This is a genomic window from Kitasatospora brasiliensis (genome assembly GCF_032654805.1).
Lineage (GTDB): Bacteria > Actinomycetota > Actinomycetes > Streptomycetales > Streptomycetaceae > Kitasatospora > Kitasatospora brasiliensis.
In genome coordinates, this window is the sequence record NZ_JAUOOW010000009.1 from 57,672 (window position 1) to 114,380 (window position 56,709).

Consider the following 56,709-nt stretch of genomic DNA (forward strand, 5'->3'; position numbering starts at 1 on the left):
CCACCAGCGCGTCCAGCGCGATCGTCCGCTTCAACTACTCGACCTTCGCCGGGGTCGCCACCGCCTGGGAGGCCCAGCACCTCTGGACGTCCTGGCCCGAGCGCCTGGGGCTCACCGGCGGCCGCCCGCTCGCCGCCTTCCACCGCACCGGCACCGTGGTGCTCGACTCGCCCTCCGTCCCGCCGGCCAACTCCGCCGCCCTGTTCGACCGCGTCGGTGTCCCGTACGAACGCTGGGACGCCGACGCGCTGCGCCGCCACCTGCCCGGGATCGACCCCGGCCGGTACTGGCCGCCGAAGCCGGTCGACGAGGACGCCTTCTTCGACGGCCCGTCCGGTGAGCTCGGCGCTCTGTACACCCCGGACGCCGGGTTCGTCGACGACCCGCAGCTCGCCGCCCAGAACCTCGCCGACGCGGCGGCCGAGCTGGGCGCGCGCTTCCTGTTCCACCACACCGTGGCGGCCGTCGACCGGCACCCGCACCGCCCCGACCGGGTGACGGGCCTCCGGCTGGCCGACGGCACCCGGATCGCCGCACCGGTCGTGGTCAACGCCGCCGGCCCCTGGTCGGGAGGCCTCAACCGGCTGGCCGGCGTCGGCGACGACTTCACCATCGGCGTCCGCCCGCTGCGCGAGGAGGTCCACCAGATCGCCGACCCCGGCATCGGCCCGGTGGTCGCCGACCTCGACCTCGGCACCTACCTCCGGCCGGCCACCGACGGCCACGTCCTCATCGGCGGCACCGAACCGGCCTGCGACCCGCCGGAGTGGATCGACGACCCGGACCAGGCCGACCCCCGCCCCACCGCCCACTGCTTCCGCACCCAGGTCACCCGGGTGGCGCGCCGCTTCCCGCAGATCGGCATCCCCAACCGGCCGCTCGGGATCGCGGGCGTCTACGACGTCGCCGACGACTGGACCCCGATCTACGACCGCACCGCGCTCGCCGGCTACTACGTCGCCATGGGCACCAGCGGCAACCAGTTCAAGAACGCCCCACTGGTCGGCCGCCTCCTCACCACCCTGATCGACCGGGTCGAAACCGGCCACGACCACGACGGCGACCCGGTCCGCTACCGCTGCGAACACACCGGCAACGTCGTGGACCTGGGCGCCTTCTCCCGCCGCCGCCCCGTCCGGCCCGACTCCGCCCGGACGGTCATGGGCTGACCGCCCGCAGCTCCCGCACCAGGTCTTCGACCACGTCGACCACGAACTCGGGTGCCTCGTGCGGGAAGTCGTGGCCTGTCCCCTCCGGCGTGTACACCAGCCGGGACGCCGTCGACGCCGCCAGGTACCGCGTCCTGCTCCGGAGGTAGAAGCGCCTGATCCGCTCGGCCTCGACCGCGTCCCGGGCCCCGGCCAGCACCGCCTCACCGCCGATGAGGTCCCGGGGTATCACCAGCACCAGCGGCAGGTCTCCTAGGTCCCCGTCGTACACCACGGTTTCCCAGCCCACCCTGGCCAGGCCGGACGGCGACAGCTCGGCGAAGATCGACGCGGCCGCGCAGCCGTGCCCGGTCGGGCTCCCGGCGCTGCGGTGGGCACCGAACAGCTGCCGCACCGCCGTCCGCAGGAAGCCCCGACGCATCCGCGCGAGCTGCGGGTTGAGCGGCGCGAAGGCGATGACCTCCAGCGGCGTCGGATCCAGCAGCACGAGGCCCGCCACCAGCTCCGGTCGACGCCTGGCCACGTTCGCGACCAACAGCCCCCCGAAGGAATGGCCGACGAGCACGAAGGGGGCATGCTCCCCCGCACCCTGCAGCGCGGCCGGAAGCTCCTCCGCCTCGGCCGCCGTCGTCCGGGGGAAGGGCCCGACATCGCTCCAGCCCGTCCCGAGGCGGTCGACCAGGACGGACCGGGTCCTTGCCGACAGCATGGTGTGCAGCTCCCGAAAGTCCTCCCCGGGGGCGTGTCCGCCGGGGATCCAGACCACCGTCGGTCCGCCCCCGGGATCCCCCTCGGCGAGGACGTGCATCCGGTGGCCGCCCACGTCCACCAGCCGCCCCGGTGGCGGATTCGCCCGCGCCTCCCGGGCCACCAGCAGCAGGTGACGAACGGCTCCCGCCGCCAGCAGCACACCGACGGCCATCAGCAGGCCACCAAGCGCCACCGCCCATGCCGCCACCGCCCATGCCGCCCCCGCCCCGACCAGCCCGCCGCCCAGCGCCAGCACCAGCAGCGCGACCGGCACCCCCAGCCAATCCCGGCTCAGCAATGCGAGCAGGGAGCCTGCGACCCGTCCGTCCCGGCGCATCGGTCCTCCGCGAAGGCACTCGACAACCGATCCTTGCCAGTATCCTCCCCCGGGCCGTCCACCCCAATGCCGAGCCGTCCGAGACGGCGGGGCCGACGATCACCCCACCTCGACGCCGGGTGCGGACACGAGCGCACGATCGGTGACGGCGGGTTCCAGCGGCTTCACCATATAGACCGCCTCGGCGCCGTAGCTCGCGGGCAGGTCGATCTCGGGCCGGGCGCGGTAGCCCAGCCGGGCCCACACCAGCTGCGAGCCGTGCACGGCGACCAGCGAGAGGGTCCGGCGGTCGGCCGCCCGGCCGGTCTCCTCCAGGTGCCGCATCAACCGGCGGGCCAGCCCTCGGCCGCGCGCCCGCTCGGCGATCACCAGGTCGTGGGCGTGCAGGTTGCTCTCCCGGTCGCCCTCCGGCACCGCGCCGTCCTCGGACAGGCTCAGGTCCGGGCAGCGGAACAGCGGGTACGGCAGGGCGAGCAGGTAGCCGCCGAGGCCGCCCGCGCGCTCCAGCACGAAACAGGTGTCCGGCGAGGCCCGGTGCCGGGAGCGCAGCGCCTCGCGGCCCTCGGACAGGCCGCTGGCGGCGTAGGCGCGCTCCTCCAGCGCCACCACCTCGTCCCAGTCCTTCTCCTGAAACAGTCGGATGCGGGTGTCGCTCATGCGTCTCCTCCGTCCGGAGTCTGGCCGCCGACACAGGTGTACGGCAGCGGTACGAAGCCGTTGAAGCCCTGGGTGGCGTAGGCGGTGGCGTACGCGCCGCAGGAGTGGACCCACACCGGGTCCCCGGAGGCGATCGCACGCGGGACGCGGACCAGGCCGTTCTCCCGGGAATACGCGTCGTCGCTGTCACAGGTCGGGCCGGCCACCACGGCGTTGACGAACTGCCCTCCCGGCTGGGTCGGGAACTCCAGCCGGTACTGCAACTGGTCCATCTCGTACAGGCCGTTGAACTTGCCGCAGCTCAGGTACAGCCAGTCCTCGCGGCTGCCGTCGAGCCGACGGCGGGAGGTGAGCCGGGCGACATGGGCGCGGATCGCACCGTGGTCGGCGACCAGGTGGCGCCCGGGCTCCAGCAGGAACTCCAGCGGCCCCGCGTTGACGGCGCGCAGCCGTTCCATGCCCTCGCGGATCACCGCGAACATCTTGTCCAACGGTGGGTCCAGCGGCCGCCCGTACCGGTCCAGGACGCCGAGCGCGGGCAGTCCGCCACCGAGGTTGATCCGATTCGGGGTGATGCCACGCCAGTTGAGCGCTTCCAGGACGTCCGCCAGCGAGTCGATCGCCGCGGTCCACGCCTCGGCGGTCATCTGCTGCGAGCCGACGTGCACCGACAGCCCGGACGGGACCAGCCCGGCGGTCCGGGCTTCGCCGAGCACTCGCGGGACATCCTCGGGCGAGCAGCCGAACTTGTGGCTCAGGCCCCACAGCGCGCCCTCGCCGGAGGTCGCGATCCGGCAGAACACCCGTGCGCCGGGCGCGTGTCGGGCGATCGCCGCGACATCCTCCACACAGTCGGTGGCGAAGTCCCGGACGCCCAGTCGGTAGGCCTCGGCGATGTTCCGGTCGGACTTGACGGTGTTGCCGTAGTGGATCAGCTCGGGGGCCACTCCGGTGCGCAGCGCCTGGGCGATCTCCTGCGGGCTCGCCGCGTCGAAGCCGGAGCCGAGGGCGGCGAGGTGGTCCAGCACCTCGCCCACCGGACAGGCCTTCATCGCGAACCGGACAGCCACGCCCGGGAGTTCGACACACAGGGCGTTGTACTGTCGGCCGATGCCGTCCAGGTCGTAGATGATCCGGTCGTCGGTGGCAGCGGCGAGGGCGGCGCGCAGCGCGGCGCGGTCGTGCTGATTGGGGACGCTGTCCGGCGCAACTGGAGCACGGTGACCGGCTCTTCCATCGCCGCCTGTCCGGCATGGCTCGGCGATCTCGCGCAGGTCGGTGGTATAGGGCCTCACGGGCGAACTCCTGGTCCGACTGGATGATGGGTATATCAAGGGCTTTCTGGCACCCATGAGAGGAAAGGAGGAGTCCAAAGGTCGGCTGCGACACCCGACTTGGACTCCCTCCTCCGCACTCTACGGACCTCCGGAGCCTGCGCTCCTACCTGCCGTCGGGCAGTTGCAGGAGCGTTAAGCCACCACCCGGCATGCAGGTTCACTCGAACGGAGTCGGCATGAGCCCCCACAGCCTTGACGACCGAGTCCCACCCAAGGCCGTCGAGGAATCTCCGCGTCCCACGTCCGGTGTCAGTTCGCGGGCACGGCCGTTCACGGATGAGTGAATTCCGGGCCGACCTGCCATCGCCCGACTGTCGCGAACGCCAGCATGGCCGCATGACCACCACGTACCCCCCAGCCGAGCGGGCCGCCCAGGCCCGGGAGGCCGAAGCCCACCTCGCCACCAGCGGAATCGACGGGGTGGTGTTCGGCTGGGTCGACAACGCCGGCATCACCCGGGTGAAGTCCGTCCCGCTCGCCCAGCTCGAACACGCCGCCGAGCACGGTGTCGGCGCCGTGCCCTGCTTCGAGGTCTCCCTGGTGGACGACTCCTTCACCTCCACGCCTTCGAGCACCGGCCCGGTGGGCGATCTGCGGCTCGTCCCCGACCTCGACCGGCTCGCCCCGCTCGCCGCCCAGCCCGGCTGGGCCTGGGCCCCTGCCGACCGCTACGCCCAGGACGGCACCCCGCACCCCGGCTGCCAGCGCGGCTTCGCCCGCCGGATCACCGAGGCCATCGAGCGACGCGGGTTCTCGGTCCGGGCCGGGATCGAGATCGAGTGGGTGGTGGCCGACGCCACCGGGGCTCCCGCGACGACCGCGCCGGGGTTCGGGATGACCCGCTTCATCGAGCACTCCGACTACCTGCGGGAGGTGCTGCGCGCCCTCACCGCCCAGGGTCTGGCCGTCCTCCAGCTCCACCCCGAGTACGCCGCCGGGCAGTTCGAGGTCTCGGTCGCCGCGGAAGGGCCCGTCGAGGCGGCCGATACCGCCATACTGGTGCGCCACACCATCCGGGCCGTCTCCGCCCGGCGCGGCCTGCGGGTCTCGTACGCTCCCCTGTTCACCGAAGGCGCGGTCGGCAACGGCGGCCACCTGCACCTCAGCCTCTGGCGGGACGGCCGGAACCTCGGGCACGGCGGCCCCGGCCGGCACGGGCTGCACCCCGAGGCCGAGCACTTCCTCGCGGGCGCGTTGGCCGAGCTACCCGCCCTGCTCGCCCTCGGCACGCCCAGCGTCGCCTCCTATCTGCGGCTGGTTCCCTCCCACTACGCCGGCGCCTACCGCTGCTGGGGCCTGGAGAACCGGGAGGCGGCACTGCGCCTGATCGCCGGCTCCGCCGCCGGTCAGGCCAACGCCGAGTTCAAGTGCTTCGACGCCGCCGCCAACCCGTACCTGGCGATCGGCGGCGTGCTGGCCGCCGGACTCGCCGGCCTGGCCGCCGGCCTGCCCCTCCCACCCGAGACCGTGGGCGACCCCGCCGCCCTCGACGGCGCCGAGCGCCTGCCGGCGAGCCTGCCGGAGGCGATCGACGCGTACGAGAAGTCCGCCGTCCTGCGGCAGGCACTCGGCCCCGAGCTGTACGAGACGGTGCTGGCCGTCCGGCGGGCGGAGGCGGAGCTGTTCGCGATGCGCACGGACGCCGAGGTCATCGACGCCACCCGCTGGCGCTACTGACGGGAGATCTGTTCCGCAGGTGCTCTCCGACCCGGGGGCCGCGGAGCACTTGCGGAAACAGGATCGACCTGCCTGAAGCATCCGCTCGGGTGTCCCCTCTGGTGACCTCCCCCCAGCCGGTCGAGGATGGCGGCATGGATGCCGACGACTCCGCTGCCGGGCTGCTGGTGACGAACGTGCGCGTCTTCGACGGAATCGGCGCCGAGGCGGTGCCGGGGCACGTCCGGATCGAGCGGGACCGGATCACCGAGGTGGTGCTCGGCACCCCGTCCCCGCGCGGCGCCCGAGGGGCGACGGTGCTCGACGGAGGCGGCCGCACGCTCATCCCCGGGCTCACCGACGCCCATGTCCACCTGTTCGCGATCGGCGGCACCATGGCGGACCTCCAACTGGGACCGACCGGCACCGTCTACTACCAGGCCCTGGCCTCGGCCCGCGACATGCTGATGCGCGGCTTCACCACCGTCCGGGACATGGCCGGCGACACCGAGCCGCTGCGGCGGGTCCTCGACGGAGGGCTGTTCCCGGGCCCGCGGATCTACCCCAGCCAGGCGGCCGTCTCCCAGACCTCCGGACACGGCGACTTCGGGGCCGTCCACGTCACCCCGACCGCGTTCGGCGGTCCGCAGGCCCGCACCGAACAGCTCGGGTTCACCCGGGTCGCCGACGGACCGGAGCGGGTGCTCGCGGCGGTGCGCGAGCAGCTGCGAAAGGGCGCCGCACAGATCAAGCTGATGGCCGGCGGCGGAGTCGTCTCCGACTTCGACCCCTTGGACGTCCTCCAGTTCACCAGCGCGGAGCTGGCGGCAGCGGTGGCCGCAGCCACCGACTGGGGCACCTACGTGACCGCGCACGTCTACACCTCCGAAGGCGTGCGCCGCGCGGTGGACGCCGGAGTGCGCTGCATCGAACACGGCCACCTCGCCGACGAGAACACCATCCGCCACCTCGCGCAGAAGAACGTGTGGCTGAGCACCCAGCCCTTCGAAGTCGACGACCACCACTACGCTTCCCCGGACAACGACCACAAGAACCGCGAGGTGTGCGAGGGCGTCGCCCGCACCTTCGGCTGGGCACTCGAACACGGCGTACGGCTCGCCTTCGGCACCGACCTGGTCTTCGACCCCGAGAAGGCCTCCCGGCAGAACGAGATGCTCGTCCGACTCGGCCAGTACCTCAGCCCAGTCGAGGCCCTGAAGCTGGCCACCTCCGGCAACGCCGGACTCTTCCGCATGTCCGGCCGCCGCGACCCCTACCGCGCGGCGCCCCTCGGCATCATCGCCCCCGGAGCCTGGGCCGACCTCCTGGTCGTCGACGGCGACCCCACCACCGACCTGTCCGTCCTCGCCGACCCCGGCCGCAATCTGCGCCTCGTCGTCAAGGACGGCGTCGTCCACAAGAACCGGCTCGACTGATCCACTTCCGATGCCTGTTCGGTGGGTCTACCGCGCGGCATCCGAGGTCGGCCCCTGCCCCCTACCGGTTCGGGCGTGGACGCGATGTGAAGCCTCAGTTGAGGATCACCGGCGTCCACGCCCGAACGGTTGGGCTCAGCCCTGGGCGGGGTGGGTGAGGGCTTCCCAGGCGCCGTAGCCGCCGAGGAGGTCGGAGACGTCGGTGTGACCGTGGCGGCGGAGCAGGCTGGCGGCGATGGAGGAGCGGTGGCCGCCGGCGCAGTGGACGACCAGGGGGCGGTCGGTGGGGATCTCGTCCAGGCGGGCGGGGAGTTCGGCCAGGGCGATGTGCAGGGAGCCTTCGACGGCGCCGCCTTCGCGTTCGCCGCAGGTGCGCACGTCCAGGACGGTGGGGGGCTGCTCGCCGGCGAGGGCGGTGCGGAGCTGGTCGGCGGTGAGGCGGCTGGCGGGGGTGAGGTCGTCGGCGAGGGCGGGCAGGGCGCCCGCGGGGTTGCGCAGGTAGCCGGCGATGTGGTCGAAGCCGATGCGGGCGAGGCGGGTGACGACCTCGTCCTCGCGGTCCTGCGGGGCGATGATCGCGATGGTGCTGTCCGGGGTGAGGACGGTGCCGGCCTGTTCGGCGAAGCGGCCGTCGAGGGGGACGTTGACGGCGCCGCGCACGTGTCCCGCGCCGAAGTCCTCGGGGCTGCGGGTGTCGAGGACGACGGCGCCCGCGGCGCGGGCCTCCTTGAAGCCTTCGGGGCACAGCGGCCGGGCCGCGTTCTCCCGGTCGAAGAGCCCGCGCTCGCGACGGTTGAGGTCGGCGTCGTGGCCGAAGTAGGCGGGGGCGGCGGACTGGCCGGCGGTGACGATGCGGACGAAGGTGTCCTGGTCCATCGGCTGGCAGGCGTAGTTGGTCCGGCGCTGCGCGCCGATCGTGGACTGCTTCTCGGTGGAGAGGTTCTTTCCGCAGGCGGAACCGGCGCCGTGGGCGGGGAAGACCAGGGTCTCGTCGGGCAGGCCCATCAGCTTGCGGTGCACGCTGTCGTAGAGCATCGCGCCGAGTTCCTCGGCGGTGACGCCGGCGGAGGCGAGCAGGTCGGGGCGGCCGACGTCGCCGATGAACAGCGCGTCGCCGGTGAGCACGCCGTACGGGACGGTGTCGTCGGAATGCTCGAAGACCAGGATGCTGATCGACTCGGGCGTGTGGCCGGGGGTCTCCATGATCTCCAGGGTCACGTCGCCCAGCTCGATCCGCTCACCGTCGGCGAGCTTGCGGATGGCGTACTCGGTCTCCGCCCGCTGCCCGTACCCGATCCAGGCGCCGGTGCGGTCGGCCAGTTCGAGGTGTCCCGCGAGGAAGTCGGCGTGGAAGTGGGTGTTGATGACACCGACGACGGTCAGGCCTCGCGCCGTGGCGTCAGCAAGGTACTCGTCGACGTCCCGGCGGGGGTCGACGATCACGGCCTGGCCGCTGGTCTCGTCGGCGATCAGGTAGGACGCCTGGGAGAGACAGTCGAGGTAGTACTGGCTGAAGATCACGGGGTTGTCTCCTTCGTTGGGGTCTGAGCAGCCGGCCACACGGTCCAGCATACCCAGGGGGGTATTTATTGCTACAAACGAACCTGTCGAAGCGCTCCTTTTGTCCTATGAACGCTTCCACGGCCTTGTGGTCGAAGGTGCCCATGCGGCGACTTCCGAAAGCCGGCAGGAGGTGGTTCTTCAGGATGGAGTCGATGTTCCGCAGCGAGGTCGGACTCTGGCGGCGCCGGCCCTTCAGCCACCTGGCGGTGCAGGCCGGGCGGAAACGTCAGACTCGCGATGGCTGGGCGGAGTACACGGGGAACCCTCCTGGGTCTCGGGCGCCGCAGCGCCATCTAGATACCCCCAGCGGTATATTTCCGAGCATACGGCTTCTCGGTCCGATACGGACTGGGGTATCCGGAACGATTTCGATAATACCCCCCGGGGTACTATGGTGGACATCGAGGGGGACGGCCACCGCCGCCGAGCCAGGTACGGACGGGGCCGAGGAAGCGCCGGTCACGCCGCCGCACCGGGCCGCCAGGCCGGTACGGACGCCCGCGAGACCCACGGCGCCCCCGACACTCCGGACCAGTGCGGTCCGGTCCGCACCACTGGAGAAACCGCATGCCTTCGATGCCGCACACCCCTGGACCGAACACCCCCGGGCAGGCGGGCCCCGGCCAGACCACTCCCGGCCAGGCCCACGAGCTCGCCCGCACCGGCGCCGCCGTGCTGCTCGACGTCCGTGAGGCCGCCGAGTTCACCGCCGGGCACGCCCCCGGCGCGCTGCACCTGCCGCTGATCGGGCTGGTCGCGGGCGTCCCGCTGCCTCCCGAGGCGGCCGGGCGCACCGTGCTCGCGATCTGCCGCTCCGGCAACCGCTCCCAGCGCGCGGCCGAGGTGCTCGCCGGACGCGGCGTCCAGGTGCTGAACGTGGCCGGCGGCATGAGCGCCTGGGCGCTGTCCGGCCTTCCGGTCACCACGCCCGGTGGCAGCGCCGGGCACGTCATATGATCACGCTGCTCCTGGCGCTCGCCGCCGGTGCGGTGGTCGGGCTCGCGCTCGGCGGCCTCGGCGGTGGCGGCAGCATGCTCGCCGTCCCCGCCCTGGTCTACCTGCTCGGCTTCACCCCGGCGCTGGCCACCACGGCCAGCCTGGTGATCGTCGCCGCGACCTCGCTGACCGGGCTGCTCGCCCACGCCAGGGCGGGCCGGGTCCGCTGGCGCACCGGCGCGCTGTTCGCCGCCGCCGGACTGCCCTTCGCGATGGCCGCCGGAGCCCTGTCCGCCCATCTGCCGGGCTCGCTGCTGACCGGCGCCTTCGCGGTGCTGGCCGCCCTCGCCGCCTGGCGGATGCTGATGCCGCCCAAGGCCCAGGCACAGGACCGTTCCGCCGCAGGGCCCGGCCGCTCCACGGCGGCGGGTGCCGGACTCGGCGCGGTCACCGGGCTGCTCGGCGTCGGCGGCGGCTTCCTCGCCGTACCGGCCCTGGTCTCGGTGCTCGCCTTCACCATGGCCGAGGCGGTCGGCACCAGCCTGCTGGTCATCACCGCCAACTCCTTCGCCGCCCTGCTTCCCCGCCTCGGCGCGACCGGGGCGATCGACTGGGCCGTGGCCGCCCCCTTCACCGGGGCCGCGATCCTCGGCGCCTGGGACGGCAAGCGGCTCGCCGACAAGCTCAGCGGACGCACCCTCCAGAAGGCCTTCGCCGTCGCCCTGCTCGGCGTCGCCGCGCTGATGCTGGTCACCACCCTGAGCTGACCACCGCGTCCGCCCCCCAGACCCACTCACCACCGACAGCTCCACCCATCCCGAGAGGACCCACCGCCCCATGACCACGCCGCTGACCGTCGAGCAGTTCCAGCCCCGCCTCGGACAGCTCACCCTCATCGACGTCCGCTCCCCCGGCGAGTACGCCGCGGGCCACATCCCCGGCGCCCTGAACATCCCGCTCGACCAGCTCGACCGCGCCCTGCCCGCGCTGCGCGAGGCCGCCGCGCAGAACGAGATCGCCGTCGTCTGCGCCGCCGGCCCGCGCGCCGAGAACGCCTGCCGCCAGCTGGCCGACGCCGGCATCCCCACCCTCACCCTGACCGGCGGCACCAACGCCTGGGCCGGCGCCGGCCGGCCGCTGAACCAGGTGACCGGCGCCCGCAAGGTCTGGGCGCTGGACCGACAGGTCCGCCTGGTGGCCGGCTCGCTGGTCATCGCCGGCGTGCTCGTCGACCTCGCCCTGCCGGGCGCCCGCTGGTTCTCCGCGGCCGTCGGCGGCGGGCTGGCCTTCTCCGCGCTGAGCAACACCTGCGCGATGGGCTCGATGCTCTCCAAGCTCCCCTTCAACCGGCCCCGCCCCGGCACCCCGGGCCTGGAGCAGACGCTCGCCAACCTGAAGAGCTGCCCGATCGAGTGCTGAACCCGGCTCCCCGTACGTGAAGGCCCCTGCCCCCGTCAGGCAGGGGCCTTCACCGCTCCCGCACGCCCGCCCCGAGCGCCCGGCCGGCGACCGCACCAGCGCCGCCACGCCCAGGCCGAAGATCAGTACGCCCGGCGGCACCTGGACCGACGGGAGGTGCGCGATGCCCGGCACCACCCGCGCCGAGGCGAATACCAGGAAGCCGGAGGCGTACAGGATCGGACGCGGCCATCCGGCACCCGGCTTCCAGGCCAGGACGGCGGCGAGCAGGTGAAGCATCGAGGCCGCGGACATCACCCGCGTCTGCGCCGTCCGCAACCCGGAGAAGATGCGCCCGTGGGCGGAGCGCGAGTGCTGAGCGCCCTTGTCGGTGCCGCGTGGCAGGCTGGGGGCATGTGCGGCCGCTTCGTCTCCACCACCACGCCCCAGGACCTCGTCTCGCTGCTCGGAGAACTCCGGTGGGACCCGGCCGAGACCTTCGCGCCGAGCTGGAACGTCGCCCCCACCGACCCGGTCCCGGCCGTGCTGGAACGCGTCGACCACGAGACCGGCGAGCTGCTGCGCCAACTGCGGCCGCTGCGCTGGGGATTGGTCCCGTCCTGGGCCAAGGACCCGTCCGGCGGCGCCCGGATGATCAACGCCCGCTCGGAGACGGTCGACACCAAGCCGGCCTTCCGCAAGGCCTTCACCGCCCGGCGCTGCGTGATCCCCGCCGACGGCTACTTCGAGTGGCGCGAGGTCCCCGCCACCGCCGACCGCAAGAAGTACAAGCAGCCGTACTTCCTCAGCACCGGCGGTGTGATGCTGATGGCCGGCCTCTACGAGTTCTGGCGCGACCGCACCCGCCCCGAGGACGACCCGCTCGCCTGGCTCGCCACCGCCACCGTGATCACCACCGACGCCACCGACTCCGCCGGCCGGGTCCACGACCGGATGCCCCTCACCGTCGCTGCCGACGACCTCGCCACCTGGCTCTCCCCCGCCCCCGCCGACCCCGCCGGACTCCACCACCTGCTGCGCCGCCCCGCCGACGGTGCCCTGCACGTGCGCGCCGTCCCCACCACCGTCAACAGCGTCCGCAACAACGGCCCCGAGCTGCTGGACCCCGCCCCGGACCCGCTGGGTCTGGCGGACTGACACCGAACCAGGGAGATCGTATGAACGGAGTTCGCATGAACGACCCGAACGGCACCCCCGCGAGCGTCGTCGAGGCGGCGTTCCGCTGCTACCGCTCGCAGGACCGGGAGGCGGCCCTGCCGCTGTACGCCGAGGACTTCACCTTCACCAGCCCGCAGGACGACCACATCGGCAAGGAGGCGTTCTTCCGGCGCTGCTTCCCCACCGCCGACCGGTTCAGCGAACAGCGGCTGCTGCACGTCACGCCCGCCGACGGCGAACTCGTCTTCGTCCACTACGAGTACGAGCCGGCCACCGGCGGCCGGTACCGCAACATGGAGGCGATCACGGTGCGGGACGGGCTGATCCGGGAGGTGCAGGTCTTCTTCGGCGGCCGGATCGCCTGAGGGGAGTCTCCTGTGATCACGGCGTCCGAGCCGTCCTGGACCGACGGCGGCCACCCGGGAACCGGCCTCGTCATCCCGCACCGCCGACCCCGAGGCGGCGAACCGACTGGCCGGCAGGCCGCACACAACCACGACCGCCAACGGGTTCGCGCCCGCGTCCAGCACGCCTTCGCCCGGATGAAGACCCGGAAGATCCCGCGCGACTGCCCCTGAGAGGCGACGGTGTGCGCCTACGCGATGCACGGCGTTGCCCGCCCGCGGGGCCACACCCGAAGGATCAGTGCACGCGAAGTAGTTCTCATCCTCGGGCGGCAGCGAGCGGTGGTGCTCCTCCCACGTGGCAAAGCCCTCCGGGACCGAGGCATGACGTATCCCGGCACCTCGCACCAGAAGGCGGCGAGGCGCACGGGCTCCGCGCAGTCGAAGGTCCGGCCGCGGAAGGTTCGCGGCAGCCAGAACTCCAGCGCGCCGGCGGCGTCGACGCCCGGCCCGTACCGGGCGCACCACTCCTGCCGGGCGGCCTCGTCCGGGAAGCCGCGGACGACGGCGACCTCCGGGTCCCGCTCGCCCCAGCAGCCCCAGCGGCCGGAGGGGCCGGTGACTGCGACGGCCTGCGCCATGGCGTGGATCGAGTCCAGGAAGGGCCGGCCCGATTCGTCGAACCCGACCTCCGCCCAGTAGTCGTCCGGCGTGGCGTCGACGGGCACGACGTGGAGGCGGAAGGCAGGAAGGGCGTTGCCGCGATCGGTCACGGGCCGAGGGTATCCGTTCCATGATCATCAGGAGCGTCCCAGGGTCAGCCCAAGGGCAGCAGGCCCGGTACCGGGCCGCCGCGCCGGGTGAGGCGGCGCAGGAAGGTGGTGACGCCCGGGGTCCCGACCGCCCAGGCCCGGGATTCCGCGTCGGGCCGGCGGCCGGGCAGCAGCGGCCGGTTCGGCGGGCCGCCGGCCCGGGTCAGGATCAGTGCGGCCAGTTCCTCGGCGGCGGCCCGGTGCCGGGCCTCGCCGGTGGCCTCCGCGAGGTCGACGAGCAGGTCACCGACGCCCGCCAGGCCGCAGCAGCGGAAGACCTGCGCGGTTCTCGGGGCGAGCGCCCGGCAGGTGTCGGCGGCCTCGGCGGCCAGCGCCAGCAGCGCGTCGTCGCCGTACCGCCGGCCGGCCTGGACCAGCAGGGTGCCGAGCCCGGCCAGCCCCCGGCACCAGGCGAGGTAGCGGCGGGTCGCCCCGGGGGCGCGGGCGGCGGCGAGGATGCCGGGGAGGTCGGCGGCGAGACCGTCCACGATCCGGCGGGAGGTGCGCCGGGAGGCCTCGTCGGGCATGGCGAGCAGGAAGTGGGCGATGCCCGCGCGGCCGTGGGCGAAGCCCTCGGCGAGGGCGGCGGTGCCGGGGTTGGGCTCCTCCCCGAGGTTGTCGAGGGGGTGGGCGCTCAGCCGGGCGGCGCACTCGGCCGCCGCCGCGCGGTGCGCGGCGGCGTGCGGGCCGACGGCGGCGAGCAGCAGGTGCCCGGTTCCGATCCCGGCCGCGCCGGCGATCTGGTCCGTGCCCGTCCCCTGGTACCGGCGGTGCTCCGGGGGTTCGGTGCCCAGCGCGGCGGCGGCCTCGGCGAGGAACAGGTCGACGCCCAGGCGCCCCTGGTACAGCGAGCCGTCCAGGCGGCCGAGAGCCGGGTGGGCGGCCGTCCAGCGGGCCAGTTCGGCGGCGGCGGCGCGGGCGTCCGGGCGGTCCGGGTGCTGGAGCAGTTCGAGGCCGAGGCCGGCCGCGCCGTCGTACAGCGAGAGCAGGGTGCGGGGCCGCTCGGTGCCCGGACCGGCGGCGACCAGTTCGCCGGCCATCCGTACGCAGGTGGTGACGGTGTGGTCGAGCGCCTCGGCCGCCCGGCCGCCGCCCGGCCGCGCCGAGGCCCTGCGGCGTGACGGCGTCCGTCCCTCCCGCAGCAGCGCGGCCGTGGCGGTGCGCCGCAGCGGGTCGAAGCTCAGCAGGTCCTCGATCAGCTCCGCCGCCGGGTGGCCGGGTTCCGGGAGGGCGGCGCGCAGGCAGGCCAGGGTGCGGTCCCGGTTGGTCGCCGGGTCGCGGTCGATCACCACCGGGTCGAGGCCGGTGAGGGCGTGGTGCAGGGTGGTGCCGAGCGCGTAGAGGTCCTCGGCCGGGTCCGTCCCGGTGGCGCCGGGCAGGCCGTACCCGGCGGTGGCGCCCGGCGGGCGTTCGCCGTCCAGGGCGCTCACCCCGAAGTCGACCAGCGCGGGCCGGCCGTCGTGGTCGAGCACCACGTTCGCGGGCTTGAGGTCGCACACCACCACGCCGCGCGCGTGCACCGCGTCCAGCACCCGCAGCAGCCGGCCCGCCAGCGTCCACCAGCCTTGGCCGTACGGGCCCGAGGTGAGGACCCGGCGGCGCAGGTCGATCCGCCCGCAGGCGCCGCTGACCAGGTACTCGTCGGTGCCGTGCCGGAAGTAGTCGACCAGCGGCGGCACTCCGGGCACCCCGGCCAGCGCGGCGAGCACCCGGCGCTCGTGCCGCAGCCGGCCGCGCGCGTCGGTGCCCGCGCCGTCCTCGGCGACGAAGGCCCGGGCCTGCTTGACCACCACCTCGCGTCCGGTGGCGAGTTCGACCGCGCGGTAGACGTGGCCGCTCGGCGCGCGGGTGATGCCGGCGGTGATCCGGTAGCGGCCGTCGCCGACCTTGGTGGTCGCCGGCCGGGCGGGGGCGCCGGGCTCCTCGAACGGGTCACTCGCCCAGGGCGGCCGACGGTAGCGGGCCTCGGCCAGGCCGGGGAACACCGAGCCGTCCGGGCCGGTCATGCCGGCTTCCGCCTCGTCCTCGGTGACCCGGAACGGCCCGTAGCGGTAGTACACCGGGGCGTCCGACCGGACTGGGCGGTCGCTCACCACGGCGGGGCCGTCCCAGCCGGCCAGGCCCTGCGCCAACTCCTGCCCCAGTGACCGGACTTCCTCCGGTCGGGGGTACACGGTGACGGCCTTGCCGACGGCGGCGGCACCGTGCCGGCCGCTGTTGAGCTCTCCCAGCGTGGCGGCATCGAGCGCGAACTTCACGTCGCAGACGCGGCGCAGCAGGATCGGGAGCGCCACCTCCAGCAGTGCCGCGAGCCGCTCCGGGCGGGCGGACAGGTGCAGCTTCCAGCCGTGGGCGAGCTGCGGCATCCGGGGGTCCTGGAGGTACCACCACTGGCCGTCGCCGCGCAGCGGGCGGTGCGGGCCGGGGGTCTGAGCGGCCAACTGTTCGGCCCGGAAGCGTAGTTGGGCCGATGCCGCGGCGGAGCCGGGCTCGGGCGGTGCGCTCATCGTTCCGTCCTCCCCGGTCCGCCGTGGCCACCGCTTCTTCGGATCCGGGTGGATCAGGAGTTGAACTCACAGGGGAAGCGGGTCGGGACGTACGTCACCCACGGGTCGGCGAGGCAGGCGACCGGGGCGAGGTCGACGTCGAACGTGTCCTCGAAGACGATGGCGTCTTCGTCGATCTCCAGTGGTCCGGCGTCGCGGACGTCAGTCATCAGGGCACTCATGGGGGTCCTCCCAATGAATCGGGTCGTTGGGTCCTGCACGCTGAGCGGGCTCATGCTAGCCAGGCCGCCCGACCCGGGACAGGGGGCCGACCGACCCGCCGGATCGGCTACGACAAAGGGAGGTTCCGTTTGTGGACGCTACCTCCGCCCGCCCTCACCAGGTCCGATACCCGGGTCAGCCGCGCGACCGGCGGGCCCGGAGGTACTCGCGGGCCAGCAGCCGCAGCGCGGCGGGCTTGGCGGGCCCGGCCGAGCGGCGCAGGAGGGCGCCGAGGTCGGCCCGGGCGGCGGCGCCGGTGAGCTCCTCCACGCCGACGATGCAGCGAACCATCGGCCGGTGGGCGGGCGGCACCAGGTCGATGACGGCCTTGCCCTCGGCGAGGGTGCGGCCGGCCCGGTCGAGCGAAGCGGCAAGCAGGGCCCGGACGGCGGGCAGGTCGCGGGCCTGCTCCAGGTCGGCGCGGGTGACGCCGTGCTCCGCGAGGGTCTGCTCGGGGATGGTCAGCCGGCCGTCCGCGAGGTCCTCGGCGAGGTCGTTGACGAAGTCGAGCCGCTGGCTGCCGTCGATGAAGGTGCGGCAGGCGGCGCGGTACTCGCGCTGGTCGCCGTCCGGGCCGATCAGCGCGGCGACCACCATGAACGCGGGCAGCGAGTACCCGTCGACGTAGGCCTGGTAGTCCTGCTCGGTGGCGAAGCCGGTGAAGTCCAGGTCGGCCTCGGTCGCGGCGAGGAAGTCCAGCACCCGCTCCCGCAGGACGGGGTGGGCCTCGATGCTGTTCAGCAGGGGGCGCAGTTCGGGGTCGTCGCTGCGGTCGGCGGCGAGGCTGTCGGCGACCTGCCGCTGCCAACGGGCGGACGCCGCCCGGCGTTCGGCGATCGGGCCGCTGTCGATCAGGGTGTCGGTGCGGTGCATGAAGGCGGCGGCCGCGATCACATGCGGGACCATCCGGGCGGGCAGCAGCAGGTCGGCGGCGAGGGCGATCTCCCGCTTGTACCGGGCGACCTGCCGGCGCTGCCGGCCGTAGTCGGCCCGCAGCCCGGCCTCCCGCACGCCGGCCGCGTCCAGCGCCCTCTCCCACCTGCCCATTGCCCTGCCCACCCCATCGCTTGTTCGACAGGGGCCGAGCGTAGCCGGTGGGAGCGGAATGGCCTATTCCAGGCCTGGTTCACGGCTCGCCGCGCCGCCGGTCACCGGCCGGCCGCGACCGAGTCCAGGTAGGCCTCCGTCCTGGCCGGGTCGAAGTACCACTCCTCCAGGTCCGCCGGATCGTCGAAGGCGTTGGCGAACCGGCGGGCCACCGCGGGCAGTTCACCCCCGGCCTCGATGATCCGCAGGACGTGCGGGGGCGGCGGCGCGAGCAGTTGGTTGCTCCAGTCGGTGGAGGGGGCGACGATCCGCCAGAACCCGTCGAAGGCGGCCTGCTGGAAGGCCCGGTCGAAGGGCTTGTCGCCATGGGCGAGGATCGCCGCCAGGTAGGAGGCGGCACACTTGGCGGCGTTGTTGGAACCCTGGCCGGCGATCGGGTCGTTGAGGACGACCACGTCCGCGACGCCCAACACCGTGCCGCCGCCGGGAAGTTCGCCGATCGGGCGGCGCACCCCCGGGGTGAAGCGCCCGGCCAGCGTGCCGCCGGCGTCGGTGAGTTCGACCCCGGCGCGGGCGCGGTCGTACTCCCACGGGGTGAAGGTCTTCATCAACTCCAGTGTCACCCTCAGGTGTTCGGCCGGATCGCGGATCCCGTCGAAGACGTCCGCCGGGCCGCCGGGCAGCGCCTCCCAGCCCAGGATGTCGCAGGGCCCGTCCTCGGTCAGCGCCGGCACCATGAAGAGCTCGCCGACGCCCGGCAGCAGGTTGCAGCGCACCGCCGGGAAGTCGTGCTCGGGGCGCTGCCCGAGGCCGCGCACATAGCTGACGGCCAGCGCGCGCTGCGGCCGCTCGTACGGGGAGCGCTCGTGGTCGCGCTCGAACAGCGAGGCCAGCGAGCCCTTTCCGGAGGCGACCAGCACCAGGTCGTACGCGCCGGCCAGGTTCTGGAGGTCGGCGGCGGTCACCTGGCGCAGCTCGACCCGGCCGCCGCGCCGGGCGAACAGCTCCAGCCAGGTGGACATCTTCAGCCGCTGGTCGACGGACTGCGCGGGGGCGTCCAGCCGCCCGACCCAGTCGATCGTCCGCGCCGACTCCGGCTCGGCCACCGACACCCCGAGGCCCTCGATCCGGGGCGCCCGGTCGGCCCACAGGTCCAGGCCCTGGGCGCGCTCGGTGCGCAGCGCGGAGTCGAACATGCACTGGCTGGACATCACCCGGCCGCCGCGCACCTCCTCCGGGCCGCGGTCGGTCAGCACCGTCACGTCGTAGCCGTGGGCCTGGAGCCCCAGGGCCAGTTGGAGTCCGGCCTGTCCGGCGCCGACGATCAGAACTCTGCGCATCGCCCCTGCTCTCCTGGTGGTACATCCCGGACCGGCGGCCCTGAGCACCTTGGCCCGGCACCCGGCCGCCACTGGCCCTGCTTATCAGTCATCGCCGCGCCAGTCCACGGGGCCGGGCCGGCGCCCGACGACACCATGGAGATCGCCCAACACCCCATCATGGAAAGGGACATGGGACTCCCGCACGGCGCCTCAGCCGGTGACCAGCCGCCGCCCCTTGATCTCCTCCGGGTGGATGCGCACCCAGCGCGGCCGCTCCCCGCCCGCCCAGGGGGCCGCGCCGGGCAGGCCGGCCAGGCGCTTCAGCTCGTGGGGGTCGTCCACGTAGTGGGCCGGGCCGAGGGCGAGCACGCTCCAGCCGCGGCCGAGGTACTCGTCGATGTGGTCGACCTGGAAGGAGACCCCGGCCCCCTCCTCCGGGGCGGCGGCGTCGTGCTCGCCGGTGCGGTAGGCGAAGCAGCCCTGGTCGACCACGTAGTTGACCGGCAGCACCACCGGCCCCGGCTCGACCGGCAGCGCGACCCGGCCGATGCCGTGGCTGCCGACCAGGTGCCAGCACTCCTGCTCGGTGAGGTCGAGCAGCCGGGGGCGCGGACCGGGGCCGCCCTGTCCGGGCGGGGCGTCGGTGCGGCCGGACAGCAGCTCGGCGCGGGTGCTGCCGAGGGCGGCGGCGATCCGCAGGAAGCCCGCCGGGTCGAAGGCCGGCCCGGCGTCGACCAGCAGCCGCAGGTAACGGGGGGCCATCGCGGCCCGGTTGGCCAGGGCGTCCTCGCTGAGGCCCAGCTGCTCGCGCCGTTCGGCGATCCGGCGGGCCACGACGGCGGGGTCGGGGGTGTCGTGCACGGTGGTGACTCCTCGGCTTGCCGGGGGCCGGCGAGCCGCCTCCGGGCGTTGACCAGGCCGGGCCCATCCAAGCGCCCGGCCTGCGGCAAGTCGAGCAACGGCCGGGCCCGTGCGTGTCGGTCCGCGGCCCCGTACCCGGTGAAACCCCCGTCGCCCTGGGCGGCGCTGTGGAAGCATGGCCCGGGTGCTGAACATCGAGATCAACGGTCGGCCCGCCGAAGTCGAGGACGTGCACCGGGTGGCGGTGCGCAACTTCGGGCACTTCACGTCGATGCAGGTGCGCGACGACGTCCTGTTCGTGGGGCGGGACGGGCGCCTTCGCGAGGGCTCGGTGTGGAACGTCGCGTTCTGGGACGGCCGGCAGGTCGTCTGGCCCGACGCGGACGTCCTGCCGGGTGTCACGATGCAGCTGCTGCAACGCGGCCTGACCCGGGTCGGAGTGCCCTGGGCGGTGCTGCCGCTGACCTCCGCCGACCTGCCGAGCCTGGAGGCCGGCGCGGCGGCCAACTCCCTGTGCCCCTGCCAACCGCTGGCCGGCATCGACCGGACGGCCTTCCCCGGCGACGGGGGCGCGCTGGTCGAAGCCCTCGGCGCCGCCTGGGCCGGCGTCCCCTGGGACACCCTCTGAAGCCACGCTCTCAGCCGCCGCTGCCCCGACCCCCGCGGCGGTCGCGCCAGGCCGGGGCGAGCGCGGCGAGCATCACGACCGCGGTGAGCACGAACGCCCACGGGTAGCCCGTCCGGCTCGCGACCGCCCCGAAGGCGACCGCGCCGATGCCCATCCCTCCGTCGTAGGCGACGTTCCACAGGGCCGTCACGGTGCCGTACCCGGCCGGCGGCACGCGGGTGTACATCAGTGCCAGCGTCGCGTTCTGCGCGACACCGAAGCCCGCGCCGAACACCGCTGCCCCGGCCACCACCGCGACCGCGCTGCCGGTCGAGGCCAGGAGCAGCACCCCGGCCACGGCCGCCAGCAGGGCGGGCAGCACCAGCCCGGCCGGGCCCCTCCGGTCCCCGTACCGCCCGGCCAGCCAGCGGGTCAGCACCGTGGCCGCGGGCTGGACCACCAGCGCCACCGCGACGACGGCGGCGGACGGTACGGCGAGCGGCAGGAAGGTGACCATGATCCCGGCCGCCAGCGCCGTGGCGGCGAACGCCAGGGCCGGGCGCAGCAGCGCGCCGCTGCGCAGCCCCTGGCGCAGGCCCACCGTCGGCCCGGCGGCCCGGGTGCGGTCGGGCAGCGCCGGGACGGAGGCCACCGCGGCCAGTGGCGCCGCCGCCCCGATCGCGAACACCCAGGACCAGCCGACGTGTTGGGAGAGCCAGACGCCGAGCGGCAGACCGAACAGGGCGGGCACTCCGGCGACCACGCCGATCAGCGCGAGCCCTTCCCCGCGCCGTTCGGCCGGGATCAGCGCGGCGGTCAGCGCGCCGCCCGCCACCAGGGCGACCGCGAAGCCGAGTCCGCGCAGCAGGCAGACCGCCAGCACCGCCGCCATGCCGCCGGTCCACACCAGCACCAGCGTGGGCGCGCCGAGCAGCACCAGCCCGGCCGCCAGCACCGGGCGGTAGCCGAAGCGGGCGGTCAGCGACGGGGTGGCCAGTTCGCCGATCACGGTGGCGAGCATCAGCGCGCCGGTGGCCAGGCCCGCCGCGTGCTCGCCGCCGGACTCCTGGGCGTACAGCGGCACGGCGGAGAGCAGCAGGTTGAATCCGATGGCGGAGCCGAGCAGGGAGACGAAGCGCAGCAGCAGGGGCCGTGTCACCAGCGGCGGCCGGTCGCGGCCGGAGCTCGCCGTGGCGGAGTCGGTCGTCGTGGTCACCCGGCGACGCTACCGGCCCGGACGGCCCCGCCGATAGGCCCCGCCAAGCCATAGGGCAAACCTATGACCTCATAGATCAACACCGCCTACTTCACAGGTCAGCCATCAGGTTTGCTACAAAGGTTCAAACAACCTTGCGCCGCGCCCGACCGGAGGACCACCCCGTCATGCCCCGCCCGATCCGAGTCGCGATCGTCGGAGCCGGCCCCGCCGGCATCTACGCCGCGGATGCCCTGCTGAAGTCCGACGCCGCCCAGGCTCCCGGCGTCTCGATCGACCTGTTCGAACGGATGCCCGCCCCCTTCGGTCTGATCCGCTACGGCGTCGCGCCCGACCACCCGCGCATCAAGGGCATCGTCACCGCCCTGCACCAGGTGCTCGACAAGCCCCAGGTCCGGCTGTTCGGCAACGTCGACTACCCGACCGACCTCGCCCTGGACGACCTGCACCGCTTCTACGACGCGGTGGTCTTCTCCACCGGCGCGATGGCCGACCGCGCCATGGACATACCCGGCATCCACCTCGACGGGTCCTACGGCGCGGCCGACTTCGTCTCCTGGTACGACGGTCACCCGGACGTGCCCCGCACCTGGCCGCTGGAGGCCGAGAAGGTCGCCGTCCTCGGTGTCGGCAACGTCGCCCTGGACGTCGCCCGCATCCTCGCCAAGACCGCCGACGAGCTGCTGCCCACCGAGATCCCGCCGAACGTGTACGACGGCCTCAAGGCCAACCGTGCCGTCGAGGTGCACGTCTTCGGCCGCCGCGGCCCGGCCCAGGCCAAGTTCAGCCCGATGGAGCTGCGCGAGCTGGACCACTCCCCGACCATCGAGGTGATCGTCAACCCCGAGGACATCGAGTACGACGAGGGCTCGATCGCCGAGCGCCGCGCCGTCAAGCACGTCGACCTGGTCGCCGCGACGGTGGAGAACTGGGCGATCCGCGACGTGGGCGACCGCCCGCACCGGGTGTACCTGCACTTCTTCGAGTCCCCGACCGAGGTCCTCGGCGAGGACGGCCGGGTCGTCGGCCTGCGCACCGAGCGCACCGAGCTGGACGGCACCGGCAACGTGCGCGGCACCGGCCGCTTCACCGACTGGGACGTGCAGTCGGTCTACCGCGCGGTCGGCTACTACTCCGACGAGCTGCCCAAGCTGCCGTTCGACCCGGTCGCGGGCACCGTCCCGCACGAGGCCGGCCGGGTCCTGGACGGCGACGGCTCGCACCGCACCGCCACGTACGTCACCGGCTGGATCAAGCGGGGGCCGGTCGGCCTGATCGGCCACACCAAGGGCGACGCCAACGAGACCGTCGCCTGCCTGCTGGACGACCACGCGGGCGGCCGACTGCCCGGCGCGGAGGAGCCGGACCCGGCGGCGGTCGAGGAGCACCTGCGCGCGCAGGGCGTCCGGTTCACCACCTGGGACGGCTGGAAGCTGCTGGACGCCCACGAGCGGGCGCTCGGCGAGGCCGAGCAGCGCGAGCGGGTCAAGGTCGTCGAGCGCGAGGACATGCTCCGCCACAGCGGGGCCTGAGCCGACCCGCCCTGAGGGCCTGGCACCGAGCCTTGTCGCCGAAATCCCGCGGGAATTCCTTCCGGAACCACACCCGCGGGATTTCGGCCGGTGACGACATTGCCCGGCCGCGTTTCGCGACGAGGGGTCTCCCCCGTCAGGGACGGACGATCGGCAGCAGCAGCTCGTCCACGATCGCCGACGGGTCGAGCCGCACCACGTCCCCGCCGCACATCTTGATCCGGTACAGCATCAGCGCCGGCACCAGGTCGGTGACCAGTGGGGTGACCGCCCCGGGGCGGACCTCGCCGCGCGTGGTGCCGCGGTCCAGCACCTCGGCGATCAGCGCCGTGGTCGGCTCGACCACCCGCCCCACCACGATCTCCACGAAGGCGTGCGCCCGCTGGTGGTCCAGCTCGCTCATGATGGCCCGCACGGCCGCGCCCAGCTCGCTGAACATGGCGGTGCGCAGCCTGGTGACCACCTCCAGCAGGTCCCCGCGCAGGCTGCCGGTGTCAGGGGCCGGACCGGCCGGCGGCAGGCTGGCCCGCAGCGCGTCCTTGACCAGTTCCTCCTTGGACGACCACCGGCGGTAGAGGGCGGCCTTGCCGGTCTGCGCGGCGGCGGCCACGCCCTCCATGGTCAGCCGGGCGTAGCCGACGGTGGTGAGCTGTTGGACGACCGCCTCGTAGATGGCGCTCTCCAGCGCCTCGCCGCGCCGCCGCAGCGGGGCGCCCGTCACCGGTCCGTGCCCGGTATCCGTTTCAGCGGTCATGGTTGCGCACCTTCTTCAGTCGCCCTTCCTCGATGCCGTCGCTTCACGCGTTCGCCCACGGACCTCCGGAAATCCGGCTCCGGCCGCGCCATGGTGAATGCATTTCGTATATCACGGGCATCGCCGGGGGCTACTGTCGATGTTAGTGAACGAACCCGTTCCCGACGCCGGTCCCGACCCGCCATAGCGCGTTCCGGTGTCCATCTCCGGCGGTTTCCGTCCGGTGTTGGCCCATCCGCACGACAGGACCGGGAGGGGACCATGGCCCCATGCGGCTGGGGCGGGGTCGGCGGTCGGATGGGAGGGCAGGTCGAAGCGGACCTGCCTGCGGAGATTCCCGTGGAGGACCCCATGACCGACAGAACGGCCGGCACCGCGCTGGTGGCCGCCGGTGTCGCCGCCGTCTTCGCCGCCGTGAGCGTCGCTGCCGCCATCCGGGCGTGCAGGTGCCCGGTCCCGGGCACCGAGGGCGCGCCCGGAGCGAAGCGGCCCCACCGCGGCGGCCACGGCACCATCCACACCCACGGCTGCTCACCCCCGGACTGCTGACCAATCACCCCCGAATCCTTCGAAGCTCCCCGCCCCCGGCCGGCACCCGTCGCGCCGGGGGCCCTTTCCCTACCGGGCCCGCACCAGCGCGGACGTCTCACGGGCACGGCTCTCGCCACTCGGCGGCCCTCTCCCGTCAGCAACCCTCTCCCGTCAGCAGCTCGCGGGTCGGCGCGGGAGCACCGCGTGCACCCGGGTGCCCTGTCGCAGGGCGTCCACGGTGCAGCTGCCGCCGATCTCCGCGGCCCGCTCGGACATCGACCGCAGCCCCACCCCTTGGTGCTCCGGGAGGCCGTGCCCCGGGCCCCGCCCGTCGTCCTCGACATCGAGTTCCAGCCGCCCGGCGAATGCCCGGACGGACACCGTGGCGCTGCTCGCACGGGCGTGGCGCAGCACGTTGTTGAGCGCCTCCGCCGTGATCCGGTAGACCGCGACCTCGACGGCGGCGGGCAGCTCCGGCAGCGGGTCGGGCTCCAGCCGGGTGGTGACGGTGAGGTCCGCGCCGCTGAACGTGTCGGCGAGCCGGGCCAACGCGCAGGACAGGCCGTAGTCACCCAGGACCGTCGGTCCGAGCCGGTCGGTGATCCGCCGGACCTCCCGGACCGCCATGGCGAGGTCGTCCGCGACCCGGTCCAGCACGGCGGAGTAGAGCGTCGGGTCGTCCACCGCGGCCGCCCCCTGGAGGCGTAGCCGCAGCCCGGCCAGCATCGGGCCGAGCCCGTCATGGATGTCCCGGCGCAGCTGGCGGCGCTCCTCCTCGCGGGCCCCGACGATCCGCTCACGGCTGGCCCGCAGGTCCTCCGCCAGCTGGAGCGAGGCGACGGCGGGCGCGGCCTGGTCGGCGAGCGAGCGCAGGATGTCGCGGTCGCTCTTGTCGAGCACCCGCTGGCCCTCGCGCGGAGCGACGGTGAGCCGCCCGATCTGGTCCCCGCGGTGCACCAGGGGGAAGCCTTCGCCGCTGCCGGAGAGCTCCCCGATGGCGGCCAGAGACCGTTCGCCGCTGCGCGTGGAGACGGTCAGCTCCACACCGGGCAGCCGCAGCTCGTCGGCGACGGTGCGACACAGCACCTCCGGCACCTCCTGCGGGTCGACGGTCTGGCTGACCCGCCCGGCCAGGTTGCGCAGCACCTGGTACGGCTGCGCGCGCGAGCCGTAGTACCAGCGGTCGACGACGCCGGAGGCCCAACGCACTCCCCGGGGCAGGCCGATCGCGAGCAGGAAGACGACGGCGACCACCGCCAGCGCCCCGAGGCCGCGACCGGGTATCCACATGGTGGAGAGCACACAGGCCACCACCACGAACAGCACCGCCAGCCCGGTCGCGACCAGCAGGCCGACCAGCACCCGCCGGGCGGCGCGGTCGAGCCTCCAGGACCCGTCCCGGACCACGACGGCGGCCAGGGTGACGGTCCACAGTCCCGAGGTGATCGCGTACGCGATGTACGAGGCCGTGTTCTGCTGGTCGAAGTAGTAGCCGAATTCGGCCCCGCCCCACAGGAGGTACACGCCCAGACCGATCAGGACGTTCTGCCGGCGCTGCCGGGACACCTCGCGCATCCGGGTGAGCGGGACGAGGACCACCAGGACCGTCAGCGCGACGAACACGGCGAGCTGGGCGTCGATCATCCGGTGGTTGAAGGCCTCCAGCCAGTTCGCCAGGGCGCTGCCGGCGAACGGGTTGGGCTGGCCGAACGCGGTGCGCCCGTAGAAGGAGTAGCCGGCCGGGGGCAGCCGCCACAGGGCCACGGCGCCGATCGCGAACCACCACCGCCTGCTCGGCAGCGTCCCGTACGGCAACCACAGCGGCAGCGCGTGCCACAGCGCGCCGCTGATGGTGAAGCCCACCGACACCAGGACCACCACGGCCCCGACCGCGTGCGGGTCGCCACCCTCGACCCAGAGCGGCGTCTGGGCGGCGAGCGGGACGATCACCGCTGTCCCGTACACGAGCAACACCCAGCCGAGCTGGTTGCCGGGCCGGTGGGCGTGCAGCAGCACACCGCCGGCGACGGAGGCTAGGCCGTAGCCGAGCTTGGCGAGGTTGTGGGCGGGCATCGAGATGCCGGGCGCGCCCAGGTGGCTCAGCACGTACCCGGCCCAGAGGCCTCCGGCCACCAGGCAGAGGAGCGCGACCAGTCCGGCCGCGGCCAGTTGCCGCTCCGCCGAACCGGGCCGGGGCCGCCACCAGGCTCGTCGTGTGCTCTCCACCACCATGGTCGCCCTCTCCTCGCCGGGCCCCTCCGGATGGTTGAAGTCTGCTCCACCCGTTGTCCCGGGCGCATGAGGCAGCGGCCCCGGCGGCGGTCGGCGGCGGCCCGGCGGCGGGCGGCCCTGCGCCGTCAGACGGGCGGGTGGGGGCGGGTCAGGCCTCGGTCGTAGGCGAAGATCACCGCCTGGACGCGGTCCCGGGCGCCGATCTTGGACAGCACCCGGCTGACGTGCGTCTTGACCGTCGACTCCGCCAGCACCAGTCTCTGGGCGATCTCGCTGTTGGACCAACCGCGGGCGATGGCCATCAGGATCTCCCGCTCGCGCTCGGTCAGGGCGTCCAGCCGAGGGTCCGCGGCGGGGGCGGTGCCGGGCGGTCGGACGGGCAGGCGGTGGGCGTAGGCGTCGAGCAGCCGCCGGGTGATGGCCGGGGCGACCACGGCGTCGCCCTCGGAGACCGCGCGGATGCCGGCCAGCAGCTCCTCCGGGCGGGCGTCCTTGAGCAGGAAGCCGCTGGCTCCGGCGCGCAGCGCGGCGTGGGCGTACTCATCGAGGTCGAAGGTGGTCAGCACCAGGATGCGCGAGCGCCCGCCGGTGGCGACGATGTGGCGGGTGGCCTCGATGCCGTCCATGCCGGGCATCCGGATGTCCATCAGGACGACGTCGGGGCGCAGGTCGGCGGTCAGCCGGACGGCCTCGCCGCCGTGGGCCGCCTCGCCGACCACCTCGGTGTCGGGCTGGCTCTCCAGCAGCATCCGGAAGCCGTAGCGCTGGAGGGGCTGGTCGTCCACGATGAGGACGGTGGTCACGTCGGGCCGCCTGTCGGGTGGGGAGTGAGGGCCTGGTCGGAGGTGAAGGCCAGGTCCGGAGCCGAGGCCTGGTCGGGGGCGAGGGCCGGGCCGGCGGTGGGCGCCTGGCTCGGGGTGAGGTGCAGCACGGCCTCCACCGCCCATCCTGCACCGGGTGCCGGGCCCGCCGTGACGGTGCCCCCGTAAAGGGCCGCGCGTTCGCGCATCCCGGCCAGGCCGTGGCCGTATCCGTCCGTGCGCCCGTGCCAGCGGGAGCCGCCGGGCGGGCCGGTGTCCTGGACGCGCACCCGCAGGAGGTCTGGGCCGGCGGTGAGCGTCACCCGGGCGCGGGTCTCGGGGCCGGCGTGCTTGAGGGTGTTGGTCAGCGCCTCCTGGACGATCCGGTAGGCCATCAGCTGGACGCCCTTGTCCAGCTGGTCCAGGGCGCCTGCGGCCGTGTACACCACCTGCGGGCCGGCCGCGCGGATCCGGGCGCACAGCCCGTCGAGGTCGGCGATGCCGGGCTGCGGGGTGTACTCGGCGCCCTGGTCTCCCTGGTCGCGCAGCACACCGAGCATCCGCCGCAGTTCGCCCAGCGCCTGCCGACTGGTGTCGCCGATCAGCAGCAGGGCCTCCCGGCCGCGTTCGGGGGCGGCCTGGGCCGCGTACGCGCCGCCGTCGGCCAGGGTGACGATGACGGACAGGTTGTGGCCGACGATGTCGTGCATCTCCCGGGCCACCCGGGCCCGCTCGGTGGCCGCGGCGAGCCGGCTGCGCTGGTCGCGCTCGATCTCCAGCCGGGCGGCCCGATCCCGCAGCCCCGCGAGCTGGGCGCGTCGCACGCGCACCGCGATGCCCAGGGCCACGGCCGCCGTCGCGGCGCTGAACAGGAAGAACAGCGCGTCGCCGACCGGCAGCCCGCCGCCGGAGACGGCCACCGCGACGGGCGCGACGGCCACCGCCATGGCCGCGCAGGACCACGCGAGGTGCCGCAGCCGGCCGTGCAGCGCCAGGCTGTAGAGGGCGACCAGCAGGGCGGCGTCGGCGCGCAGCCCGATGTGCAGCGACCACTGGAGGACGAACACCGCCATGATCGCGGCGAAGGCGGCGGTGGGCCGCCGACGGCGCCACAGCAGCGGCAGCACCAGGCCGGCCTGCAGGGCCGCGATCTGCGGCAGCGGGGGCCGGACCAGCACGATCCGGTGGTCGCGCGCACCGCCCTCGAAGCGGCCGTGGAGGAGATCGGGCACGCAGAAGAGCAGGACGACGACGACCAGCAGGGCGGCGTCGAGCCCCCAGGGGTGGTCGCGGTCCGCCTGCCGCAGCCGCTGGCCGATCCGGGCCAGTCGGGCGTACAGCGGGTGGCCGGACAGGGCGTCGGCGGCCGAGGTGTCGGCCACCGAGGCGCCCGCCGGCGGTGCGCCGATGCCTGGGTACGGGCTCGCGGCGGTGACGTGCTCGCTCATCGGTGGCACCTCCCTGGTCGGTCGGGCTGTCGTCGTCGTGGGTGCGGCGCCGGTTGCCCCGGCGCCGCGGCGGATGGTCTCCGCATCGAGTCTCTCAGGCGTCGGTGCGCACCAGTCGAACGGCCGCCGCTCCGAGGGCGAGGACCGTCCAGCCGAGGAAGACTGCCAGGCCGACCGTCGGCGAGAGGGTGGTCGAGTCGTGGTTGAGGGCGAACATCGCCTCGCCCGCGTGGCTGGGCAGGTAGGGGCTGATGTGGCTCTGCCAGGAGCTGGGCAGCAGCGACGTCAGCCCGGGGACCAGCATCAGGGTGGCGACCAGCACCGCGATGCCGCCGGCCACCGAGCGCAGCAGCGCGCCCAGCGCCACGCCGATCACGCCGACCAGCGCCAGGTACAGCCCGGCGCCCAGCAGGCCCCGCACCACGCCGGCGTCGGAGAGCGTCATCGCCGCGCGGGTGCCGGAGAGGACGCCGCTGTCGGCGACGAAGACGGCGAACACCCCGGCGGTGCCGAGCACCAGCGCGATCAGCCCGTACACGGCGGCCTTGGACCAGAGCACCGGGAGCCGGCGCGGCACGGCGGCCAGGGTGGAGCGGATCATGCCCGTCGAGTACTCCCCGGCGGCGACCAGCACGCCGAGGACGCCGAGGGCCAGCTGGGCGAAATTGGTGCCGAAGAGCGACAGGCTCAGGGTGCTCGCGTTCGCGAAGTCCCGGTCCATCGGGCGGCCGGACGTCATCCGCGACTTGAACTGGTACGCGGCGATCAGGCCGAAGCCGACCAGGAAGAGCAGGGCCAGTCCGAGGGTGATCCAGGTCGAGCGCAGCGACCACAGCTTCGCCCACTCGGAGCGCACCACCCGCAGCGCCGTCACCTTGTAGGGGGGACGTGGGGGCCGCAGGTCGGCGGATGCGGACGGCTGGCTCGGTGCGATGGTGGTCATGCCGCACTCCTCGGGGTCTCCGTGGCGGTGCCGACGGTGGTGGTGCCGTGGTACTCGACGGCGTCGCGGGTCAGGTCCATGAACGCCTCCTCCAGGGAGACCGTCCGGGGGGTGAGCTCGAAGAGGGCGATGCCCTGCTCGGCGGCGGCCAGGCCGATCTCGCGGGCCGTACGGCCGGTGACCAGCAGCTCCTCCGAGCCCGCCCGGCCGGTGACCTCCACCCCGGGGCCGGCCAACACGGTGCGCAGCCGGGCCGGATCGGCGCTGACCACCTTCACGGCGTCACCGCCGGCCTGGCGGACCAGCTCCTGCACGGTGGTGTCGGCCAGCAGCCGGCCCCGCCCGACGATGATCAGGTGGTCGGCGACCAGCGCCATCTCGCTCATCAGGTGCGAGGAGACGAAGACGGTGCGGCCCTCGGCGGCGAGTGAGGTGAGCAGATTGCGGATCCACAGGACGCCCTCCGGATCGAGGCCGTTGACCGGCTCGTCCAGCATCACCGTGGCGGGATCCCCCAGCAGGGCCGAGGCGATGCCGAGCCGCTGGCCCATGCCGAGCGAGAACGCCCCGGCGCGTTTGCGGGCCACCGACGACAGCCCCGTCAGCTCGATGACCTCCTCGACCCGGCGGCGTGGGATGCCGTGGGTGTGGGCCTGGGCCATCAGGTGGTGGAAGGCCGAGCGACCGGGGTGGATCGACTTCGCCTCCAGCAGCGCGCCGACCTCCTGGAGCGGCGCCGCGTGCTCGGCGTAGCGGCGGCCGTTCACCCGCACCGATCCGCCGGTGGGCGCGTCCAGCCCGACGATCATCCGCATCGTGGTGGACTTGCCCGCGCCGTTCGGCCCCAGGAAGCCCGTCACTGTCCCCGGCCGGACCGTGAAGTCCAACCTGTCCACAGCGGTCTTCTCCCCGTACCGCTTCGTCAGCTGGTGCGCCTCGATCATCGCTCACCCCAGTGCTCCGGGGCCGGTCCGTCCGGCCGCCGTCGATCTCTACGCTAAGTGCGGAGACGGCTCCGATCCGTGGTACCGGGGGCCGATCATCCGAGCGCCCGTAGTACCGCGGTACCACCCCGGCACCCCACCCCAGCAGGGCGGCGGTGCCGACCCGCCGAGAGGCGGCGGGGCCGACGGCCGCAGATACTGGGGCCTGTCGCCGGGCCGCGGCCGGGACCGGGGCGCGACGGCGGGCCGCAGGGCCGAGATCCCCGGGAGGAAGCATGGACTACGGTCACGGCGTACGGCTCGACCGGCCGTTCGCGCAGGCGGTGGAGGCGGTCACCGCCGCGCTCAAGGAGCAGGGCTTCGGCGTCCTGAGCACCATCGACGTCCGGGCGACCCTGCACGAGAAGATCGGCGCGGAGATCGAGGACTACCTGATCCTCGGCGCCTGCAATCCCGCCCTCGCCCATCGCGCGATCCAGGCCGACCGCCGCATCGGCCTGCTGCTGCCCTGCAACGTGGTGGTCCGGGCGGACGGGAACGGCACGGTGGTGGAGGCCGTCGACCCGCAGACGATGATCGCCCTGGCCGGCCCCGGAGGCGGACTGGGCGAGGTCGCCAACGAGGCGGCGCGGCGTCTGAGAGCCGCCCTGGACGCGCTGCGTGGATGAGTGGATGACGTGGCTGAGTGGATGAGGAGTTGGCCATGACCGGACCCGTCGTCGTCGGATTCGACGGCTCACCCGAGAGCACCACCGCCACCGAGTGGGCGGCGCGGGAGGCGCAGCGCCGCGACTGCCCGCTCGACCTCCTCCAGGCCTGGCCGTGGCCGCACCGGGACGTGGTCGGCAGCGAGGAGACGTACCGGCACGCCCTGGACCAACTGGAGCTCCAGGCGGCGAAGCTGCGCGCCGCCGCCGGGGACGGCCCGGTCACCTCGGCGATCGTGCCGACCGACCCGGCCGAGGCGCTGGAGGCCGCCGGGAAGTCGGCCTCGCTGCTGGTGCTCGGCTCCCGCGGCCTGGGCCCGGTGCGCGGCTTCCTGGTCGGTTCGGTGAGCCAGGAGGTGCTGCGCCGGGCGAGCTGCCCGGTGGTGCTGGTCCGGGCGGAGCCCGCCGAGTCGGCCGGCCCGGTGCTGGTGGGCCTCGACCTGAAGCACTCCACGGACGACGTGCTGGCCTTCGCCTTCGACGCGGCCCGGCGGCGCCGGGCGCCGCTGCGGGTGGTGCACGTCTGGTCGCCGCCGGTCGGCAGCCAGTACATGGCGCTGGAGGCCATGGGCGGGGTGGCCGGCGCGCTCTCCTCCGTGGAGCGGGCCCGCTTCGCCGAGCTGGTGGACCCCTGGCGGGAACGGCACCCGGAGGTCACGGTGACCAGTGACCTGGTCCGGGGCAGCGCCTCCGTCGCCCTGGTGGACGCGGCGGAGGGCGCCCGGCTGCTCGTGGTCGGCCGCCGCATCCGGCGCACCCTGGTCGGCGCTCACCTCGGCCCGGTCGCGCACGCCGCGGTCCACCACGTCCGCTGCCCGGTCGCCCTGGTCCCGCACGTCTGAGCCGGTCCGGGCGGTAGCCGCAGGGGTGGTCGAGACCTCGGACGGCGGTGGCCAGTTCGGCACGTGCGCGTCGTAGGGCCGCCGCAGCAGGCCGTTGAGGTGCTCGCGCTCGGCGGCGGTCAGGGCGTCGAGGAAACGGCCCTGCTCGGCGGCGGCCGCGGCGGCGAGCGCCCCGACCGGCGCGCGCCCCTCGTCCGTCAGGGTGACGACGCGCCGGCGCCGGTCGGTGTCGTGCGGCCGCCGTTCGACCAGCCGCCGGTCCGCCAGCCGGTCGAGGACGGGGACGAGGTTGCGGGCGTCCACGGCGACGAGTTCGGCCGGCCGCCGCTGGACCGCCGGGCCGTGCTGATCGAGGGCGACCAGCACCGCGTACTGGCTCTGGGCCAGCCGGTGCTCGCCGAGGAAGGTCGTCCAGGAGCGGGCCGTGCGGCGCCCAGCAGCGCCACTCGACCGTGCCCATCGGCGACCTCGCGCTCCACGTGGTGGAGTCCGGCCCCGCCGAGGGCCGACCCTTCCTGTTCCCGCACGGCCGGCCGGAGTCCTGGCGGACCTGGCTGGGCGTGATGACGGCGGCCGGCGGCGAGGCCCGGACCATCGCCGTCGACCTGCCCGGGATCGGCGGCTCCAGCGGCGCCGTCGAGGGCGGGTCGAAGCGCCGACCGGCCGAGGTGGTCCAGGCGCTGGTCCGGCGGCTCGGCCTGACCGGCACCACCCTGGTGGGCCACGACGCCGGCGGGATGGCGGCCTACGCCTACCTGCGGCGGTTCGCCGCCGAGGGCTTCCGCGCCACGGGCGTCCGCGACCTCACCACCGCGGTGGTCGCCGACGCCGGGCACTTCGCCCAGGAGGAGCAGCCCGCGGCGGTCTGGGCCCTGCTGCGCGACTTCGCCGCCGCACCGGCCGCCTGAACAGCCGAAGAACCGGAACGGCCGGGCGCGGGCGGCCTCGGGAATTCCTCCCTCGGTCGCCCGCGCCCGGCCGGGCCGATCGCTCAGCGGGCCGACTGCTCAGCGGGCGTCGCGACGGCGGGCGAAGCGGGTGAGCACCGAGCCGGACAGCAGCGCGGCGGCACCGACGGCGCCGACCGCGGCGACGGCCTGACCGTGCGAGCCGGTCGCCGCGAGCTCGGCCGGGGCCCCGCCCCCACGGCCGCTGCTGCCACCACCGCGGCCATCGCTGCCGCTGCCACTGCCACCACGGCCGCTGCCGCTGCCGCGCCCGTCATCGGTGGCGCCCGCCGCCTCGCGGATCTGGCGGGCGACGACATCGGGGTGGGACATCATCGACACGTGCGAGGAGTCGATCTCGACGGTGCGCGACTTGGCCCGCTTGGCCTCGAAGCGCTCCAGGTCGGGGGCGATGGCCCGGTCCTGCCGGGAGACGACGAACCAGGACGGGATGTCCCGCCAGGCGGCGGCGGTGGCCTTCTCCGCGAACCCGTCGTCGGAGACCGGGCGCTGCTCGGCGGCCATCAGCCGGGTCCGGGACTCGGGCAGGTCGCCGGCGAAGACGGAGCGGAACCGGTCGCCCTTGATGTAGAGGTCGGTCCCGCTGGTGTCCCGGCCCGTGAACGGGACGCGGTTGATCGCGGCGGGCAGGTCGCTGCCGGCGAACCTCGTCGACAGTTCGGCCGCGGACTCGCCCACGTCCGGCGCGAACGCCGACACGAAGACCAGGGCCCGCACGTTCGGGTTCCCGGCGGCGGCCTGGGAGATGACGGCGCCGCCGTAGGAGTGGCCGGCCAGCACGATCGGGCCCTTGATGTTCTTCAGCACACTGGCCACGTTGGCGGCGTCGTTGCGCAGACCGCGCAGTTCGTTGGGCGGGGCGACGACCGGGTACCCGTCGTCCATGAGGCTCGCGGCGACGTCGTTCCAACCCGACGCGTCGGCGAACGCTCCGTGGACCAGGACCACCGTCGGTCTCCCCCCGCCGCCCGACCTGCCGGCGGTGCCGCCGTCAGAGGCGGCGCCGGCGGCCAGGGCGGGTGACGCCATGGCGGCGACCGCGCAGGTCGCGAGCGCCACCGTGACGGCGGAGGAGATCGAGCGGCGGGACAGCGATATGCCCATGGTTCCTACCCTTTCGAAGGAGGTGGGGGGCTGGGACCAGCCTGCTCACACCCCCGCCCGGGCGGCACATCACGCTGCGCACGCGAGTGAATCCGCACCGCTGTTCGAGTTCCGGCGCGGCGGCCGCGGGTTTACCGGCGACGGTCCCATGTCACGAAGCACCCGGCGGTCGCACTACTGTGGGGAGGATTGCGACGGATATGACTCCCATATCGGCCTAAGAACGAAACGCCAGGAGGCAGGCACCATGAAGCGCATCGGCATCATCGGAGTGGGAGAGATCGGCCGGGCCATCGTGATGGGCGTGCGCCACGACGGCGACACCGTGCCCGAGATCCACCTCTCCCCGCGGGGCGCGCGCACCGCCGCCGAGCTGGCCGAGCGCTACGAGGACGTGTGGGTGTGCGCCGACAACCAGGAGGTGGTGGACCGCTCCGACCTGGTGATCCTCGCCCTGCGCCGCCAGGACTGGCGCGCCGCCCTGGCCGGGCTGAAGGTGCCCGAGGACCGGATCGTGGTCAACGTGATTCCCGGCGTCGGCACCGACGAGCTGCGCGCGGTGCTCGCCACCGACGCGACGGTGATCCACGCCGTCCCGCTGCCCACCATCCGCGAACGCCAGTCGATCACCGTGGTGTTCCCCTCACACCCGGACACCGACGCCTTCTTCGAGCGGCTGGGCGGGGCGCTCCCGGTCGCGGACGAGGCCGCCCTCAACGTGCTGTCCGCGGTGACGTCCACCCAGTCCGCCACCTACGCGTTCCTCGCCACGCTCGTCTCCTGGGCCGCCGACCAGGGCATCCCCGCCGAGGACGCCGACCGCTACGTCCGCGGCGTCTACCAGGACTTCGGCCGTTCGCTGGCCGACACCACCCGCTCCCTGCCCACCCTCGGGGCCGAGCACGAGACCCCGGGCGGGAGCAACGAGCTCATCCGCACCACCTGGTTCGGCCAGGGCAACTCCGACGCCCTGCGCGGCGCCCTGGACGGCCTGCTCACCCACCTCCAGGGCGGCCCGAAGTAGCGTCCCGCCGCCGGGCCGTCGGCTGACGGCCCGGAGGTCGGCCGGGCCGAGCCGTATCACGTCCGGCTGACGACCGTTAGCATGACGGGTATGGCGCCGATGATCGGTGTCGGTTCGTACAGATTTCGCAGCGGTTTCGAGGAGTTGACGATGAGTCGCGCTTTCCCTCTGTTCCGGACGACCGATCCCGTCCCCGAGGAGGAGCGACGCACGATCCTCGCCGCACCGGGCTTCGGCAAGTTCTTCACCGACCACATGGCCTCGGCGGCCTGGACGCCCGCCGAGGGCTGGCACGACCGCAAGGTCGGCGCGCTGGTGCCGTACTCGATGCACCCGAGCGCGGCCGTGCTGCACTACGCCCAGGAGATCTTCGAGGGGCTGAAGGCGTACCGCCACGCCGACGGCAGCGTCTGGCTGTTCCGTCCGGAGTTCAACGCCCGCCGTTTCGCCCGCTCCGCCGAGCGGCTCGCCCTTCCGGTGCTGTCGGAGGAGGACTTCCTCACCAGTGTCGAGGAGCTGGTCCGCGCGGACGAGGCGTGGGTGCCGGACTCCGCCGATGAGAAGAGCCTCTACCTGCGGCCGTTCATGTTCGCCACGGAGGCCTTCCTCGGCGTGCGGCCCGCCGAGGAGATCGCCTACTCGGTGATCGCCAGCCCGGCCGGCCCGTACTTCCCCGGCGGCGTCACCGGCATCACCCTCTGGGTCAGCAGCAACTACACCCGGGCCGGGCGGGGCGGCACCGGCGCCGCCAAGTGCGGCGGCAACTACGCCTCCAGCCTGGCCGCCCAGCTCGAATCCCGGAAGCACGGCTGCGACCAGGTGCTGTTCCTGGACGACACCGGCGGCGAGGGCGACCTGGAGGAGTCCGGCACGATGAACCTGTGCCTGGTCACCGCGGACGGCGAGCTGGTCACCCCCGCCCTGGGCAACATCCTCGACGGGGTGACCAGGGACTCGATCCTGGCCCTGGCCGGCGAGTTCGGGCTGACCCCGGTGGAGCGCACGGTCACCCTCTCCGAGCTGCGCTCGGGCGCCACCGACGGCACCTTCACCGAGGTGTTCGCCGCCGGCACCGCCGCGGTGATCACCCCGATCGTCGGGTTCAAGGGCGAGGGCTACGAGTTCACCATCGGCAACGGCACGCCCGGCAAGCAGACCATCGCGATCCGCGAGCACATGCTGGACATCCAGTACGGGCGGGCCGAGGACGTCCACGGCTGGATGCGCCGGGTCGTCTGACCACCGGCAGGTCCTCCGAAGGGGGCGGCTCACCTCGGGCCGCCCCCTTCGGCTCAGATCCCCTCGGGGACCACGACCTCGCGCTTGAGGATCTTCCCGGTCGGCCCCTTGGGCAGCGCGTCGACGGTCCAGACCAGCCTCGGGTACTTGTACGGGGCGACCCGCTCCTTGACGAAGCCGCGGATCTCCTCCGGGGTGGCCGGCACTCCGTCGCGCAGCACCACGGCGGCGGCCACCTCCTGGCCGTAGACAGTGTCGGGGACGCCGATCACCGTGGCCTCGGCCACCGCCGGGTGCTCGTACAGCACGTCCTCCACCTCCCTCGGGTAGACGTTGAAGCCACCGCGGATGATCAGGTCCTTGCGGCGGTCGACGATCCGGAAGTCGCCCCGCTCGTCGCGGGTGCCGAGGTCCCCGGTGTGCAGCCAGCCGTCCCGGACGGTCTGCGCGGTGGTGTCCGGCCGGCGCCAGTAGCCCTTCATCACGTTGTGGCCCCGGATCACCACCTCGCCGACCGTGCCGTCCGGCACCTCCTGGTCGGACTCGTCGACGATCCGCATCGCCACCCCCTCGATCGGGATGCCGACGGTGCCCGCGATCCGCTCCCGGTCGCCGCGGTTGACGCAGGCCAGCGGCGAGGACTCGGACATCCCGTAGCCCTCCAGCACGACGCAGCCGAATTCCGCCTCGAAGCCGCGCAGCACCTCCGGCGGCGTCGGAGCGCCGCCGCACAGGCACACCCGCAGCGAGGAGACGTCGAACTCGGTGCGCCGCGGATGGTTCAGCATCAGGGCGTACATGGTCGGGACGCCGAGGAAGACGCTGACCCGGTCGCGCTGGATCATCGCGAGCGCGGCCAGCGGGTCGAAGCGCGGCACCAGGGTCAGGCAGGCCCCGACGGCCACCGCGCTGTTCAGGCCGATCACCTGGCCGAAGGAGTGGAACAGCGGCAGCCCCCCGAAGATCACGTCCCGCTCGGCCGTCTCCAGCACCTGCACGCCGGCCCGCACGTTGCACACGACGTTGCGGTGGGTCAGCTCGGCCCCCTTGGGCGCTCCGGTGGTGCCGGAGGTGTAGAGGATGACGGCGGTGTCCGCTCCCCCGCGCCCGGTGGTCTCCGGCGGGCCGGCCGGCTGCTCGGCGAGCGCGGCGGCGAGGGCGACCGGCTCGACGGGCACCAGCTTGGTCCCGGTGCGCCGGGCGCCCTCGGCCGCCTCCTCGACGCCCGCCTGCCAGGCGAGCAGCACGGCGGGCTCGGCGTCGGCCAGGCAGTGTTCGATCTCCCGGGCCTTCAGCAGCGGGTTCATCGGGACGACCACCGCCCCGGCGCGCAGGATGCCGTAGTACAGCACCGCGAAGTCCGGCACGTTGGGCAGCAGCACGGCCACCCGGTCGCCGGGCGCGACGCCGAGCGCGGCCAGCCAGTGCGCGGCCCGGGCGCTGAGCGCGTCCAGCTCGGCGAAGGTCAGCACCTCCTCGTCGAGCCGGACGGCGGGGCGCTGCGGGCAGCGCGCGGCCGTCGCGGTCAGCAGGTCGGGGACGCTGTGCGGCAGGTCGGGAAGGGGTGACATGCGGGCGCTCCTCGGGATGGCGGGTCGTTCATATCGTCATACGGTCGGACGGACGCCGCCGTGTGGAGCGTCCCTCTCCCCGGCGCTCGCGGCGGCGGCCAGCATCCACGGGGCGATCCGCTCCACCAGCCCCCGGTTGTGCCGGATCCAGCGGAAGTGGTCCAGCGGGCGGCCGTCCGCCTGCTCGGCGGTGTAGCTCCAACGCTCCACCCGGGCCGCGGGCAGCTTGGCGCACAGGTGGTCGACGGCGCGCGGCGGCGCGAGTTCGTCGCCCTGGACGTCCACCGCCAGCACCGGCAACTCCACCCGTGCCAGCGCCCGCTCGTAGTCGGCGACCGCGCCGCGCACCCGGTAGCGGCCGGTGCGCATCTGCCGCGCCCAGTCCCGCATCAGCCGGGCCGACTCGCGGCCGCCGAAGCCGAACCGCTCGCCCGGCCAGTGGCCGACCGCCGCCGAGGCGACGATCGAGAACTGGCTCAGTGCCAGCCGTCGCAGGCCCGCCCGAACGCCGAAGGTCCGGTACCAGGCCGATCCGCTGGCCACCAGGACCACCCCGGCGAGCCGGGGCCGGTACACCCCGCAGTGCACCAGGCCGAGCTGGCCGCCCAGACTGTGCCCGAGCAGCAGGCGCGGCGCGTCCGGGAACGCCCCGGCCACCGCGTCGAGCACCGCCCCGAAGTCCTGCTCCACCAGCTCGCGGAAGCCGAAGGCGACGCCGCGCCGCGGCACCGGCCGGCTCTCGCCGTGGCCGCGCAGGTCGCAGGTGGCCACACTGAGGCCCGCCGCGTGCAGCGCGCGGACCAGCGGGGTGTAGTGCCGGGCGGCCGTCCCCATCGCCGGGAGGACGATCACCACCGGGGCGGCCGGCTCCGGCCGGGCCAGGGCCCGGACGGTGAGCCGGGCCCCGTCCGGTGCGGCCGGCTCGGCGATCACCGGGAACCGGGAGGTCTTCACGCCCGCACCTCCGTGGGCCGCCAGCCGATCACCCCGGCGCCCCAGGTGATGCCCGCGCCGAACGCGGCGAGGCCGAGCAGCTTCGGCCCGTCCAGCAGCCCCTCCTCGCGGGCGTGGGTCAGGCCCAGCGGGATCGAGGCCGCCGAGGTGTTGGCGACCCGGTGGACGTTCAGGTAGAGCCGCTCCGGGGGCAGCCCCACCTCCTTGCCGACCGCCCGTACGATCCGGGCGTTGGCCTGGTGGGCGACGAACAGGTCGAGGTCCTCGCAGGTCAGGCCGCGGCGGGCGAGCACCTCGCGGGTGGCGGCGGACATCTTCTCCACCGCGTGGTCGAAGACCTCCCGCCCGTCCATCCGCAGCTTGCGCTCCTCCCGCTCGGCGTAGAGCAGCGGGATCTGCTCGCCGTCGCTGCCGAGCGAGAAGCAGGGCTCGGGCGCGCCGGGCACGTCGGCCACCACCGCGGCGCCGGCGCCGTCGGCGAGCAGCACCGCGGTGCCCCGGTCCTCGTGGTCGGTGATCCGGGTCAGCGCGTCGGCGCCGCAGACCAGCACGGCCTCGGCCCGGCCGGTCTCGATCAGCGCGGCGGCGTGGTCCAGGCCGTAGACGAACCCGGCGCAGGCCGCGTGCAGGTCGAAGGCGGTGGCCTGCGGCATGCCGAGCCTGGCGGCGACCTCCACCGACACCCCCGGGGTGACCCGGTCGGGGGTGATGGTGGCGACCACCACGTGCCGGATGTCGGCGGCGGCCAGCCCGGAGCCGCGCAGTGCCTGCTCGGCGGCGGTCACCACGAGGTCGGCGAGCCGGCCGTCCGGCGCGAGGAAGCGGCGCTCCCGGATGCCGGTCCGCTTGACGATCCACTCCGGGGAGGCGCCGATCCGTTCGAAGTGCTCGTTGGGGACGACGCGTTCGGGCAGTGCGGCGCCCACGCCCACGATGGCGGCCGTCATGCCGTGCCTCCTTCGGCGAAGGCCGGCCCGGTGCCCATCCGGACGGCGTGCATCCCGCCGTCGGCGTGCAGGATCTCCCCGCTGACGGTCGCGGCGAGGTCGGAGAGCAGGAACAGCACCGGTCCGACGACCGTGGCGGGGTCGGTGCGGTCCCAGCCGAGCGGGGCCTCGGCCTGCCAGCGGTCGGCGATCCGGTCGAAGGTGCTGATCGCCTGCCCGGCGACGGTCTCCACCGGGCCCGCCGCCACCAGGTTGACCCGGATGCCGGACGGGCCGAGGTACATCGCCAGGTAGCGGCAGACCGCGCCGAGGGCCGCCTTGCTCACGCCCATCCAGTCGTAGCCGGCCCAGGCACCGCTGGCGTCGAAGTCCAGTCCGACGACGCTGCCGCGCCGCCCGTCCGCGCTGAGCAGCGGGGCCAGGGCGGTGGCCAGCGAGTGCAGCGAGACGGCGGCGGTGCGCAGGGCGAGCCCGGCGGCGTCCGGTGGGGTGGTGAGGAAGTTGCCGCTCAGCGCCGTCTGTTGGGCGGCTGCGACGGCGTGCAGTACGCCGTCGACCGCGCCCCAGCGCTGTTCCAGCTCCTTGACCAGCCGGGTGAAGTCTTCGGGCCGGGTGACGTCCAGCTCCAGCACCTCGGTCGGGCGGGGCAGGACGGAGGCCGCCTTCTCGGTGATCCGCCGGGCCCGGCCGAAGCCGGTGAGCAGCACCTCCGCGCCCGCTTCCTGGAGCGCCCTGGCGGTGTGCCAGGCGATGGAGTCCTGGTTGAGCACCCCGGTGATCAGATAGCGGCGTCCGTGGAAGCCGAGCATCACTCCTGGCCTTTCGTCGTACCAGTCATACCGGTCGAACCCGTCGTACCTGTCGCACCGGTGGCACTCGGGGCGCCGGCCGCCGCCAGCACCAGGGCCGCGTTGTGCCCGCCGAAGCCGAAGGAGGTGGAGAGCCCGACCCGGCGGCCGCCGGGCAGGGCGGGGGCGGCCAGCGGGGTGGCACGGCGGATCAGGTTGAGCGGGCCGAGCTTCTCGTCCGGCTCGCGCAGCCCGACCGTGGGCGGGGCGGTGGCGTGGCGCAGCGCCTGGAGGGTGGCGATGGCCTCCACGGCGCCGGCCGCGCCGAACAGGTGGCCGGTGCAGGACTTGGTGGAGGACAGCGGGATGCCCGCCACGGCCGGTCCGAGGGCCAGGCGCAGCGCCTCGCACTCCGACCGGTCGTTGAGGACGGTGCCGGTGCCGTGCGCGTTGAGGTAGCCGAGGTCCTCGGGGGTGACGCCGGCGGCTTCGAGGGCCAGGGTGACGGCCCGGGCGGCGGGCTCGCCGGTCGGGTCGGGGGCGGTGAGGTGATGGGCGTCGCAGGTGGCGCCGTAGCCGAGCACCTCGCCGAGCACGGTGGCGCCCCGGGCGGCGGCGCCGGCTTCCGTCTCCAGGACCAGGATTCCGGCGCCCTCGCCGATCAGCAGGCCGTCCCGGTCGCGGTCGAAGGGCACCGAGCGGCCGCTCTCGGAGAGGGCGCCGGCGGTGCGGAAGGCGGCCTGCACCAGGTGGGAGGTGGAGGCCTCGGCGCCGCCGACCACCACCGCGTCGGCGGCGCCGGCCGCGAGCAGCAGCAGGGCGGTGCCGATCGCCTGGGTGGCGCTGCTGCACGCGGAGGCGACGCAGATCGCCTCGCCGCGCAGGCCGTGGCGCTGGGCGATCTGCGAGGCCGCGGCGTTGGCCATCATGGCGGGCACCATGAGCGGGGAGACGAACTCCCCGCCCTGTCGGCGCAGCACCTCGCCCTGGTTCTCGAAGCTGGCCGTCCCGCCGAGCGCGCAGCCGACCACGCAGGCGACCCGCTCGGCGGGGTGGGGTGGCGGACCGTCCGTCCATCCCGCCTGGGCCAGGGCCTCGGCGGCGGCCACCAGCGCGAGCTGGGTGAAGCGGTCGGTGCGGCGGATCTGCTGGCGCGACAGGTGCTCGGCGGGCCGGAAGTCCCGGCACAGCCCGAGCCCGTCGGCGAGGCCGCTCTCGCCCGCCACCGCGCGCCGGTGCAGCGCGTCGGCGCCCACGCCCAGCGGGGTCACCGCGCCGATGCCCGTGACGACGGCCCGGGGCCTCACTCCAGCCCGGCCTTGCGGCGGCACAGGTCGAGCACCTCGCCGACGGTGTACAGCCGGTCGAAGTCCTTCGGCTTCACCGGGATGCCGAGCTGCTTGCGGATGGACTGGCTGAGCTCGACCAGGTCGAGCGAGTCGATCTCCAGCTCGTCCAGGGCGGCGTCGTCGACGATGGCCTCGCGTTCGACGCCGAGGTCGACCAGGGCGTCGATGACGAAGGTGTCGATGGCGGTGCGGTCCAGTGTCTCGGGCATGGCTCTCCTCGTCCGCGCGGGGCGCGGTGGCGGTGCGGTGGCGGTGCGGTGGCGGTGCGGTGGGGTCGGAGCGTGTGGGTGGGGCGGGTTCAGACCTTGGTGGCGTGGTAGGGCGCCCAGTGCCACTGCCGCCAGTAGCTCTCGGCGATGTCCAGCCACTGCTCCAGCCGGGCGGCGTCGTCCAGGAAGCGGTTCGCGCTGACCACCAGCCAGCTGTAGACGGCCTGGCTGTCCCGGCAGCCGCCGCAGTCGCCGGAGGTGCAGCAGAACTGGAGTGACTCGTAGTCGGCGCCCCAGACGTTGAAGCCGGGGATCACCGGGTTGCCGTTGGCGACGCGCTCCTCGTGCTCGGGGGCGTCGACGCTGAGGCTGGGGCAGACGTCGTAGCCGAACCGGCCGCCCCAGTGCGTCCGGCCGGTCACCAGGGTCCGGATGAAGTACGGGTGGCTCACCACGGCGTGCGGGTACAGGTCCTTGACCCGCTGGGCCTCGTCCAGGACCCGCTGCTCGTTGGCGATCTTCAGCGGGGTCTCGGTGCCGTGCTCGCTGTAGAAGTTGAAGGTGACGATGTTCCCGTTGTCGGCGATCTTCCGCACGGTGGGCTCGATGTGCTCGACCCCGGCCTCGGAGAGCGCGTAGATGAACAGCACCCGCGGGTCGTCGCGGTAGTGCGAGAGCGCGGTGTCGAACAGCCCGGTGAACGTCGAGCCGTTGACCCGGATCGCCCGCAGGTCGTCGTCGAGCGGGCCGCCGCCGAAGATGCTGACCGCGATGGCGATGTGCTCGAAGCCCTGCTTGGGCATCGGGCGAAGGCCGTTGGTGGAGATGGTGATGTACGGCAGCTGCTCGACGAAGGCCTCGACCCGGCGCGGGACGAGGGTGGGCTCGCCGCCGATCAGGGTGGCCTGGTTGACGCCGTCGTCGGCCAACTTGCGGGCGAAGGAACGGATTTGCTCCAGGTCCGACAGCTCCTTGACGGCCGTGTCGAAGCCGCCCTCGAAGTACCAGCACCCCTTGCATCGGATGTTGCAGGTGTTGGTGAGGTGGACCTCGCAGGAGCGGACCTCGCGCCCCAGCCGGCGCAGCCGGTGCAGGCGTTCGGCCAAGTCGGGGCGGTGGGCGATGAGTTCGGCGGTGCGAGCCTTGGCCTCGCGGCGGCTCAGCGGGCGCTGTTGGATGGTGACGGGGGTTGCCATGGCGATGGGCTCCTCGGGAGTCGCGGGATCGGCGTGCTGCTGCTCCGGCTACTCCGGCAGGCGCAGGCCCAGGTTGTGGATGCGCGGGGTGACCTTCTCCCGCCACAGGTCGCAGGCCTGGCCGTTGGTGGTCTGCCGCAGCCCGAACCGGACGGCCAGCTTGGCGCGTTCGGAGCGCGGGCTGCCGAAGATCCGGATGAAGGTCGGCCACAGCCGGTCCAGGGCCTGCTGGAGCTGCTCGCGACCGTCGTCGGTGGCGGCGAGGTTGCGGCACACCCGGGCGCCGTGGGCGATGTGCACCTTCTCGTCGAGGATGATCGTGCGGACCGCGTCGGCCCAGGGGCGGTAACTGCTCTGCGCGAACTCGGAGATCATCACCATGGCCGTCTCCTCCCCCACGTAGGAGAAGATCCCGCGCTCGGCCCAGGTGGTGCAGTTGTGGAACTCCTGGGCGCGGAACAGGTTCCGCTCGGCCAGGGTCTGCGCCTCCATGTAGGTGGTGTCCACGCCGACCTCGGCGAGGACCCGCTTGCCGATCTTGTAGTGGTCGTACTCCTCGGCGGCGCGCTCGGCGCAGACCTGCCGCTCCTCCGCGTCGGGGGCCAGCGGCAGGAACACCTGCACGTAGTCGTCGCCGCCGGACAGCTCCCCTTCGGTGTTGACCACCATGCCGCGGATCGCGATCTCCCGGTACTCCTCCGGCATCGCGAGGAACTCGTCGGGAGTGCGGACCACCACCGCCTCGCCGTCCGGAATGGAAATTCCCATGGCACAACACCCCGTTTTCTCAAGGAGGAGGCTGAAGCAGGACAGGGGAAGGGTGAATGACCGGGGGCCGCTCTTCGTCTGAGGCCCTCGGTGACGACCGCAAGGAAATGGGGCCGCCCCCCAGCGACCGGCGGAGACCCGCACCGGCTCCGCTGAACTTCCTCGGAGCGTAGGGATGCACATTGGGCCGAACAAGGTCCCTTACGGACCGTGCCGCGCGGATTCGGCCACCAAATGCCGCCGGAGGGCATGATTCCGGTTGCGTCGACACCTTCACGACATGCGCGATTCCCCCGCGCCTAAGGGATCTTGACGGATGACCACGGCGAATGAAGCTGGCCGGAAGCAAGCCTGAACCGCCCCATCCGCACCATCGGACCGACGGATACGCTGAGGCCCATGACCACCGATTCGAACGCGGCGGTCGCCACCGCCGACGTCCTCCTGGGCCCCGATCAGCTCAATGACCTGATCGCCGAGCAGTTCCCCGACTACGCCGCCTGCCGGGTGGCCGAGGTGGACGGCCGCACCCTGACCCTGGCGGTGGACGGCGACCGGCTGCGCACCCGCCCGGGCGGCACGATCTCGGGACCGGAGCAGGCCGGGCTGTGCGACCTGGCGGCGTTCCTCCTGATCAACGCCCGGCTGGGGACCACCCTGATGGCGCTGACCAGCTCGTTGCAGATCAGCTTCCTCAACCGGCCGCGACCGGGGGCGCTGCTGGTGCGTGCCAGGACGGCCAAGTTCGGGCGGCGGCTGTGCGTGGTGCTGGCCGAGCTGCTGGACGCCGACGAGGTCCTGGTCGCCAGCGCCACGCTGACCTACGCGATCCCGCCGGCCCGTTCCGGGACCGTCTGACCGCTCCCCGCCTACCCCCCCCCCCCCCCCCCCCCCCGGGTGGGCTTGGCCCCAAAAATACCGGGCGGGGTATATTGGCAGGGTGGTCCCGCCCCGGGTTTCCGAGAGCCCCGGGTTCCCGAGAGCCCCGGGGCCCTTGAGAACGGAGAACGACATGTGCCGACGAGTCGCCTGCCGCACCTGCGGGAAGCCGACCTTTGCCGGGTGCGGGATGCACGTGGAGCAGGTCCTGGCCGGGATTCCCAAGTCCGCCCGGTGCGACTGCGCCCAGCAGGGCCGCACGGCAGGAAAGGGCTGGTTCGGCAGGCTGTTCGGCCGCCGCTGACCCCCGCACCACCCGTCGCCCTGGCCGTACGTACCCCGACAACCGGCCAGGGTGGCGTAAACGCGACGACACAAGTCCGATGAAAACATAATCTTTCGGACAGAAAACGATCAAGGTATTGCCCCTCCCCCGCAGTCACCCCTAGGTTGCAGCGCAATGTCACGCTGAGCTGCCGTACGGCGGGCCCGGGGAGAAGACGATGCCGGACACCGCGCTGGAAACACCGCACGACGCCACGAGCAAGCTGCCCCGGGTCTTCTACCGGTTGGCGGCCGGCGATGCTCTGTCCACATACGGGAGTCAGCTCGACCTCGTCGCGCTGAGCCTGTTCGCGTACGAAGCCGCCGGGAACGCGCTCGGCACCGCCGGATACCTGGTGCTGCGACTGGGCGGCGGCCTCGCCGGCGGGCTGCTCGCCGGGCGCCTGGTGGCCCGGCTGGACCGACGACGGCTGATGACCGCCTGTGCGCTCGCCCAGGCGATCGCCCTGGTCGTGGTGGCCCTCGTCCCGCCCGCGGCCCGCATCCCGGTGCTCTACCCGCTCGCCCTGATCCTCGGCGGCGCGGCCGCGGTGGCCTCCGTCGCGCTGCGCACCAGCATCCCCGAGATGGTCGGCTCCGACCGCCGGGCCCACGCCAACAGCCTGATGGCGAGCTGCCGTTCGACCGCGATGGTGCTCGGCTTCGCGTCCGCGGGCGTGGTGGTCGCCTGGGCCGGCTTCCGCGCCGCGCTGCTCATCGACGCGTCGAGTTTCGTCCTGTTCGGGGCGCTGGTGGTCCGGCTGCCGCTGCCCACCCGGGCCGCGTCGACGTCGGCCGAGACGCCGAGCGAGACGCCGGCGGACGGGCCCGAATCGGAGCCGAAACGGCGCGGCCCCCGCTGGCAGGCGCTGATCGTCCTGCGGGCCGCCCCGGTGGTGGGCGCCATGGCCGGAATCCGGCTGCTGGACGCCTTCGGCTCGGCCGCCCACAACATCAGCCTGCCCGTCTTCGCCAACGAGTCCTCCCCCGGCAACCCGGCGGCGCTGCTCGGCACCTTCTGGGCCACCTGGGCGATCGGCAACCTCGCCGCCCAACAGCTGGTCTCCCGGTTCATGCTGCGGCGGGGCATCGAACCCGGCGAGCGCGCCTTCGCGCTGGGCACCTGCCTGATGTCCGCCTGCTTCATCCTGATCTTCACCGACCTGCCGACCCCCCTCTTCCTGCTGGTCGCGATCGGCGCCGGCCTCGGCGACGGCTTCACCGAGATCTCGTACACCACCCGGATCCAGGCCCTCGCCGACGAGCGGCGCGGCCAGGCCTTCGGCATCCTCGCCTCCGCCGAGAACGTCGGCATGGGCACCGGGATGCTGCTCAGCGGCTCGCTGCTGGCGCTGCTCAGCCCGCTGACCGTGGTCGGCGTCTCGCACTCCGTCCCGATCGTGCTGGCGCTCGCCTTCCTGGTGCTGGTCTCCCGCGCCCGCCGCTCCTGAGCACACCCCTTCGCCCCTCCGGCGTCCCCGCGCCACAGCCACCCCGCACCGCCGGCGCCCCGCGCCGTGAACACCGCAGGAACCCCCGCAGCACCGGCGCCCCCGCGCCGTGAACACCCCGCACATCTCCGCTCCCCCTCCCTCATCCGGGGCGGCCCACACCCGCGCCCCGGCACCGATCCGAAAGGTGCCGCACCTCATGAGCCCCACCGGTCCCGACCACGGCCGGCTGCATGACCTGGAAGCCCGACTGCTGCTGCGCCCCGAGATCGCCGACTGCGCGCTGCTGCCCGTCGAGCACGACAACGGCCGCACCGGACTGCTGGCCTATCTGGTGCCGGCCGTCGACGGCGATCCCGAGGCCCTGCGCCGCCTGGCCGCCGCCGCGCTGCTGGACGCCGATCCGAGCGCCGAACTGCACCTCCTGGACGGCATCGTCCGCACCCCCGAGGGCGAACCCGACGCCGCCGCGCTGGCCGCGGCGCTCGACCGCGCGCCCGCCGGGCCCGGCCCCGCCCTCCGCCACCTGCGCGAACTCACCGACCACTGGCGGCCGTTCGGCGAGGCGTCGAGCACGACCGGCGCCGCTTCGGCGGCACCGGCCACCGCCCCCGAGGGCCCCGGGGTGGAGGCCGTCGGCGCCCCGCTGCCCACCCCGGCGCCGGACGCGCCCCGCACGCTGCGGGAGGCGCTGCTGCGCGCCGCCGAGCTGCACCCGGAGCGCGGACTGCACCTGATCCGCCCGGGCGGCGGGGCCACCAGGCTGACGTACCGTCAACTCCTCGACCAGTCACGCGAGATCCTCGCCCTCCTGGCCGCCGCCGGGGTGAACTCCGGGGACCGGGTGATCCTCCAGGTCCCGGACCCGGAGTACTACTTCCCCGCCCTGTGGGCCTGCCTGCTCGGCGGCGTGCAGCCCGTCACGGTGGCCCGCCCGCCGGACTACCACGAGCGCAACCCCGTCCTGGAGAAGCTCTGGCACGCCTGGCAGACCCTGGAGGAGCCGCCGGTGCTCGCCTGCGGTCCCGCCGTGGCCGGCCTGGAGCGGCTCGGGGAGCTGTACCCGGCGCCGGGCCTACGGGTGATCGCGGTCGACCGGCCCGCCGACGGCTGCGAACCCGCCCCCGAGCACGCCCCCGAGCCCGGCGACGTCGCGATGCTGCAGCTGTCCTCCGGCAGCACCGGGCGCTCCAAGGCGGTGCAGATCACCCACCGGGGCATCCTGGAGTACGTGGTCGGAGCCGTCTCCCACGGCTGCGACCCGGCCGACACCACGGTCAACTGGCTGCCCCTGGACCACGTCGCCGGACTGCTGATGTTCCACCTGCGCGATGTGGTGCTGGCCGCCGACCAGGTGCAGATCCCCACCGAACTCGTGCTCGCCGACCCGCTGGTCTGGCTGGACGCGCTGGAGCGCTACCGGGCGGCCCACTCCTGGTCCCCCAACTTCGGCTTCCGGCTGGTCGCCGAGGCCGTCCGGGCCGCCGGCCCCGGCCGCCACTGGGACCTCTCCTCGGTCAAGTCCCTGATCAACGCCGGGGAGCAGTGCACCGAGGCGGTGCTGGACGAGTTCCTGGCCGCCACCGCCCCGTTCGGCCTGCGCGCCGAGCACCTGCTGCTGGGCTGGGGCATGGCCGAGACCTGCACGGTGATCACCTACAAGCGCTACCACGAGGAGGGCGCGCGCCGGCTGGTGCGCACCGACTCGCTGACCGGCCGGCTGGAGCCCGTCGACGCCGACTCGGCGGAGCGCGGCACCGCCTTCCTCAGCATGGGCCGCCCCGCGCCCGGCGCCCGGATGCGGGTGGCCGACGACGACGGCCGGGCGCTGCCCGAGCACTGGGTGGGCCGACTCCAGGTCCACTCGGGCCGGGTGACGCCGGGGTACCTGAACAACCCGCCGGCCAACCAGGAGGCCTTCGTCGGCGACGACTGGTTCGACACCGGGGACCTGGCCTTCCTGGCCGACGGCGAGGTGATTCTCACCGGCCGTCGCAAGGAGATCATCATCGTCAACGGCGTGCACTACTTCTGCCACGAGCTGGAGGACGTGGTGGCCTCCGTGGCGGGGGTGCGCTCCGGCCACGTCGCGGCCTTCGGGGTGCCGGACGAGCGCACCGGCACCGAGCAGCTGGTGATCGCCTACGTCCAGAGCGACCCGGACGCCCCCGCGCCGCCCGTCGCCGCCGAGGTGCGGCAGCTGCTGGCGGCCCGCCGACAGCCCGCCCCCGCCCTGGTGCTCCCCGTCCCGGCGGCCGACTTCCCGCGCACCACCAGCGGCAAGATCCAGCGCACCGCGCTGCGCCGCCGTCTGCTGGACGGCGAACTCGACGACCACATCGTGGCGTTGGACCTGGCCGAGGCCAACTCCCGGACGCTGCCCGACTGCGTACGGCAGCTGCGCTGGGAGCCCCGCCCGGCACCGCGGGCCACGGAGACTCCGTCCACCGAGGACACGATTCTGCTCGTCGGCCCGTCCGGCCCCGGCACCCTCACCGAAGCCCTGGCCGCCGCCCTGCCGAACGCCCTGGTGGTCGACCGGCAGCCGATCGCCGACCCCGAGGACTGGCTGCGCGCCCTCGGAGAGCGGTCCGCCGACCGGCTGGTCTACCTGTGGAGCGCGGCCGACGGCGACGCCGGATCGGCCCAGCCGGACGAGGCGCTGCTCGCCCTGCTGCGGGCGCTCCCGGCGGGGTCGCCGGTCCGCGAACTGGTCTCCGTCAGCACCGGGCTGCACGCCGTGCTCCCCGGTGAACTCCCCCGGCCCCGAGCGGCGTTGACCGCCGCCCTGACCGCCGGGGCACGCGCCGAACAGCTCGTCCCGGCCGCCCGGCACCTCGACCTGCCGGACGGCGCGCCGGTCGCCGAGCAGGCCGCCGCCCTGCTCGCCCTGCTGGCCGACCCCCGGCCGGAGCCCGAGTGGGCCTGGCGGGACGGCCGCCCGTGGGCTCCCCGGCTGGCACCGGTCGAAGCGGCCTCCGGACCGGCCGAGCAGAGCTGTTCGCTGCTCACCCCCGGCGCCCACTACCTGGTCACCGGCGGCCTCGGCGGGATCGCCGCCGAGCTGCTCCCCGGGCTGCTGCGCGAGTACGGCTCCCGGCTGCTGATCGTCGGCCGCAGCGACCTGGACGCCCCGACCGCCGAGGCCGCCGAGCGCCGTGCCGCGCTGCGCCGACTGACCGCCCAGGGCGGTCAGGTCACTTACCGACAAGCCGATGTGACGGATCGTCAACAACTCGCGGCGGTGCTCGCCGAGGCCGAGCGCGAGTGGCAGGCCCCGCTGGACGGCGTGCTCCACCTGGCCGGCGGCTACCGGCTCGCACTGCTCGCCGACACCGACACCGAGGGCTGGCGCGAGGCCGTCCGGGCGAAGTCCGAGGGCACCGAGCACCTGATCGAGCTGGTCCGGCAGCGGCCCGGCGCGCAGTTCGTCGCCTTCTCCTCGATGATCGGCCTCCAGGAGGCCGTCGGCTCCACCGGGTACGCCGCCGCCAACCGCTACCTGGAGAGCGCCGTCGACCGGCTGCGCCGGGAGACCGGCGCCTCGGCCTGGACGATCTCCTGGGGCCTGTGGAGCGGGATCGGCATGAACCGCGACACCGAGAACGAGCAGGCCGCCGCCGCGCGGGGCATCGCCGTGCTGAGCGCCGCGCACGGCCGCCGGCTGGCCTCGCTGCTGCTGGCCGGCGCCCCGGGCCACCACTACGCCGGTCCGAACCCGAGTTCCCCCGCCGCCCGCCGCCGACTGCTCGCCACCGCGCCGCGCCCGGTCACCGCCGCCGCGTCGGCGCCGTCCGCCACGGCACCGGCACCCGCCGCACGGCCCGCGGCCGGCCCGGCCACCGAGCGGCCCGCGCCCTCCGCACTGCGCCGGCTCGTCCTGGACGCCTTCGAGTCCGTCCTCGACGCCCCGCTGGACCCGGGCCGCCCGCTCGCCGAACTCGGCATCGGCTCCCTCCAGTTGATGCGGGTGCACGGCGCGCTGAGCGCCGCGCTGCCCACCCCGCCGGCGCCCACCGAGCTGTTCCGCCACCCCACCGTGGACGCGCTGGTCTCCCACCTGTCCGCTGAACCGACCGCTCCCGCCGCCGCGCTCGCCTCCCCCGTCGCCGGGCCCGGCGACGACCGCCGGATCGCGATCGTCGGCCTCGCGCTGCGTCTGCCCGGCGCCGACAGCCCCGAGCAGTACTGGCGCAACATCGTCGACGGCGTCCGGAGCACCACCCGGTTCACCGAGGAGGAGCTGGCGGCGGCCGGACTGCGCCCCGAGGAGTACCGCCACCCCGACTACGTCCCGGTCACCGGAGCACTGCCCGACACCGACCACTTCGACGCCGAGGCGTTCGGCATCAGCGGCGCCGAGGCCGCGCTGATGGACCCCCAGCAGCGCCTGCTGCTGGAGATCTGCCGCCAGGCCCTGGAGGACGGCGGCTACGACGCGCCCGACCCGGAGCGCCGGGTCGGGGTCTTCGCCGGCACCGGGATGACCCTGTACGCGCTGCGCACCTACTACCAGCACACCCTGGCCGCCACCGCCGACCCGACCGAACCGGTGGCCGCGCTCCAGACGGCGATCGGCAATCAGGCGGACTTCGCCGCCACCCGGGTCGCCTACCGGCTGGGCCTCACCGGACCGGCCATCGGCGTGCAGACGGCCTGCTCCACCTCCCTGGTCGCGGTGCACCTGGCGGTGCAGTCGCTGCTGGCGGGCGACTGCGAGCTGGCCCTGGCCGGCGCCGCCGCCCTGCACGTCCCGCAGGCCGCCGGCTACCGCTACGAGGAGGGCTCGATCCTCTCCCCCGACGGCGAGTGCCGGGCCTTCGACGCCGCCGCCGGCGGCACGGTCGGCGGCAACGGCGTCGCGGCCGTCCTGCTCAAGCGCCTGGACCGGGCGCTGGCGGACGGCGACACCGTGCACGGGGTGATCCTCGGCTCGGCCGTCAACAACGACGGCGGGCGGAAGGTCGGCTACACCGCGCCCAGCGTGGACGGGCAGGCCGCAGTGATCGGCCGGGCCCTGGACCTGGCGGGCGTGCCGGCCGACAGCATCGGCTACATCGAGGCGCACGGCACCGGCACCCCGCTCGGCGACCCGATCGAGTTCCGGGCGCTGACCCAGGCCTTCCGCGCCCGCACCGAGGCCGCCGAGTTCTGCTCGCTCGGCTCGGTGAAGCCCAACATCGGCCACCTGGACACCTGCGCCGGCATGGCGGGCCTGATCAAGGCCCTGCTGGTGCTGCGGCACGGCACCATCCCGCCGCTGGTGAACTTCGAGCGCCCCAACCCCGCCCTGGAACTGGACGACAGCCCCTTCCGGCTCGCCGCCGAGCGCCGGGACTGGCCGCAGGGCCCCACCCCGCGCCGGGCCGGTGTCAGCGCCCTGGGCGTCGGCGGCACCAACGCCCACCTGGTGCTGGAGCAGGCCCCGGCGGTCTCCGTCCCGGCGCCGCGGTCGGCCCCGACCGTGCTGCCGCTCTCCGCCCGCAACGCCCAGGGCCTGACCGACCTGGCCGCACGGCTCCGCGACCGGCTCGCCGCCGAACCGGCCCCCGGGCCCGGCGACCTGCCGCTCACCCTCGGCGGCGGCCGGCGCGCGCTGCGCCACCGGCTGGCCGTCACCGGCGCCGATCCGGCCGCCCTGGTCAAGGGCTTGGACGCCTTCCTGGCGGGCCGGCCCGCCGCCGCCGCGGCGCACCGCGAGGCGGGGCGCGGCGAGGCGCGGCCGGTGCTGCTCTTCACCGGCCAGGGCGCCCAGTACCGGGGCATGGCCGCCGAGCTGTACCAGGCCTTCCCCGGCTTCCGCGCCGTCCTGGACACCTGCGACCGGCTGCACCGCGAGAGCTGGGGCGAGCCGCTGCTGCTCGACCCCGCGCCGCAGGACGCCGAGGACAGCTGGACCACCGAGGCGGCGCAGCCCGCGCTGTTCGCCCTCCAGGCCGCCTACCTGCGGCTCTGGCAGGACCTCGGGGTCCGTCCGGCCGCCGTCGCCGGGCACAGCGCCGGGGAGTACGCGGCGTTCCACGCGGCCGGCGCGCTCGACCTGGCCGACGGAATGTTCCTGACCGCGCTGCGCGGCCGGCTGATGCACCGGCTGACCGAACCGGGCGCCATGACGGTGGTCTCGGCCGGTCTCGACCGGCTGTCCGGGCTCGGCGACTGGCTGTCCGGGGTGGAGCTGGCCGTGGTCAACGGCAGGGGCCAGTGCGTGCTGGCCGGCCCGACCCGCGAGATCGCCGCCGCCGAGGCCGTCCTGGCCGCCGACGGAATCTCCACCGAGCGGCTGGCCGCCGACCGGGCGTTCCACTCCCGGCTGCTCGACCCGATGCTCGACCCCTTCCGCGACCAGCTCGCCCGGCTGCGGCTGCGGCCGCTGACCGTACCGCTGGTCAGCAATCTCGGCGGCGAGGTGCTGGAGCCGGGGACCGTCCCGACGCCCGAGTACTTCGTCCGGCAGACCCGGGAGACCGCCCGCTTCGACCAGGTGCTCGCCGCGCTCGACGGGCAGGGCCACGAGCTCTACCTGGAGATCGGCCCGCACCCGACGCTGACCGGCATGGGCCGCCGGGAGCTGCCGGAGCGCCACTTCGTGGCCGGCGGCCGTCGCGGCGCCTCGCCGGAGCAGCAGTTCGACGCCGCCGCGGCCGCGCTCTGGTCGTACGGCGTCCCGCTCGACTGGGCCCGCTTCGCCGCCGCCCGGGACTGGCCGGACGGACCGGCCCGCCGCGTCCCGCTGCCCACCACCGTCTTCCAACGCCGCCGGCACTGGTTCACCGCCACTGCCCGGACCACCACCGAGGACCCCGCCATGCGCCAGGAACCACCCCAGCAGACCGCCCCGGCCGTCCAGGCAGCGGCCACCGCACCGACGCCGAGCCCCGAGGAGCGGGCCGAGCAGGCCGTCCTGCGGCAGGTCGTCGAGCAGACGGCCCGCCAGCTCGGCTTCGACGAGAGCGCGGTCGGGACGGACGAGCCGTTCTTCGACCTGGGCGCCGACTCGCTCTCGATGATCAACATGATCCGGGACCTGGAGCGCGCGTTCCGAGTGCGGGTGTCGATGCGTGAGCTGTTCGAGGCGGCGGATACCCCGGCCCGGCTGGCCGGGCTGATCGCCTCCCGGCTGGACCCGGCGGTGCTGGCCACGCTGCTGCCGGCCGCCGAGCCGGAGCCGGTGGCGGCGCCCGAGCCGGTGGCCGAGCCCGTGCCCGCCCCCGCCCAGGCCACCCCGGTCGTCCAGGCTGCCCCTGCCGCCCCTGCCGCCCCGACCGTCCAGGCCCCGGCACCCCAGCCGGTGCCCCAGCCCGCGCCCCAGCCCGTGTTCAACGCCCCCGCCGCGCTCCCGCCGGTGAGCGACGGCACCGGCCTGATCGAGCGCCAGCTCGCGCTGCTCGGCCAGTTCTCCGACCTGATGCGCGACCAGCTCGGCCTGCTGGCCGGTACCGCCCCCGCGCCCGCGCTCCCCCCGGCGCCCATCCTCGCCGCCCTGCCCCCGGCCGCCGCGCCCGCCGCCGCCCCGGTCCCGGCCACCGCCGCCGAGGCCCCCGCCGCGACGCCCGCCGCAGCCCCCGCCCCGCAGGTGCACGGCCCCCGGGTGACCGTCTCCCGCGAGTCCGGCATGGCCTCCGGCGGCATGACCGACCAGCAGCGCGCCCACGTGGACGAGCTGGTCGCCCGCTTCACCGCCCGCACCACCGCCTCCAAGGCGATCACCCGCCGCCACCGCCGCACCCTCGCGGACAGCCGCGCCGTGGTCGGCTTCCGCTCCGGGACCAAGGAGATGCTCTACCCCCTCGCCGCCCGCCGGGCCCGGGGCTCCCGGCTGGAGGACGTCGACGGCAACCCGTACGTCGACATCACCATGGGCTTCGGCGTCCTGCTCTTCGGCCACGACCCGGAGTTCGTCTCCGAGGCCGTCCAGGAGCACCTGGCCTCCGGCCTGCGGCTGGGCCCGCGCGGCCCGGAGACCGGCGAGGCCGCCGAGCTGCTGGCCGAGCTGACCGGAGCCGAGCGGGTCGCCTTCGCCAACTCCGGCACCGAGGCGAACGCCGGGGCGATCCGGCTGGCCCGCGCGTACACCGGCCGGGACAAGATCGTCATGTTCGAGGGCTCCTACCACGGCCACTTCGACCACACCCTGGGCCGGACGCTGGGCCACGGCGCCGACCGGGAGACCGTCCCGGTGTCCATCGGCATCCCCGGCAGCGCGGTCGCGGACCTGCTGGTGCTGCGCTACGGCGACCCGGAGAGCCTCAAGGTCATCGAGGAGCACGGCGACCGGATCGCCGCCGTCCTGGTGGAGCCGGTGCAGAGCCGCCACCCCGGGCGCCAGCCCGCCGACTTCGTCCGCTCGCTGCGCGAGCTGACCAGCCGGCTCGGCATCGTCCTGGTCTTCGACCAGATGCTCACCGGATTCCGGCCCCACCTGCGCGGCGTCGAGGGCTTCTGGGGCGTCACCCCGGACGTGTCCACCTACGGCAAGGTGCTGGGCGGCGGCTACCCGATCGGCGCGATCGCCGGGCGGGCCGACATCATGGACGGGATCGACGGCGGCCACTGGGACTACGGGGACGACAGCTACCCGCCCAAGGACACCACCTTCTTCGGCGGCACCTACATCCAGCACCCGCTGGCGATGACGGCCGCGGGCGCGGTGCTGCGCCACCTCAAGGAGGCCGGCCCCGGCCTCCAGGAGCGGCTGAACGCCCGCACCGACGAGCTGGCGTCCACCCTGAACACCTTCTTCGAGGAGGAGGAGTTCCCGCTGCGCCTGGCCCACTTCGGCTCGCTGTTCCGCTTCGAGCCCCGGGCCGACATGGAGCTGCTCTTCCCCCACCTGCTGACCCGCGGGGTCTACGTGTGGGAGTGGCGCAACTTCTTCCTCTCCACCGCCCACACCGACGGCGACCTGGAGTTCGTGGTCGACGCGGTCCGCGAGTCGCTGCGCGACCTGCGGCGCGGCGGCTTCTTCCCGGCCTCCCCCGGTGTCCGGCTGCCGGCCCCGCGCCCGGCCGCCGCGCTCCCGGCGCCCGTCGAGGCCGTCCGCACCGAGACCGTCGAGACGTCGTACCAGCCGGTCAGCGACCCCCAGCGCCCGGTGGACTTCAGCCTCTACTTCTTCGGTGACTACCCGCTGGACTCCCCCGAGGACGAGAAGTACCGGATCGTCCTGGAGAGCGCCCGCTTCGCCGACCGGAACGACTTCCACTCCGTCTGGCTGCCCGAACGCCACTTCCACTCCTTCGGCGGTATCTTCCCCAACCCCTCGGTGCTCGCCGCCGCCCTCGCCCGGGAGACCAGCCGGATCCGGCTGAACGCGGGCTGCGCGGTGCTGCCGCTGCACCACCCGGTGCGGGTCGCCGAGGAGTGGTCGGTGGTCGACAACCTGTCCGGCGGCCGGGTCGGCCTCGGCTGCGCCAGCGGCTGGCACCCCAATGACTTCCTGTTCTTCCCGGAGAACTACGGCAGTCACAAGGAGCTGATGCACCGGCAGATCGACACCGTCCGGGCGCTGTGGCGCGGCGAGCCCTACCAGGGCCGCAACGGCAACGGCGAGCCGATCGAGGTGACCCTGCACCCGCGTCCGCTCCAGGAGCTGCCGCCGATGTTCACCGCGATCGTCGGCAACCCGGACAGCTTCCGCGAGGCGGCCCGGCACGACCTCGGCGTCATCACCAACCTGATGACCCAGGACGTCGCCCAGCTCGCCGAGAACATCGCGATCTACCGGCGCACCCGCGCCGAGCACGGCCTCGACCCCGAGGCGGGCCGGGTGGTCGTGCTGGTCCACACCTACCTGGGCACCGACCTGGCCAC

Annotated in this window: 46 protein-coding genes and 4 pseudogenes (2 of these 50 running past the window's edge); 21 read left to right on the forward strand and 29 right to left on the reverse strand. The window is 74.1% G+C overall.

The window, feature by feature from the left end; translation table 11 throughout:
- Window positions 1-1,169, forward strand: the 3' portion of a protein-coding gene (locus tag QWJ13_RS30500) for an NAD(P)/FAD-dependent oxidoreductase (RefSeq protein ID WP_316528548.1). Its footprint begins 130 nt before the window's first position; 1,169 of the gene's 1,299 nt are visible here — the last part of the coding sequence; its start codon lies off the left edge, out of view; its stop codon occupies window positions 1,167-1,169.
- On the opposite strand, the gene QWJ13_RS30505 is transcribed toward QWJ13_RS30500, so the two are convergent.
- The 3 genes from QWJ13_RS30505 to QWJ13_RS30515 all read right to left on the reverse strand — a co-directional run bounded on the left by QWJ13_RS30505 (window position 1,159) and on the right by QWJ13_RS30515 (window position 4,082).
- Window positions 1,159-2,256 (reverse strand): alpha/beta fold hydrolase, encoded by a 1,098-nt coding sequence (locus QWJ13_RS30505; protein WP_316528550.1) that lies wholly within the window; start codon window positions 2,254-2,256, stop codon window positions 1,159-1,161. The two genes, QWJ13_RS30500 and QWJ13_RS30505, sit on opposite strands and share 11 nt — an antisense overlap.
- A 99-nt stretch (window positions 2,257-2,355) precedes the next feature.
- A complete protein-coding gene (locus tag QWJ13_RS30510) occupies window positions 2,356-2,913 on the reverse strand; it encodes a GNAT family N-acetyltransferase (RefSeq protein WP_316528552.1) in 558 nt (185 codons plus the stop codon).
- Window positions 2,910-4,082 (reverse strand): type III PLP-dependent enzyme, encoded by a 1,173-nt coding sequence (locus QWJ13_RS30515; RefSeq protein WP_316528893.1) that lies wholly within the window; start codon window positions 4,080-4,082, stop codon window positions 2,910-2,912. The genes QWJ13_RS30510 and QWJ13_RS30515 overlap by 4 nt, the downstream gene beginning before the upstream one ends.
- Before the next feature lie 504 nt (window positions 4,083-4,586).
- Here QWJ13_RS30515 and QWJ13_RS30520 point away from each other — a divergent pair.
- On the forward strand, window positions 4,587-5,927 hold the full coding sequence (locus tag QWJ13_RS30520; RefSeq protein WP_316528553.1) for a type I glutamate--ammonia ligase: 1,341 nt from the start codon (window positions 4,587-4,589) through the stop codon (window positions 5,925-5,927).
- A 134-nt stretch (window positions 5,928-6,061) separates the two neighbouring features.
- Window positions 6,062-7,342 carry a metal-dependent hydrolase family protein gene (locus QWJ13_RS30525; protein ID WP_316528556.1) on the forward strand — a complete coding sequence of 427 codons (1,281 nt, stop codon included), beginning with the start codon at window positions 6,062-6,064 and terminating at the stop codon, window positions 7,340-7,342.
- A gap of 135 nt (window positions 7,343-7,477) precedes the next feature.
- On the opposite strand, the gene QWJ13_RS30530 is transcribed toward QWJ13_RS30525, so the two are convergent.
- Complete coding sequence (locus QWJ13_RS30530) at window positions 7,478-8,860, reverse strand: MBL fold metallo-hydrolase (protein ID WP_489753403.1); 1,383 nt, start codon at window positions 8,858-8,860, stop codon at window positions 7,478-7,480.
- Window positions 8,742-9,101, reverse strand: coding sequence for a hypothetical protein (locus QWJ13_RS34485; RefSeq protein WP_489753404.1), 360 nt, complete (start codon window positions 9,099-9,101; stop codon window positions 8,742-8,744). The genes QWJ13_RS30530 and QWJ13_RS34485 overlap by 119 nt, the downstream gene beginning before the upstream one ends.
- Before the next feature lie 371 nt (window positions 9,102-9,472).
- Here QWJ13_RS34485 and QWJ13_RS30535 point away from each other — a divergent pair, with 371 nt between their 5' ends.
- From QWJ13_RS30535 to QWJ13_RS30545, 3 genes are all read left to right on the forward strand, one after another.
- Window positions 9,473-9,862, forward strand: coding sequence for a rhodanese-like domain-containing protein (locus tag QWJ13_RS30535; protein ID WP_432277632.1), 390 nt, complete (start codon window positions 9,473-9,475; stop codon window positions 9,860-9,862).
- The gene (locus QWJ13_RS30540) at window positions 9,859-10,608 is read left to right on the forward strand and encodes a sulfite exporter TauE/SafE family protein (RefSeq protein WP_316528559.1); all 750 of its coding nucleotides are present in this window, start codon (window positions 9,859-9,861) and stop codon (window positions 10,606-10,608) included. Before QWJ13_RS30535 ends, QWJ13_RS30540 begins: the two co-directional genes overlap by 4 nt.
- Before the next feature lie 70 nt (window positions 10,609-10,678).
- On the forward strand, window positions 10,679-11,260 hold the full coding sequence (locus QWJ13_RS30545) for a rhodanese-like domain-containing protein (protein WP_316528561.1): 582 nt from the start codon (window positions 10,679-10,681) through the stop codon (window positions 11,258-11,260).
- 90 nt (window positions 11,261-11,350) lie between these two features.
- Here QWJ13_RS30545 and QWJ13_RS30550 read toward each other — a convergent pair.
- Window positions 11,351-11,578, reverse strand: a pseudogene (locus tag QWJ13_RS30550) (hypothetical protein); the annotation flags it as partial.
- A 75-nt stretch (window positions 11,579-11,653) separates the two neighbouring features.
- Between QWJ13_RS30550 and QWJ13_RS30555 the strand changes: the two are divergent.
- From QWJ13_RS30555 to QWJ13_RS34440, 3 genes and pseudogenes are all read left to right on the forward strand, one after another.
- Window positions 11,654-12,397 (forward strand): SOS response-associated peptidase, encoded by a 744-nt coding sequence (locus QWJ13_RS30555; RefSeq protein WP_316528563.1) that lies wholly within the window; start codon window positions 11,654-11,656, stop codon window positions 12,395-12,397.
- A 35-nt stretch (window positions 12,398-12,432) separates the two neighbouring features.
- Entirely contained in the window at window positions 12,433-12,783 is a 351-nt protein-coding gene (locus QWJ13_RS30560) for a nuclear transport factor 2 family protein (RefSeq protein WP_316528564.1), read from the forward strand.
- Between the two features lie 42 nt (window positions 12,784-12,825).
- Window positions 12,826-13,038: pseudogene (locus tag QWJ13_RS34440) on the forward strand (IS5/IS1182 family transposase); the annotation flags it as partial.
- Here QWJ13_RS34440 and QWJ13_RS30565 read toward each other — a convergent pair.
- The 6 genes and pseudogenes from QWJ13_RS30565 to QWJ13_RS30590 all read right to left on the reverse strand — a co-directional run.
- Window positions 13,039-13,235 (reverse strand): annotated as a pseudogene (locus QWJ13_RS30565) (VOC family protein); the annotation flags it as partial.
- A gap of 344 nt (window positions 13,236-13,579) precedes the next feature.
- Window positions 13,580-16,081, reverse strand: coding sequence for a class IV lanthionine synthetase LanL (gene lanL, locus QWJ13_RS30570; RefSeq protein ID WP_316528565.1), 2,502 nt, complete (start codon window positions 16,079-16,081; stop codon window positions 13,580-13,582).
- A gap of 53 nt (window positions 16,082-16,134) precedes the next feature.
- The gene (locus tag QWJ13_RS30575; RefSeq protein WP_316528566.1) at window positions 16,135-16,290 is read right to left on the reverse strand and encodes an SflA family class IV lanthipeptide; all 156 of its coding nucleotides are present in this window, start codon (window positions 16,288-16,290) and stop codon (window positions 16,135-16,137) included.
- 187 nt (window positions 16,291-16,477) lie between these two features.
- Entirely contained in the window at window positions 16,478-17,389 is a 912-nt protein-coding gene (locus tag QWJ13_RS30580) for a phytoene/squalene synthase family protein (RefSeq protein WP_316528568.1), read from the reverse strand.
- A 101-nt stretch (window positions 17,390-17,490) separates the two neighbouring features.
- Window positions 17,491-18,729 (reverse strand): styrene monooxygenase/indole monooxygenase family protein, encoded by a 1,239-nt coding sequence (locus QWJ13_RS30585; protein WP_316528569.1) that lies wholly within the window; start codon window positions 18,727-18,729, stop codon window positions 17,491-17,493.
- Between the two features lie 192 nt (window positions 18,730-18,921).
- Window positions 18,922-19,572 carry a pyridoxamine 5'-phosphate oxidase family protein gene (locus QWJ13_RS30590; RefSeq protein WP_316528570.1) on the reverse strand — a complete coding sequence of 217 codons (651 nt, stop codon included), beginning with the start codon at window positions 19,570-19,572 and terminating at the stop codon, window positions 18,922-18,924.
- Between the two features lie 184 nt (window positions 19,573-19,756).
- Here QWJ13_RS30590 and QWJ13_RS30595 point away from each other — a divergent pair, with 184 nt between their 5' ends.
- Window positions 19,757-20,200, forward strand: coding sequence for an aminotransferase class IV (locus QWJ13_RS30595; protein WP_316528571.1), 444 nt, complete (start codon window positions 19,757-19,759; stop codon window positions 20,198-20,200).
- 10 nt (window positions 20,201-20,210) lie between these two features.
- Here QWJ13_RS30595 and QWJ13_RS30600 read toward each other — a convergent pair whose 3' ends face one another.
- Window positions 20,211-21,395, reverse strand: a complete 1,185-nt coding sequence (locus tag QWJ13_RS30600; protein ID WP_316528573.1) for an MFS transporter — start codon at window positions 21,393-21,395, stop codon at window positions 20,211-20,213.
- A gap of 167 nt (window positions 21,396-21,562) precedes the next feature.
- Here QWJ13_RS30600 and QWJ13_RS30605 point away from each other — a divergent pair, with 167 nt between their 5' ends.
- Window positions 21,563-22,927, forward strand: coding sequence for an FAD-dependent oxidoreductase (locus tag QWJ13_RS30605; protein ID WP_316528575.1), 1,365 nt, complete (start codon window positions 21,563-21,565; stop codon window positions 22,925-22,927).
- Window positions 22,928-23,063: 136 nt separating this feature from the next.
- Here QWJ13_RS30605 and QWJ13_RS30610 read toward each other — a convergent pair whose 3' ends face one another.
- Window positions 23,064-23,681 carry a TetR-like C-terminal domain-containing protein gene (locus QWJ13_RS30610; protein WP_316528576.1) on the reverse strand — a complete coding sequence of 206 codons (618 nt, stop codon included), beginning with the start codon at window positions 23,679-23,681 and terminating at the stop codon, window positions 23,064-23,066.
- Window positions 23,682-24,032: 351 nt separating this feature from the next.
- Between QWJ13_RS30610 and QWJ13_RS30615 the strand changes: the two genes are divergently transcribed.
- Window positions 24,033-24,230: a hypothetical protein gene (locus tag QWJ13_RS30615; protein WP_316528577.1), complete on the forward strand. Its 198-nt coding sequence runs from the start codon at window positions 24,033-24,035 to the stop codon at window positions 24,228-24,230.
- Window positions 24,231-24,383: 153 nt separating this feature from the next.
- Here QWJ13_RS30615 and QWJ13_RS30620 read toward each other — a convergent pair whose 3' ends face one another.
- The 5 genes from QWJ13_RS30620 to QWJ13_RS30640 form a co-directional block, all read right to left on the reverse strand.
- Complete coding sequence (locus QWJ13_RS30620; protein WP_316528578.1) at window positions 24,384-26,444, reverse strand: sensor histidine kinase; 2,061 nt, start codon at window positions 26,442-26,444, stop codon at window positions 24,384-24,386.
- 125 nt (window positions 26,445-26,569) lie between these two features.
- Window positions 26,570-27,247: a response regulator gene (locus QWJ13_RS30625; protein WP_316528579.1), complete on the reverse strand. Its 678-nt coding sequence runs from the start codon at window positions 27,245-27,247 to the stop codon at window positions 26,570-26,572.
- Window positions 27,244-28,692: a sensor histidine kinase gene (locus QWJ13_RS30630; RefSeq protein ID WP_316528580.1), complete on the reverse strand. Its 1,449-nt coding sequence runs from the start codon at window positions 28,690-28,692 to the stop codon at window positions 27,244-27,246. The genes QWJ13_RS30625 and QWJ13_RS30630 overlap by 4 nt, the downstream gene beginning before the upstream one ends.
- 94 nt (window positions 28,693-28,786) lie before the next feature.
- The gene (locus QWJ13_RS30635) at window positions 28,787-29,635 is read right to left on the reverse strand and encodes an ABC transporter permease (protein ID WP_316528582.1); all 849 of its coding nucleotides are present in this window, start codon (window positions 29,633-29,635) and stop codon (window positions 28,787-28,789) included.
- Window positions 29,632-30,579, reverse strand: a complete 948-nt coding sequence (locus QWJ13_RS30640; RefSeq protein WP_316528583.1) for an ABC transporter ATP-binding protein — start codon at window positions 30,577-30,579, stop codon at window positions 29,632-29,634. The genes QWJ13_RS30635 and QWJ13_RS30640 overlap by 4 nt, the downstream gene beginning before the upstream one ends.
- A 275-nt stretch (window positions 30,580-30,854) precedes the next feature.
- Between QWJ13_RS30640 and QWJ13_RS30645 the strand changes: the two genes are divergently transcribed.
- Together QWJ13_RS30645 and QWJ13_RS30650 are read left to right on the forward strand one after the other, a co-directional pair.
- Window positions 30,855-31,247 carry a DUF302 domain-containing protein gene (locus tag QWJ13_RS30645; RefSeq protein WP_316528584.1) on the forward strand — a complete coding sequence of 131 codons (393 nt, stop codon included), beginning with the start codon at window positions 30,855-30,857 and terminating at the stop codon, window positions 31,245-31,247.
- Window positions 31,248-31,282: 35 nt separating this feature from the next.
- Window positions 31,283-32,128: a universal stress protein gene (locus QWJ13_RS30650; protein ID WP_316528585.1), complete on the forward strand. Its 846-nt coding sequence runs from the start codon at window positions 31,283-31,285 to the stop codon at window positions 32,126-32,128.
- A 228-nt stretch (window positions 32,129-32,356) separates the two neighbouring features.
- On the opposite strand, the pseudogene QWJ13_RS34445 reads toward QWJ13_RS30650, so the two are convergent.
- A pseudogene (locus tag QWJ13_RS34445) lies at window positions 32,357-32,515 on the reverse strand (MarR family transcriptional regulator); the annotation flags it as partial.
- Between the two features lie 65 nt (window positions 32,516-32,580).
- Here QWJ13_RS34445 and QWJ13_RS30655 point away from each other — a divergent pair.
- The gene (locus tag QWJ13_RS30655) at window positions 32,581-33,036 is read left to right on the forward strand and encodes an alpha/beta fold hydrolase (protein WP_316528586.1); all 456 of its coding nucleotides are present in this window, start codon (window positions 32,581-32,583) and stop codon (window positions 33,034-33,036) included.
- Between the two features lie 99 nt (window positions 33,037-33,135).
- On the opposite strand, the gene QWJ13_RS30660 is transcribed toward QWJ13_RS30655, so the two are convergent.
- Window positions 33,136-34,200: an alpha/beta fold hydrolase gene (locus QWJ13_RS30660; RefSeq protein ID WP_316528587.1), complete on the reverse strand. Its 1,065-nt coding sequence runs from the start codon at window positions 34,198-34,200 to the stop codon at window positions 33,136-33,138.
- Window positions 34,201-34,447: 247 nt separating this feature from the next.
- Here QWJ13_RS30660 and QWJ13_RS30665 point away from each other — a divergent pair, with 247 nt between their 5' ends.
- Complete coding sequence (locus QWJ13_RS30665) at window positions 34,448-35,224, forward strand: NAD(P)-binding domain-containing protein (protein ID WP_316528588.1); 777 nt, start codon at window positions 34,448-34,450, stop codon at window positions 35,222-35,224.
- A gap of 150 nt (window positions 35,225-35,374) precedes the next feature.
- Window positions 35,375-36,463, forward strand: a complete 1,089-nt coding sequence (locus QWJ13_RS30670; RefSeq protein WP_316528590.1) for a branched-chain amino acid aminotransferase — start codon at window positions 35,375-35,377, stop codon at window positions 36,461-36,463.
- Window positions 36,464-36,516: 53 nt separating this feature from the next.
- On the opposite strand, the gene QWJ13_RS30675 is transcribed toward QWJ13_RS30670, so the two are convergent.
- The 8 genes from QWJ13_RS30675 to QWJ13_RS30710 form a co-directional block, all read right to left on the reverse strand.
- Window positions 36,517-38,034, reverse strand: coding sequence for a long-chain-fatty-acid--CoA ligase (locus tag QWJ13_RS30675; RefSeq protein ID WP_316528592.1), 1,518 nt, complete (start codon window positions 38,032-38,034; stop codon window positions 36,517-36,519).
- A gap of 36 nt (window positions 38,035-38,070) precedes the next feature.
- Complete coding sequence (locus QWJ13_RS30680; RefSeq protein ID WP_316528593.1) at window positions 38,071-38,988, reverse strand: alpha/beta hydrolase family protein; 918 nt, start codon at window positions 38,986-38,988, stop codon at window positions 38,071-38,073.
- Window positions 38,985-39,935 carry a beta-ketoacyl-ACP synthase 3 gene (locus QWJ13_RS30685; RefSeq protein ID WP_316528594.1) on the reverse strand — a complete coding sequence of 317 codons (951 nt, stop codon included), beginning with the start codon at window positions 39,933-39,935 and terminating at the stop codon, window positions 38,985-38,987. Before QWJ13_RS30685 ends, QWJ13_RS30680 begins: the two co-directional genes overlap by 4 nt.
- On the reverse strand, window positions 39,932-40,744 hold the full coding sequence (fabI, locus tag QWJ13_RS30690) for an enoyl-ACP reductase FabI (protein ID WP_316528596.1): 813 nt from the start codon (window positions 40,742-40,744) through the stop codon (window positions 39,932-39,934). Before fabI ends, QWJ13_RS30685 begins: the two co-directional genes overlap by 4 nt.
- Window positions 40,744-42,030, reverse strand: a complete 1,287-nt coding sequence (locus tag QWJ13_RS30695) for a beta-ketoacyl-[acyl-carrier-protein] synthase family protein (RefSeq protein WP_316528598.1) — start codon at window positions 42,028-42,030, stop codon at window positions 40,744-40,746. The genes fabI and QWJ13_RS30695 overlap by 1 nt, the downstream gene beginning before the upstream one ends.
- Entirely contained in the window at window positions 42,027-42,281 is a 255-nt protein-coding gene (locus QWJ13_RS30700; protein ID WP_316528600.1) for an acyl carrier protein, read from the reverse strand. The genes QWJ13_RS30695 and QWJ13_RS30700 overlap by 4 nt, the downstream gene beginning before the upstream one ends.
- 89 nt (window positions 42,282-42,370) lie before the next feature.
- Window positions 42,371-43,477, reverse strand: a complete 1,107-nt coding sequence (locus tag QWJ13_RS30705) for a radical SAM protein (RefSeq protein ID WP_316528602.1) — start codon at window positions 43,475-43,477, stop codon at window positions 42,371-42,373.
- A gap of 48 nt (window positions 43,478-43,525) precedes the next feature.
- Window positions 43,526-44,245 (reverse strand): Phenylacetic acid catabolic protein, encoded by a 720-nt coding sequence (locus QWJ13_RS30710; RefSeq protein WP_316528604.1) that lies wholly within the window; start codon window positions 44,243-44,245, stop codon window positions 43,526-43,528.
- A gap of 399 nt (window positions 44,246-44,644) precedes the next feature.
- Here QWJ13_RS30710 and QWJ13_RS30715 point away from each other — a divergent pair, with 399 nt between their 5' ends.
- From QWJ13_RS30715 to QWJ13_RS30725, 4 genes are all read left to right on the forward strand, one after another.
- Window positions 44,645-45,103 (forward strand): PaaI family thioesterase, encoded by a 459-nt coding sequence (locus QWJ13_RS30715; RefSeq protein WP_316528606.1) that lies wholly within the window; start codon window positions 44,645-44,647, stop codon window positions 45,101-45,103.
- 154 nt (window positions 45,104-45,257) lie between these two features.
- Window positions 45,258-45,428, forward strand: a complete 171-nt coding sequence (locus tag QWJ13_RS34490; protein WP_489753402.1) for a DUF8730 family Cys-rich protein — start codon at window positions 45,258-45,260, stop codon at window positions 45,426-45,428.
- Window positions 45,429-45,627: 199 nt separating this feature from the next.
- Entirely contained in the window at window positions 45,628-46,899 is a 1,272-nt protein-coding gene (locus QWJ13_RS30720) for an MFS transporter (protein ID WP_316528608.1), read from the forward strand.
- Between the two features lie 199 nt (window positions 46,900-47,098).
- Window positions 47,099-56,709 carry the 5' portion of a non-ribosomal peptide synthetase/type I polyketide synthase gene (locus QWJ13_RS30725; protein ID WP_316528609.1) on the forward strand. The gene runs 3,436 nt beyond the window's last position, so only the first 9,611 of its 13,047 coding nucleotides appear in the window; it begins with the start codon at window positions 47,099-47,101; the stop codon falls past the right edge of the window.

Coding starts and splice junctions, on each gene's coding strand:
- QWJ13_RS30650 (WP_316528585.1), top strand. CDS start 31,283: ATGACCGGACCCGTCGTCGTCGGATTCGACGGCTCACCCGAGAGCACC.
- QWJ13_RS30545 (WP_316528561.1), top strand. CDS start 10,679: ATGACCACGCCGCTGACCGTCGAGCAGTTCCAGCCCCGCCTCGGACAG.
- QWJ13_RS30520 (WP_316528553.1), top strand. CDS start 4,587: ATGACCACCACGTACCCCCCAGCCGAGCGGGCCGCCCAGGCCCGGGAG.
- QWJ13_RS30525 (WP_316528556.1), top strand. CDS start 6,062: ATGGATGCCGACGACTCCGCTGCCGGGCTGCTGGTGACGAACGTGCGC.
- fabI (WP_316528596.1), bottom strand. CDS start 40,744: ATGCTCGGCTTCCACGGACGCCGCTATCTGATCACCGGGGTGCTCAAC.
- QWJ13_RS30700 (WP_316528600.1), bottom strand. CDS start 42,281: ATGCCCGAGACACTGGACCGCACCGCCATCGACACCTTCGTCATCGAC.
- QWJ13_RS30505 (WP_316528550.1), bottom strand. CDS start 2,256: ATGCGCCGGGACGGACGGGTCGCAGGCTCCCTGCTCGCATTGCTGAGC.
- QWJ13_RS30535 (WP_432277632.1), top strand. CDS start 9,473: ATGCCTTCGATGCCGCACACCCCTGGACCGAACACCCCCGGGCAGGCG.
- QWJ13_RS30720 (WP_316528608.1), top strand. CDS start 45,628: ATGCCGGACACCGCGCTGGAAACACCGCACGACGCCACGAGCAAGCTG.
- QWJ13_RS30585 (WP_316528569.1), bottom strand. CDS start 18,729: ATGCGCAGAGTTCTGATCGTCGGCGCCGGACAGGCCGGACTCCAACTG.
- QWJ13_RS30675 (WP_316528592.1), bottom strand. CDS start 38,034: ATGTCACCCCTTCCCGACCTGCCGCACAGCGTCCCCGACCTGCTGACC.
- QWJ13_RS34490 (WP_489753402.1), top strand. CDS start 45,258: ATGTGCCGACGAGTCGCCTGCCGCACCTGCGGGAAGCCGACCTTTGCC.
- QWJ13_RS30710 (WP_316528604.1), bottom strand. CDS start 44,245: ATGGGAATTTCCATTCCGGACGGCGAGGCGGTGGTGGTCCGCACTCCC.
- QWJ13_RS30640 (WP_316528583.1), bottom strand. CDS start 30,579: ATGATCGAGGCGCACCAGCTGACGAAGCGGTACGGGGAGAAGACCGCT.
- QWJ13_RS30575 (WP_316528566.1), bottom strand. CDS start 16,290: ATGACTGACGTCCGCGACGCCGGACCACTGGAGATCGACGAAGACGCC.
- QWJ13_RS30715 (WP_316528606.1), top strand. CDS start 44,645: ATGACCACCGATTCGAACGCGGCGGTCGCCACCGCCGACGTCCTCCTG.
- QWJ13_RS30610 (WP_316528576.1), bottom strand. CDS start 23,681: ATGACCGCTGAAACGGATACCGGGCACGGACCGGTGACGGGCGCCCCG.
- QWJ13_RS30670 (WP_316528590.1), top strand. CDS start 35,375: ATGAGTCGCGCTTTCCCTCTGTTCCGGACGACCGATCCCGTCCCCGAG.
- QWJ13_RS30645 (WP_316528584.1), top strand. CDS start 30,855: ATGGACTACGGTCACGGCGTACGGCTCGACCGGCCGTTCGCGCAGGCG.
- QWJ13_RS30555 (WP_316528563.1), top strand. CDS start 11,654: ATGTGCGGCCGCTTCGTCTCCACCACCACGCCCCAGGACCTCGTCTCG.
- QWJ13_RS30630 (WP_316528580.1), bottom strand. CDS start 28,692: ATGAGCGAGCACGTCACCGCCGCGAGCCCGTACCCAGGCATCGGCGCA.
- QWJ13_RS30560 (WP_316528564.1), top strand. CDS start 12,433: ATGAACGACCCGAACGGCACCCCCGCGAGCGTCGTCGAGGCGGCGTTC.
- QWJ13_RS30705 (WP_316528602.1), bottom strand. CDS start 43,477: ATGGCAACCCCCGTCACCATCCAACAGCGCCCGCTGAGCCGCCGCGAG.
- QWJ13_RS30540 (WP_316528559.1), top strand. CDS start 9,859: ATGATCACGCTGCTCCTGGCGCTCGCCGCCGGTGCGGTGGTCGGGCTC.
- QWJ13_RS30620 (WP_316528578.1), bottom strand. CDS start 26,444: ATGGTGGTGGAGAGCACACGACGAGCCTGGTGGCGGCCCCGGCCCGGT.
- QWJ13_RS30685 (WP_316528594.1), bottom strand. CDS start 39,935: ATGACGGCCGCCATCGTGGGCGTGGGCGCCGCACTGCCCGAACGCGTC.
- QWJ13_RS30605 (WP_316528575.1), top strand. CDS start 21,563: ATGCCCCGCCCGATCCGAGTCGCGATCGTCGGAGCCGGCCCCGCCGGC.
- QWJ13_RS30635 (WP_316528582.1), bottom strand. CDS start 29,635: ATGACCACCATCGCACCGAGCCAGCCGTCCGCATCCGCCGACCTGCGG.
- QWJ13_RS30510 (WP_316528552.1), bottom strand. CDS start 2,913: ATGAGCGACACCCGCATCCGACTGTTTCAGGAGAAGGACTGGGACGAG.
- QWJ13_RS30665 (WP_316528588.1), top strand. CDS start 34,448: ATGAAGCGCATCGGCATCATCGGAGTGGGAGAGATCGGCCGGGCCATC.
- lanL (WP_316528565.1), bottom strand. CDS start 16,081: ATGAGCGCACCGCCCGAGCCCGGCTCCGCCGCGGCATCGGCCCAACTA.
- QWJ13_RS30660 (WP_316528587.1), bottom strand. CDS start 34,200: ATGGGCATATCGCTGTCCCGCCGCTCGATCTCCTCCGCCGTCACGGTG.
- QWJ13_RS30615 (WP_316528577.1), top strand. CDS start 24,033: ATGACCGACAGAACGGCCGGCACCGCGCTGGTGGCCGCCGGTGTCGCC.
- QWJ13_RS30580 (WP_316528568.1), bottom strand. CDS start 17,389: ATGGGCAGGTGGGAGAGGGCGCTGGACGCGGCCGGCGTGCGGGAGGCC.